Source organism: Cellulosimicrobium sp. BMG9.22, assembly GCF_059159975.1.
In genome coordinates, this window is record NZ_JBZGBY010000006.1 from 1 (window position 1) to 53,621 (window position 53,621).

Genomic DNA, 53,621 nt, shown 5'->3' on the forward strand with positions numbered 1-53,621 from the left:
TCCCCGTAGTCGTACGACAGCTCGGGGAGAGTGTAGACAGGCATGGTTCCTCAGGTTCCTTCCGTCGGTGTACCGCCACGCTAGGACCTCGACCACGGTTGAGGTCAAGGTGGGCGCGCTGTGATCTTGCAGGTCGGACGCCCGCGCCGCTCGACGCGCGGCACGCGTGTGGCAGAGGGACGATGGAGCGATGGGGACCGTCACCGAGTATCTCGCCGGCGTGGACGAGCCGGACCGCACGGCGCTCGCCCGGGTGGTCGACGTCGCGCGCGAGGTCGCGCCGGACGCGACCGAGGGCGCGAGCTACGGGATGCCGGCGCTGCTGCATCGCGGCAAGGCGCTGCTCAGCGCCGTGGCGGCGGCCCAGCATCTCGCGGTCTACCCGTTCAGCCCGGCGGCGGTGGCGGCGGTCGAGTCCCGGCTCGACGGCTTCTCCCACGCGAAGGGCACCATCCGCTTCTCCGCCGACAAGCCGCTCCCGGACGACGTCGTCCGCGACCTCGTCGCGGCCCGCGTCGCGCAGATCGACGCGCAGCTCGACCGCTGACGGCGTCGGCCGCCGAGCACGGGCAGGGCGACCGCCGAGCACGGGGCTGGCGACCGACCTCGCCGGATTCCGGGCGCTGACCCCGTGCTCGCGCGCAGGGGCGCGAATCCCCTGGGCCGTGCGAGCGCCGTCGGGCACGATGGACGGATGCCCGACGACGCCCGCCCCGGCCTGCGCGTGACGCCCGCCCTGGTCGTCCCGGAGGGTGAGCTGTCCTGGCGCTTCTCCCGGTCGTCCGGCCCGGGCGGCCAGGGCGTCAACACGACGGACTCGCGCGTCGAGCTGTCGTGGGACGTCACCCGGTCAGGCGCGCTGACCGAGGCCCAGCGGGCGCGGCTCGTCGACCGGCTCGGACGACGCCTCGTCGGCGGGGTCGTGACGGTCGTGGCGTCCGAGCACCGCGAGCAGCGGCGCAACCGGGACGCCGCGCGGGCGCGCCTCGCGGCGCTCCTGGCCGACGCGCTCGCACCACCCGGTCCGCCGCGGCGGGCGACGCGACCGACCCGAGGGTCCGTCGAGCGGCGCATCGGCGCGAAGAAGCGGCGCACCGACACCAAGCGTCTGCGCCGCCCGCCGCAGGACTGACCCGATACCGCGCGAGCACGACATGGGTGCCGTTCTCGGCGGGATGGCGACACTGATGTCGTGTTGGCGGGGCCGGGGCGGGTCAGAGGCGGCGCGCGAGCTCCGGGTAGTCGACGACCAGCCCGTCGGCGTCGACGGTGAGGTCGGCGGTGAAGTCCCGCGTGTCGCTCGTGTAGGTCACGACGCCATGTCCTGTCGCCGGGTCGAGCGGTGCCCGCGCCGCATAGACCTGGTCGCTGCGCAGCACCCGCAGCGACGGCAGCTCGACCCACGCCATGACGAGTTCGGTCTCGTCCTGCGGCGGTGCGTCCCCGAGCAGGCCGAGCCGCAGGATCGGCATGGTGTTCGTCACGGGGCACAGCGCGATGTCGCAGTCGAGCGCGCCGACCAGGGAGCCAGGGTCCTCGATCCCCGGCGCGGCCAGGCCGTCCGGCGCCACGCCGGAGACGCGCACGTCGGCGGACCACGCGCCGTCGGGCTCGCGGACGAGCTCGAGGTGCCGCGACCACCCGAGGCCGCGCACCGAGATGTCGAGGTCCTCGGTGACCCAGCCGGGGCCGGTCCGCAGGGCCCACGCCGTCGCGTACCCCGTCGCGCGCGACGTCCCGATCGCCGCCAGCCGGTCACCGTCGAACGTGACGGTGGCTGCCTCGAGGCGGTCCGGGTCGTCGTCCCAGCCCGCCCACGCGACGTGCCTCGTCAGTGCGCTCACGCCAGCCAGTCTGGGACGAAAAGGCGGTGCCCGCGCGGAGAGCGTGTGGCAGGGTCGCCGCCATGACCTCTCGCATCTCGCACACCACGTTCGACGCGCGCGACTCCTACGCGCAGTCCGTCTTCTGGGCCCAGGTCCTCGGGTACACCGACGTGCCCGGCGACCCCAACCTCCCCGGCCACGAGGAGTGCATGATCGTCCCGCCGGTCGACGCGACGACGCCCCACGAGAGCCGCGGCCACGTCCTGTTCGTCGAGGTGCCCGACGACAAGCAGCTCAAGAACCGCGTCCACCTCGACCTGCGGCCCACCGACCGGACGCGCGAGGAGGAGGTCGAGCGCGTGCTGGCGCTCGGTGCGACCCAGGTCGCCGACCGCCGCACGCCCGACGGCGGGGGCTGGGTCGTCCTCGCTGACCCGGAGGGCAACGAGTTTTGCATCCTGCGCAGCGACGCGGAGCTCGCCGCGGCCGCCGGCTGACACGTTCGCCGAGCACGACGCTGCGCGCTGCCGAACACGACCTGAGTGTCGTTCTCCGCGGGATAACGACACTCAGGTCGTGTTCGGCGGGACGGCGGACGGCGGGTCGGGTCAGGTGAGCGCCGCGCGGGCCGCGCGGGCGACGGCGGCCGCGAGCCGGTCGAGCGACGTCGAGTGCAGCCGCCACTGCTGCCAGTGCTGGGGCACGTCGACGGCGTGGGCGTCGTCGAAGCCGACCACCCGGCCGGCCCGCTCGGCCGTCGCGCTCTGCAGGTCGGGGAGCATGCCCCAGCCCATGCCGAGCTCGATCACCCGGCGGAACTCGTTCGACGCGGGGACGAAGTGGCGTGGCGGGTCGAGCGCCGGCCGGCCCGACCCGGCCCGCAGGCGCAGGTAGCGCTCCTGCAGGTCGTCCTTGCGGTCGAACGCGAGCACGGGTGCGCGGCCGAGCGCGGTGCGCGTGGGGCCGTCGGGGAACCAGCGCTCGACGAAGGCCGGGCTCGCCATCGGCCGGTAGCGCATCTGGCCGAGCAGCGTCGAGCGGCACCCGGGCACGGCCTCGGCGACCGACGACACCGCCGCGACGGCCGTCCCGTCGCGGAGGAGCCCGATCGAGTGCTCCTCGTCCTCGCGCAGCACGTCGAGCCGCGCCCACGCCGACGCCTCGACGAGAGCCGGCAGCGCCCAGGTCGTCATCGCGTCGCCGGAGACGACGAGCGTGATCTCGGGCAGCGGCTCGGTCGCGCGTGCGTCGTCGCCCTGCGCGCCGTCCGCGCGCCGCCCGGTGCCGCCGATGCCCAGCTCCGCGAGCACGTCCGCCTGCTGGAGCGCGAGGTGTCGCGCGTGCCGCACGAGCACCTGGCCTGGTGTGGTGAGCGTGGCAGGTCGGCCTCGCCGCACGAGCACCTGCCCGACGGCGGACTCGAGCGCGCGCATGCGCTGGCTCACCGCGGAGGGCGTGACGCCGAGCTCTCGCGCGGCGGCGTCGAACGTCCCCGTCGCGGCGATCGCCTCGAGCGCGCGGAGCTGATCGGGCTGCAGGTCGACCATGAGCACATCTTACGGAGGCTCAGAATCTTTCGCTGTACTTCATGAGTGCGGCTGCCTAGCGTGGACGACGTGCTCGCCTCGCTCTCGCCCCTCGCCGCCGGTCTCGCCGCCGGGCTCTCCCTCATCGTCGCCATCGGCGCGCAGAACGCGTTCGTCCTGCGGCAGGGGCTGCGTCGCGAGCACATCCTGCCGGTCGTCGTGGTCTGCGCCGTGTCCGACCTCGTGCTCATCGCCGCGGGCACGGCCGGTCTCGGAGCGCTCGTCACGGGCGCGCCCGCGCTGCTCACCGCCGTCCGGTGGGGCGGCGCCGCGTTCCTGCTGACCCTCGCCGCGCTGGCTGCCCGGCGAGCGCTGCGACCCAGCGGGCTCGACCCCACCTCGGGTGCCGGCGCGTCCTCGGCTCGCTCCGCCGTCGGGACGTCGCTCGCGCTCACGTGGCTCAACCCCCACGTCTACCTCGACACGGTCCTCCTGCTCGGTACGCTCGCGGCGGGCTACGCGGCCGCGCACGCCGGGGGAGCGGGCGCGCCCGGGCCCGACGCCGCACGCTGGCTCTTCGGTGCGGGCGCCATGGTCGCGAGCATCGTCTGGTTCACCGCGCTCGGCTTCGGCGCGCGGCTCCTCGCTCCCGTGTTCGCGCGTCCGGTCGCATGGCGCGTGCTCGACGGCGCGATCGCCGTCGTCATGGCGACGATCGGGGTGTCGCTGCTCCTCGGCACCTGAGCCCCTGCCGCCCGTGGCCTCGGGTCCTCACGCCTGGCGCGCGCCCGTCTGAGGCGTGCCGTCCCACCCTGAGGCGCCGGTGACCGCCCTGAGGCGCAGGCGACGTCGAACCGTGCCCGCTCGTCCGATGCGCCGCCGAACGCCTCAGGGCGAGCGTGAGGACGTCGGCCGGTGCCGGGCACGGCCCGGCCCCCCCACCCCGCTCTGACAGGAGGTTCCCATGCGTCCCCGTGATCGTGCGGTCCTGGCGGGCTCCGCCGCCGTCGTCCTGAGCGCGACCGCCGCGTGCGCGAGCGTCCCCGCGCCGGTCGACCCGTCGATCGCCGACGTCACGTACGTCGGCCTGCCCGCCGAGGGCGGTGACGTGCGTCCCCACGTCGGGCCCGACCGGCCCGGCATCGGGTACGCGCGCGGCGCGGAGGCGCAGACGCTCAACGTCGTGACGGTCGGCTCGAGCTCGTGCCCCCTGACTCCCGTCGACTACACGTGGGACGCGGAGGATCGGTCGATCACGTTCCGCTTCGGGCGCCGCGAGGGCACCGACCACCACCCGTGCACGCTCGACGTCGCGCCCTCGACGAGCGTCGTCCTGGTCCCGGGCCTCCCGCACGACGAGCCGGTGACCGTCGTGACGGACGGCGACGACGTCGTCCTGCCGGTCGCGCGGTGAGGCCCGTGCCGCTCAGGTGAGGTGGTCGAAGTCCCCGCGCACCCAGGCCGCGTGCCGCTCGGCGGACCGCAGGACGACCTCGCGCGCATCGGCAGGGATCACGCCGTCGAAGTTGTTGTAGAGCCGTTCGAACGGGCGGCGCGCGACGTGCTCGGCCACGCGCAGCACGACGGCGCCCGACAGCGGGATGCGGTTGGGGTAGGACCGCATGAAGCTCACCGACGTGCGGTCGGGGTTGGCGAAGATCGTGTCGCCCGACAGCAGCACGCCGCGGCCCTCCGCCCCGGCGGCCCAGTGCACGACGGCGCTCCCCGGGAAGTGCCCGCCCGGCTGCGACAGCACGACGCCGGGCAGCACCTCGCGCTCGCCGGTCCACGTCTCGATGACCGCGTCGGGGCGCGCGACCCAGTGGGCGTCGGCCTCGGCGACGAGCACGGGAACACCGCCGAGCGCGCGGCTCCACTCGACCTGCAGGCCGAACATGTGCGGGTGGCTCGCGGCGATCGCGACGACCGGGCCGAGCGCGCGCACCTGGGCGACGGCGTCGTCGTCGAGGTACCCCGGCGGGTCCCACAGCAGGTTGCCGGCCGGCGTGCGCACGACCTTGGACTGCTGCCCGATCCCCACGCTCGGCTCGCTCGACACGCCGAACAGGTCCGGCTCGAGCTCGGTCACCACGATGCGCTCGCCCGCCGCGGCGAGCTCCGCGAGCGTCGTCCAGGCCTGGCCGGTCTCGGGCACCCACTGGCGCTCGTCGGCGCAGATCGCGCACACGTCGGGTTGCGTCGCGTGCTCGACCGCGCACGTGCGGCAGATCCACCACGCCTCGGCGGCGGTGGCGGGGTCAGATGAGGCGGCGGGGGAGGCGAGCGGGGAGGGTGGCGTCGTCGTCATGGGAACGGTCTATCTCGTCCCGCCCACACCGGGGAAGGGTCGGGCGGCGGCGCGGCCGGTCCCGTGGTTGGCTCGCTCCGTGACCGGCCACGATCCCGACTTCCTCGGCGTCCCCGTCCCCCTGCCCCGCTCCGGCCGCGCGCTGCGCGAGCTGCCGTCCACCCACTTCACGGTCCAGCTCGACCCGGAGCGCCGGCTCGCGGCCGCGACCGTCGTCGACATCGACGGCGCGCTCCTGCGCGACGTCCCGCGCGACGACGACTGGCACCTCGACCCCCGGGTCCCGGCGTCCGAGCAGGCCGGCCCCGAGCTGTACGCCGCCAACGACCTGGACCGCGGGCACCTCGTGCGTCGGCGCGACCCGGTGTGGGGTGACGAGGCCACGGCGCGTCGCGCGAACACCGAGACCTTCGCCTACCCCAACGCGGCACCGCAGGCCGCGCGGTTCAACCAGTCGAAGGAGTTGTGGAACGGGCTCGAGGACCACGTGCTCGACCACGCCGAGGCCCAGCGGCAGCGGCTGGTCGTGCTCACCGGGCCGGTCCTCGCGCCCGACGACCCCGTGTACCGCGGCGTCGGCATCCCCCGGCTGTTCTGGAAGGTCGCCGCGTGGGCGCTCCCGCCCGGCGCCCCGGGAGGCGGGCCGCAGCTCGCCGCCACCGCGTTCGTGCTCGACCAGACCCCGCAGCTCGACGAGATCGACCTGCGCACCGCGGACGCGCGGGCGCTCGCGGCCGGCGAGGTCCCCCCGCTCGGCCCCTTCCGCACGTTCCAGGTCCCGGTCGCCGACGTCGAGACGCTGACCGGTCTGGACCTCGGCCCGCTCGTCGCGGCCGACGTGCTCCCGCCGACCGGCCCCGTGCCGTCGCCGGTCCCGCCGACCGGGCCGGAGCGTCGCGGGTGGACGGAGGTGCGGGTCCCCGCGGACGTCGTCGTGCGCTGACGTGCCCGACGCGGGACACACATCGGACGGGGTATCGGACGGGACGTCGGGCAGGGGACACGCGTGGGAACGCTTCCACCAGCGTGGCTCGGCGGGATAGCGTGGGTCCTCCGGGCACCGCCCGTCACCGCCGACACGGTCCACGCCCGGGAGATCGACATGTCCACCACGCTCGACGACGTCGCCGCGGCCGCCCGCGTCTCGCGGTCGACGGCGTCGCGCGTGATCCGTGGCGACGGCCCGGTCTCGGACGAGGCTCGCCGGGCGGTCCTCGCCGCGGTCGAACGGCTCGGGTACGTCCCGCACCCCGGGGCCCGGGCGCTCGCGAGCGGTCGGGGCGAGCGCATCGTCGTCGCCGTCGGGTCGCCGTCGGCCGACCTGCTCGCCGACCCCTACGTCGCGCGCGTCGTCGCGGCGGCGAGCCGCGCCGCCGACACGCAGGGCGTCGGCGTCGCGCTGCGCTGGCTCGGGCGCGACCCGCGCGACGAGCTGGAGCGCCTCGCGCGCGACCCGGGCGTGGGCGGCGTCCTGCTCGTCGACTACTCGGCCGACGTCCTCGCCCACGTCCCGCGCGACCTCGCGTCGCGCGTGGTGGCGATCGGTCCGGCCGACGGGCGCGTGCCGTCGTACGACGTCGACGCCGCGGCCGGGATCACCGCGCTCGTCGAGCACGTCCTCGCCGAGGGCCGCCGCGACGTCGTCATGCTCGCGGGGCCACGGTGGCTCCCCGGGACGCAGCGCGCCGTCGACGCGTACGACGCCGTCGTGCGCGCCGCCGGGCTCCCCGCGCGGGTGCTCGCCGCCGACCTCACGACGGCGGCCGGCGCGGACGCCGCGCGCGAGGCCCGCCGGCGCTGGCCGACGGCGGACGCGCTCGTCGCGATGAGCGACACCCTCGCGGTGGGCGCGTTGCGTGCGCTCGCGCAGGACGGCGTCCCCGTGCCCGACGACGTCGCCGTCACCGGGTTCGACGACCAGCCTTTCGCCGAGCAGGCCGGCCCCGGCCTGACGACGGCGACCCACCCTGTCGAGCAGATCGCCGCCGCCGCGACGGCGGCGCTCCTGGGACGCCGTCGCGACGGCGACGAGAGGTTCCCGTCCGTCGTCGTGCGGCGCGCGAGCACGTGACCTCGGCGACGGGTCAGCCGGAGTCGCCGTCGCCGTCGCGTGCCGTGGTGCGGCCGTTGCTGTCGCGGAGCGCGCGCGCCTGCTCGACGGCCTTCTCGCGCTTGGCCGCCTTCTTGTCGCTCGCGCGCGTGTCGCGCGGCGGGAGCTGGAGCTGCTCCTCGGCGGCGATGCCGCCCTGCAGCTCCCGGGAGCGCTCGAGCTCGGCGTCGAGCTCGGCCCCGAGCAGGAGGGCGAGGTTGGTGATCCACAGCCACAGCAGGAAGACGATGACGCCGGCGAGCGTGCCGTACGTCGCGCCGTAGCTGCTGAAGTTCGAGACGTAGAAGCCGAAGCCCGCGGAGGCGATCGCCCACACCACGATCGCGAGCAGCGCCCCCGGGCTGACCCAGCGGAACTTCGGCTGCTTCACGTTGGGCGTGAGGTGGTAGAGCAGGGCGATGACGATCACCACGAGCAGGAGCGCCACCGGCCACTTGGCGATCTGCCACACCGCGATCGCGGTGTCGCCCAGCCCGACGAGCTCGCCCACCTGGCGCGCGATCGGCCCGGAGAGCACGAGGCTCCCCACGACCAGTCCGGCGAGGAGCACGACGACCACGGTCACGCCGAGCATGATCGGCCGCAGCTTCCAGATCGGGCGACCCTCCTCGACCTCGTAGATGCGGTTCAGCGCACGGCCGAAGGCGTTCACGTAGCCGGACGCCGACCAGAGGGCCAGCACGAGACCGATGACGAGGGCGAGCCCTGCCCGCGGGGCATCGGCGGCGTTCTCGACGAGCGGCTCGACGATCCTCAGCGTGTCCTCCGGGACGATGCCCTCGACGCTCGACATGACCGAGTTCACTGCCTTCTCGCCGTCGCCGACGAGTCCCAGGATCGAGATGAGCGCCAGCAGCGCGGGCGCCGCAGCGAGCACCGCGTAGTACGTGAGCGCGGCGGCAAGGTCCGTGCACTGGTCGTCCATGAACTCGCGGACCGCGCCCTTGAACGCAAAGCCCCACGACGGTTTGCGCAGCTCGGTGGGCGAGCTCGGCTTGCGCTCGTCGTCGGGCGCGGGACGTTCGGTGCTGGCGGTCATGGCGGCCTCCTGGGTCCTCGTCACGACGAGTGCACGGCCGCCTCAGCCCTCGTCGGCGGTTCCGTCGGCCCTGTCCCGGACCACTCCCAGGCTCCGCGCGGCCCGACCAGCCCGCAAGCGGGGGCGCGTCCCGGAGCGCCGGCAGGCCTGGGCGGGATCGGTCAGCGGGCCGGCGCGGTGGACGACCGCTCGACGAGCGCGACGTCGATCCGTGTGACTCCAGCGAGCTCGTCGCCGGCTGGATCCTCACGGTCGTTCGTGCGCGGGTCGTCGTCGCTCGTGGCGGCCTGGCGCTCCTCGTGCCTCGGCTCGGGCGGGGCCGACGCCGGTCGCCGGGCGCGCCCGGTCGGACGACGGTCGATCGCGGCGAGCAGCCGGTCGGCCGCGGTCCGGCCCTTGAGCACGGTGTCCTGTGCGACCGTCGTGAGCGGCGGGTCGACGTACCGCGCGATCTCGGCGTCGTCGAACCCGACGACGGAGACGTCGTCGGGCACGCGCGTCCCGGCGGCCGCGAGCCCGCGCGCGATCCCCGCGGCGAGCACGTCCGCCGTCGCGAAGACCGCCGTCGCGCCGGGGTGCTCGGCCGCGAGGCGCCCCCCGGCCTCGAGACCGTCGTCGTAGGTCGTGTTCGCCGCAAGGACGTCCAGCACGACGGCGTCCCCCGCCGCCGCGGGCGCCGCGCCGCGGTGGGCGTCCGGGAGGGGGTGGGCGCCGTCGTCGTCCGCGAGCCCGAGCGCGGCGCGGAACCCGGCGAGGCGCTCGCGGACGACCTGGCTCGTGGTGCCGACCGGTCCGCAGAACACGACGCGCCGGTGCCCGAGCGACCGGAGGTGCTCGCCCGCGAGCCGGCCGCCCTCGAAGTCGTCGGCGCGCACGGTCGTCGTGCCGGGGGAGTCGACGTAGGTGTCGACCACGACCGCGGGGACGCCGCGGGGCAGGTCGAGCGTGGCGAGCTCGTCGTCGGTGAAGCCCATGACGACGATGCCGTCGAGGTCCCAGCGCTGCACCGAGTCGAGCACGTCGCGGTGGTGGGCGACGCCGCGCAGCATGAGGTGGTGGTCGCGCTCGCGCAGCCGGGCCTCGACGGCGCCCGCGACCGCGACGTCGTGCGGGCTGCCGAGCAGGCTGCCGCCGTCGGAGCGGTCGGGCAGGAGCAGCCCGACGAGGCGGGTGCGGCGCGCGGCGAGGCTCTGCGCGGGCCCGTTCGGGACGTAGCCGCGCTCGGAGACGATGCGCTCGACCGCGCGCGCGGTCGCGGGGGACACGCGGCCGAGGTTCCCGTTGACCACGTTGGACACCGTCATGACGGACACGCCTGCCTCGCGCGCGATGTCCTTGAGCGTGACGCGTGCCATCGTCGGCGGGCTCCTTCGTTCGTGGGCGCGGGCGGTCCGGGGTCGACGGTACGTCGTCGAGCGGCGTGGGGGCGCGGTGGTCTCGCACCGCCTGCGCGGGAGCCGTGACCAAGTCGTGACCACGGACTCCTTGACGGCTGAGCCTACGTGGATTTAGCGTTAAACGTGTAGCGCTAAACCTGAAGCGAAGCGGTCGACGGGATGCTCCGCCGGCTGCCCTGGGGCGGCGCGGGTACCGAACCACTCAGACCGCGGGCATCATAGGCCCCGGACGTCCTCAGCGAGGAGAGACGATGAAGTCAGCAACCAGGGTGGGCGCGTTCGCGCTCACCGGCGCCCTGTTCCTCACCCTGGGCGCCTGCAGCTCCGGTGGCGAGACCGACGACGGCGCCGGCGGTGCGGTCGAGATCGAGGTCCCGATCGACGCCGGCCTCGACGACGACGCGCGCGCCAAGTTCGACGAGCGCGTCGCGCAGTTCGAGGACGAGCACCCGGACATCGCCGTCACGGCCCGCGAGTACACGTGGGAGGGCACGACGTTCGCGACCGAGCTCGCCGGCGGCACGCTGCCCGACGTGTTCACCCTGCCCTTCACCGACGGTCGCGGCCTCATCGAGCGCGGGCAGATCGCGGACATCAGCGACCTCGTCGCGGAGCTCCCGTACGCGCAGGACTTCAACCCCAACGTCGCGCAGGCCGGTCAGGACGCGGACGGGAACATGTGGGCCGTGCCCATCGCCGCGCACAGCCAGGGCCTGCACTACAACCGGACCCTGTTCGAGCAGGCGGGGCTCGACCCCGACGCCCCGCCGACCACGTGGGACGAGGTGCGCACCGCGGCGAAGACCATCGCCGACACCACGGGCGTCGCGGGCTACGCGACCATGACGTCGGGCAACACGGGCGGCTGGATCCTCACGACGCTCGCCAACGCGCTCGGCGGCGGCATCCAGGAGTTCGACGGCGAGACCGCGACCGCGACGGTCGACACCCCGGAGGTCAAGGAGGCGCTCGAGTACCTCCACGCGCTGCGCTGGGAGGACAACTCCATGGGCGCGAACTTCCTCTACGACTGGGGCAGCATCAACCAGGACTTCGCCGCGGGTCAGATCGGCATGTACGTCTCGGGCGGCGGCAACTACGGCAACCTCTTCACGCAGAACGCGATGAACCCGGACGACTACGGCCTCACGGTGATCCCCCTCGCCGACGACGGTGGCGTCCTCGGCGGCGGCACGCTCGCGGCGGTGAGCGCGAAGGCCACGCCGGAGGAGCAGGCGGCGGCGGTCGAGTGGATCGACTTCTACTACATGGAGAAGCTCGCGGACGAGGACTCCGCGAGGCTCGACGCCGAGACCGCAGCCGCGAACGACCAGCCCGTCGGCGCACCCGAGCTGCCGGTGTTCGACCAGGCGACCTACGAGAAGTCGCGCACCTGGATCGCCGACTACGTCAACGTCCCGGTCGACCAGATGAGCTCCTACACGGACAACATCTTCGAGCAGCCGATCGTCCCGGAGCCCGCGCGCGCGACGCAGGAGATCTACGCGCTCCTCGACCCGGTGGTCCAGGCCGTGCTCACCGACCAGAACGCGGACATCGACGCGCTCGTCGGCCAGGCGCAGACCGAGGCCCAGGCGCTCCTCGACGCCGCCCAGGGCTGACGCCCTCCCGCCGAACCCGGGGTTGCGACACCCCGAGGCGCCGAACCCGCCCACATCCCCGGGTTCGGCGCCGCACCGGCCCGCAACCCCGGGTTCGGCACGTCCACTTCCACCCGCCCAGCCGTCCGTCTCACGGTCGAAGGAGATCGTCGTGCACCGAACCTGGCCCACCCCCACCCCCGCTGAGTGCATGAAAAATGCGCCCTCGAATCGTTCCGACCGCGACTATTTCATGCACTCAGCGGGGGTGGCGGCCGTCGTGGTCGCGGCGCTCGTCGGGACGGCGCTGGTCGCCGCGCCCGCGGCGGCGGCCCCGCTGCCGATCGAGCTCGAGGCGGAGGACGCGGTCCTCGCCGGGGGAGCGGGCGTCAACGACAACCACCTCGGGCACTCCGGGTCGGGCTTCGTCGACGGGTTCGTCATCGACCACACCGGTACCGCGAGCGTGACGTTCGCGCTCGACGTCCCGGAGGCGGGGGAGTACGGGCTCAACCTGCGGTACGCCAACGGCCTCGGCTCGGACATGACGCTCTCGCAGGTCGTCGTGCACGACGGCGTCGCGGAGGACCGGCAGGTCACCCTCCCCTCCGCGGTGGGCGCGTCGTGGAGCACGTGGTTCGTGCACCAGGAGGTCGTGTCGCTCGACGCGGGCGAGCAGCAGGTCGTCTACCGCTTCGACGCGGACGACACGGGCAACGTCAACCTCGACGCGATCGCGCTGACCACGGTCGGCGACCTCTCGACGCCCGGTGGCGGCGCGACCGAGCCCGGGTCCGAGCCCGGCGCCGGCCCGGACACCCGGTACGACGACGTCGCGCACGTCCTGCCGACCACGACGCCGCGCGCCGGCGAGGCCTACGAGGCCGAGGGCGCGTTCGTCGCGAACGGCGCGACCGTCGTCGGCGCTGCCGTGGACGCGGTGGACGGCGCCCCGGCCGGCACCGCGCTCGCGTCCGACGGGTCGGCAGGTGTGGACCTCTCGGCGGCCCGGGCGCGGCTCGTCGTCGCGGTCGACGCCGCGCGGTCGGGCGAGCAGACCGTCACCTTCCGCTACCGCAACGCCATGGGCACGGACCAGGACGCCGTGGTCCTCGTCGACGGGCAGCCGCTCGGTCGCCTGGCCCTGCCGGCGAGCGAGCGGTGGCGCGACGTCGCCGTGACGCTCCCGCTGCGCGCCGGATTGGGCAGCGTCGAGCTGCGCCGTACGGTCACTGACCCGGCGGACCCGGCGAGTCCGGCAGCCGGAGCGGGCGACGCGCCGGACCAGGGCGACGCTGCGCCGTCGGGCCTCGTCCTTGACCGGGTGACGCTCCAGCGCGGCGAACCGTTCGCCGAGCGCGGCGCGACGACGCCCGCGACGACGTACGAGGCCGAGCACAACCGCACCACCGGTGACGTGCTCGCACCCAGCCGGGATTTCCGCACGCTCGCGGCCGAGGCGTCAGGTCGCCAGGCCGTCACGCTCGACCGAGCCGGCGAGCACGTCGGGTGGACCCTCACGGAGCCGGCGAACGCGCTCGTCGTGCGCGCGTCGGTCCCGGACACGGCGGACGGTGCGGGCCAGGACGGGTCGCTCGGGGTCTACGCGGACGGTCGGAAGATCGCCGATGTCGACGTCACCTCCCGGTACTCGCACGTCTACGGCGGCTACCCGTACGGCAACGACCCGACCCAGGGCGGGGAACAGCGGTTCTTCGACGAGACACGCGTGCTGCTGCCGCGCGAGCTGACGGCCGGCACCACGCTGCGCCTCGTGCGCGACGACGCCTCCGCCGACCTCCCGTACACCGTCGACCTCGTGGAGACCGAGGTCGCCCCGGCGGCCGCCACGGCCCCGGCCGGATTCGTCGACGTGCGCGACCACGGGGCCACCGACGACGCCCCCGCCGACGACGCGGCGACCGCGACCGACGACACCGCCGCCTTCGTGGCCGCCGTCGCCGCGGCGCGCGAGGCCGGGACGGGCGTGTGGGTCCCGCCGGGCCGCTTCACGCTCACCGACCGGGTGCGCGTGCACGACGTGACGATCCGCGGTGCGGGCCCCTGGTACTCCGTGATCGCCGGGCGCGACGGCAAGGGCGGGTTCTACGCGCAGGGCTCGGGCGTGACGATCGCCGACCTCATGATCGACGGTGACGTCCGGTACCGCGACGACGCCCGGTTCGACGCGGCCCTGGAGGGCAGCTTCGGCCAGGGCTCGCTGCTCCAGAACGTCTGGGCGAGCCACACCAAGGTCGGCCTGTGGGCCGACTCCGGCACCGACGGGCTGTACGCGCTCGGCCTCCGCGTCCGCGACACGTTCGCCGACGGCATCCACCTGCACGGCCGGGTCCAGGACACGCGCGTCGAGCACGCTACGGTGCGCAACACCGGCGACGACGCGATGGCCATGTGGTCCTCCGGCGGCGCGGTGACGCGCTCGTCGTTCGTCCGCAGCACGGTGACGAGCCCGCTGCTCGGCAACGGTGCGGCGATCTACGGCGGCGACTCCAACCGGGTGTCGGGTCTCGTCGTGCGCGACACGCTCACCGCCGCGGCGGGCGTCGCCGTGAGCACGCGCTTCAACCCGGTGCCGTTCTCCGGGACCACGGTCGTCGAGGACAGCACGCTGATCCGCACCGGCGGCTGGGAGCCGAACTGGAGCACGTCGTTCGGCGGCATCTGGGTGTTCGCGGACACGAGCCACATCACGACGCCCGTCGTGATCCGCGGCACCGAGATCCTCGACTCCACGTACGAGGGACTGCTCGTCAGCGGCGGTCACTGGGTCAACGACCTGCGCGTCAGCGGCACGACCATCGAGCGCACGGGTTCCTACGGCGTCGCCGCGCGCCTCGGTGGCGACCACCGGTTCTCCGACGTCCGCGTCTCGGGCGTCACGTCGCAGCCCGACGGCGACCACCACCTGTGGGGCACGGTCCACGACGAGGGCGGGAACTACGGCCTCCTCGAGGATCCGCCCGCGACGTGCTCCGTCGACGCGCGCACCGTGACCCTCGGCCGCACGACGCTCACGACCGTCCGCCTCACGAACACGGGCGACGAACCGCTGCCCGGCGGCGAGCTCGCGTGGTACCTCCCGGCGGGGGAGGTCGCGGCGAGGGGCGTCGGCGCCGCCGTCGCGCAGGACGGCACGCGCGTCACCGCGTCGGGCTGGGCCGACCTGCTCCCCGGGCGCAGCACGTCCTTCGCCGTGCTCGGCACGACGCACGTCCCCGCGCTCGGCGCGGTCCGGCCGGTCGACGCCGCGACGCTCGACGGCGTCGCGTGCGAGGTGGCGCGCTCGTGACCTGACCAGCCGCCGCACCCCTCCGCCGTCTCGCCGAGCCCGGGGTTGCAGCAACCCCAGGTGCCGAATCCACCCGTATCCCCGGGTTCGGCACCGGCACTCGACCCAGCACCGACAGGAACCGCCGCACATGACCTTCCCGCCCCGCATCCCGACCAGCCCCGTCGCCCGCCCCGAGGCGACGGTCCGGGGCGACCGGTTCCGGATCACGGTGCTCGCCGACGGGCTCGTGCGCCTCGAGCGCGCCGAGGACGGCGTGTTCGAGGACCGCGCGTCCGCGTTCGCGCTGCACCGTGACCTGCCGGTCCCGGACTTCCGGGTGACGGAGCACGACGGCGGGATCGAGGTCGTCACGGACCGCCTGCGTCTGCGGTACGACGGCGGCCCGTTCACGGCGAGCGGGCTGAGCGTCGAGCTGCGCGGTGCGCACTCGGCGTACCACGGGGTGTGGCGGTACGGGCAGAGCGGGCCGGGCGTCCCGGCGACGGCCGCGCCGGTGGAGCCCGACGCCGTCGGGAACGGGCCGGGCAACCTCGGCGGGACGGCGCGCACGCTCGACGAGGCGGACGGCGCGGTGCCGCTCGGGCCGGGCGTCGTGTCGCGCGACGGCTGGGCCGTGCTCGACGACTCCGCGAGCCTCGTCCTGGACGACGACGGCTGGGTCGCCCCGCGCGACGGGTCGCGCCAGGACCTGTACGTCTTCGCGTACGGGCACGACTACCGCGCGGCGCTGCGCGCGTTCTACGCGGTGTCCGGACCGCAGCCTGTCCTGCCGCGGTACGCGCTCGGCACGTGGTGGAGCAGGTTCCACCGGTACTCCGCCGACACCTACGCCGACCTGCTGCAGCGCTTCCGGCAGGAGGGCGTGCCCCTGTCGGTCGCCGTGCTCGACATGGACTGGCACCTCACGGACGTCGACCCGCGCCACGGCAGCGGCTGGACGGGCTACTCCTGGAACCGCGAGCTGTTCCCCGACCCGGCCGCGTTCCTGCGGTCGCTGCACGACGACGGCCTGCGCGTCACGCTCAACGTGCACCCCGCGGACGGGGTCCGGGCGTTCGAGGACGCCTACCCGGCGATGGCCGCGGCGCTCGGCCGCGACGCCGAGGCGGGCGACCCGATCGCGTTCGACGCGACGGACCGCGACTTCCTGCGCGCGTACGTCGAGGTGCTGCACCGCGGCCTCGAGCGCGACGGCGTCGACTTCTGGTGGGTCGACTGGCAGCAGGGCGGCGTCTCGCGCGTGCCGGGCGTGGACCCGCTGTGGATGCTCAACCACGTCCACTACCTCGACAACGACGGCGCGGCGTCCCGGGCCGCCGCGGGCCGCACCACGCGCGCGCTCACGTTCTCCCGGTACGCCGGGCCGGGGAGCCACCGCTACCCCGTCGGGTTCTCGGGCGATTCCGTCATCTCCTGGGAGTCGCTCGACTTCCAGCCCTACTTCACCGCGACCGCGAGCAACGTCGGGTACGGGTGGTGGAGCCACGACGTCGGCGGCCACATGCACGGCATCAAGGACGACGAGCTCGCGACCCGCTGGGTGCAGTACGGCGTGTTCTCACCGATCCTGCGCCTGCACTCCGCGGGCAACCCGTTCACGCGCAAGGAGCCGTGGACCTTCGGCCCCGAGGCCCGCGACGCGCAGGTCGCCGCGCTGCGCCTGCGGCACCGGCTCCTGCCGTACCTCCACACCATGAACATCCGCGCCGCGCGTGAGGGTGCGCCGCTCGTGCAGCCGCTCTACCACGAGTGGCCCGAGCACTCGGAGGCCTACGCCGCGCGCAACCAGTACCTCTTCGGGTCGCAGCTGCTCGTCGCGCCGATCACGACGCCGGCGGACCGCGAGGCGGGCGTCGCCGGCGTCCGAGCGTGGCTGCCCGAGGGGACGTGGGTCGACCTGCTCGACGGCCTCGTCTACGACGGCGGCCGCGAGACGTGGCTGCACCGCGACCTGGCCTCGATCCCCGTGCTGGCGCGGAGCGGCGCGATCGTGCCGCTCGATGGTGCGGCGGTGCCCGGCAACGGCGTCGCCAACCCGGAGCACCTGGAGGTGCTCGTGGTCGTCGGGTCCGACGGCGCGTTCGACCTCGTCGAGGACGCCGAGGGCCTCCCGGTGGGTGCGGACGGCGGGGCGACGCCTGAGACCACGGCGGTGCCCGGCGCCCCCGCAGAGGCGCGGACCCCGGTGACGTTCGACCAGGCGGCGGGGCGCGTCGTCGTCGGGCCGGTCGAGGGGGACGAGCGCGTGGTTCCTGCGCGACGGCGCTGGACGCTCACGTTCCCGGCGCTCGCTGCCGACGGCGACGGCGTCGCCGGGCAGTCGGGGCCGACCGGGCGCGAAGGGCCGGTCGTGACCGTCGACGGCGCCGAGGTGGCCGCGGTCGTCGAGCGGGACCACCGCGGGCTGCACGTCACGGTCGAGGCCGTCGCGCCGTCGTCGTGCGTGGTGGTCGAGCTCGGCCGCACGCCGCGCCTGGCGGACAACGACGTCGCCGCACGCGTGTTCGCGACGCTCGACCGCGCCCAGGTCGCGTACGACGTGAAGGAGCGCGCCCACCGCGTGCTCACCGCGGACCGGCCGCTGGCCGTGCGGGTGTCCCACCTGCAGGCCCTGGGCCTGCCGCGAGCGCTGGAGTCCGCGCTCACCGAGATCCTCCTGGCCCGCGCGCCAGGTCACGTCGTCACCGGCGGGGACGTCCTCACCGGCTGGTCGGAAGCCGTCCGACCGGCCTGAGGGTCCACCAGGGTGCCGCGCTGTTCGTGCTGGGGCGGCGCGGCACCCAGGACGCGTCCCGATGCGCGGTCGGTTGCCGCACGACGAGGGGAGGAGTCAGCCCACCGCCTGCCGGACCAGCTCGGTGAAGGTCTTCCACGCCTCCTCGGTCGGCTCGATCAGGGCGAACGACGTCGGCCACAGGCCGCTCGGGTCGTCGAGGTTCGCCTGCACGCTGAACCCGATGGTCGAGTACCGCTCCTTGTCCGTCTGCCCGCTGCGGAAGAAGCACACGACCTTTCCCTTCTTGGCATAGCCCGGCTGCCCGTAATACAGCTTGGGTGCCAGCACGGGGGCGACTGTGGTCACGATCGCGTGCACGCGCTCGGCCAGCGCTCGGTCCGCCTCGGGCATCTCGGCGATCTTCGCCAGTACGTCGGCCTCGTCGGCCGCCGCCTTCTCCGCGCCACGACCACGACGCGCCTCGGACCTCAGCTCCGCCGCCCGCTCCTTGACCGCCGCCCGCTCCAGCTCGGACAGGCCCTCCGTCGTTCCCGTCATGGAAGCTCCTCGTCTCGCACTCGTGTGGTCGACTCCACGCTAGGGACGTCGGGCGAGCGACGCTTCTCGATTCCTGACCGACCGGGTGCCGCGCCGTCCGTCAGGACGGCGTGGCACCCGGGGTCGTGCGGGCCCGGACCTCGAGCTCGAGCTCGACGCGCAGGTGAACCTGTTCGTTCGCAACCCTTGACACGCCGAAGTCGCAGTGCCCTAGGTTCGGCGCGACGCGCGCGACAGGGCGCCACGACATCGGGGGACACCACATGGCATCGGCGAGCGACGACCTCGAACCGGCGGGCTACGCCGAGCTGCTGACCGACCTCAAGGCGCGCGTGCGCGCGACCCAGTTCCGCGCTGCGCGCGCCGCGAACACCGAGGTGCTGCGCCTGTACTGGTCGATCGGTCGTGACATCCTCGAGCGCCAGCGGACCGCGGGCTGGGGGTCCAAGGTCGTGACCCGGCTCGCTGCTGACCTGCAGCGGGAGTTTCCCGAGCAGCGAGGCTGGTCGCCCTCGAACCTGAAGAACATGCGCAGGGTCGCCGAGGTCTGGCCCACGCTCGAGGAGTTCGGCCAACGTCCCGTTGGCCGATTGCCCTGGGGCCACGTCATCACCCTCCTCGAACGGCTCACCACCCGGGATGAGCGCGACTGGTACGCAGCGGAGGCCGCTGAGAACGGCTGGACCCGCCCCGTGCTCGAGCATCAGATCAAGTTCCGGCTGCGCGACGCGCTCGGTGCCGCACCGACGAACTTCACGGCGGCGCTCGACGCCGCAGACTCCGAACTGGCGCAGGCGATGGTCAAGGACCCCTACGTCTTCGAGCACCTGGGCCTCGTGAAGAAGCGCGTCGAGCGCGAGGTCGAGCAGGCCCTCATGGATCGCCTCCAGGACACGATGCTCGAGCTCGGCCGTGGCATGGCGTTCGTCGGCCGTCAGGTCCGTCTCACGGTCCCCGACGACGTGACCGACGAGGTGGACGAGTTCTACGTCGACCTGCTCTTCTTCCACGTCGAGCAGCTGCGCTACGTCGTGGTCGAGCTGAAGATCGGCACGTTCGAGCCCGGTCACCTCGGCCAGCTCGGCACCTACGTCGCGATCGTCGACGACCAGTACCGCCGTCCGGAGATCCACGCCCCGACCGTGGGGATCTTGCTGTGCACCGGCAAGAGATCTCCGAGCGTCCGATACGCGCTCGCCGCCACCGCCGCTCCGCTCGCCGTCGCCGACTACCGCGGTCTGCCCGACGACGCTCGGGCCGCACTCCCGACCGCGGCAGAGCTCCAGGCCGTCGTCGCGGACGAGCTCGAGCAGCACCCTGGACCGTGACCGGCCTGTCCGGTCGGGACGGTCAGGCGCGGCCGGTGCGTTCGAGGACGCCCCGGACGTAGGCGGCCTGTCCGGCGTGCTCGAGGCTGTCGACCGCGACGCTCACGAGCCGGACGCCGAGCGTGACCGGCGGGTCCCACGCGTCGTCGACGACGCGGTCGAGGTCGGCGTCGGTGAGCGCCGCGAGCACGTCGTGCGACTCGACCTGCACCGCGTGGACGTAGCCCAGGAGCAGGTCACCGCCCGCGCGGACCCGCCCGACGTCGTCGGCGGACTGGCCGTAGCCGGTCGCGTCGTCGTCGAACGGCAGATCGAACCGGCGAGCCCAGCCGTCGCGCGTCCACACCGTCTCGCGCCCGACGGCGGCCGCGACCTGCGCGTCCTGGCTGCGCGCGAGGTGCCACGCGAGCCACGCGATCGTGTTGGCCGCCGGGTCGAGGCGCACGGCGAGCGCGTCGTCGTCGAGCCCGTCGACGGCGCGCGTCACCGCCGGCCCGATCCGTCCGAACAGGTCCTCCAGCACCGCCACGCCGTCCATGTACGTCCCTCGCCCTCTCTCGGTGACCTCCGAGCAGCCTGCGTCGGGACGCGTCGCCGCGCGACCGCAGGGGTCCTCGAGCCGGTCGTGGAACCGACGACGTCAGCCGAGCGTCACGACGACGGTCCCCGCCTTGTGCGCGTGCTCGACGTGCCGGTGCGCCTCGGCGATCCGGTCGAGCGGGTACGCGGCGTCGACGACGGCGCGCAGCGCCCCGGAGCGGCCCAGGACGAGGGCTTCGCGCAGGGTCGCGCGCTGCTGTTCGGTCGGTCGCAGCCCGGTGAACGCCACGACGCCGCGTCGGCCGCGCGCTCGTCGGCCCGTCCACAGCGTGCGCCACAGGATCGGCACCGACGGGTCGGTCGTGAGGTAGACGCCGTCGGCGGTGAGGAGTTGACGGCACCGGCGGTACGAGAGCGCGCCCGCGACGTCGAACACGATGTCGTAGCGCTCTTCGGCGGTCGTCACGTCCGTCGTCGTGCGGTCGACCGCCTCCTTCGCGCCGAGCTCGCGCACGAGGTCGAGCCCGCGCGGTCCGCTCACCGCCGTCACGTGCGCGCCGGCGTGGGCTGCGAGCTGGACCGCCGCGGTGCCCACGCATCCGGACGCCCCGATGACGAGCACTGCCGCTCCGGGGCGCAGGCGCGCGTGGTCGGTGAGGAACGGCAGCGCGGTGAGCGGACCCGCGGCGAGGACCGCGGCGTCGACGTCGGTGAGCGCGGCGGGCGTCGGCACGACGGCGCCGCCCGCCGGGACGACGACGAGCTCGGCGTGCGCGCCCGCGCCCATCCGGGTGAGCGCGGTGACCCGGTCGCCGACGGCGAACTCCGTCACCTCCGGGCCGACCGCGACCACCTCGCCCGCGACCTCGCCGCCGAGGACGGGGTAGCGCGGGCGTCGCAGACCGAACGCGAGCCGCGCGAACCATGGCGTGCCCGCACGCGCGGCGACCCCGGCAGCGGCGAGCGTGCTCGCCCGGTTGCGCACGAGCAGGTCGCGCACGCCGGGCACCGGGTCCGGGACGTCCTCGACGTGCACGGCGTCGGGTGGCCCGTAGGTCCTGGAGACTGCGGCTCTCATCGTGCTCACCTCTCGTCGCGGTCGGCGGCGCTGCCGCCGTCGTCCGGGTACCCGAAGACCTCGTCGAGCGGCGCGCCGAGCGCGCGGGCGATGAGGAACGCCGTCTCGAGCGACGGCGAGTAGCGACCCTGCTCGATCGCGATGACGGTCTGGCGCGTGACGCCGACGCGTTCCGCCAGCTCGGCCTGCGTCATCTCCCCGCGCGCGAAGCGCAGCGCGCGGATCGCGTTGGTGACGCGTGTCGGCTTGCCGCCCACGTCAGGCCCCCCGGCGGTAGGCGACGATCGTGACGACCGACGACGTCACGGCCATGAGCACGAAGCCGAGATAGATCGTGTTGGCGATCCAGAAGCTGTCGGCCTCGACGAGAGCGAGAGCGAGCGCACCGAGCGCCCCCGCCACGACGCCCCACTGCCCGGCGACGGTGCCGCGGCGCGCGAGCTCGCGGTCGCGCTCGTCGCTGCGATCGCTCTCGCTCGGGCGGACCGTCTCCACCACGACGCGGACGACGATCGCGGCGACGATCGCCGCCCCGATCGACCACAGCAGCGGGGCGACGTACGCGACCTCAGCGAGCGCCCCGACGTCGGCCCGCGACAGGATCACCGCGACGTACGCGGCGTACACGACGACGCTCACGACGAGGTAGACCCACGTGCCCTTCTCCTCGTACGACATGGCGCCTCCCGATCGATGTCAAACATCTGTGACATCGCCAACGTAAAGCGAGCCGGACAGCATGTCAAGAGTTCTTGACATCGGTCATCACGGGCGCGTGCCGAACCCGGGGATAGGGGTCTTTTCGGCCCCTGGATGACGCACAACCCCGGGTTCGGCGGCCAGGGCGGCGCCGGACCGGCCGTGCACCGGGCGGTTAGCGTGGTCCCGTTCCCCGCGCGCCGACCCGGGCGCTGCGCCGCGGTCGCCGGAGGTGTCGATGGGCTTCCCGTTCAACCTGACCGAGGAGCAGATCCTCTCGCTCATCGTCGTGGGCACGCTCGCGGTCGTTGCCATCGTCGGGGTCAACGCCCTCGCGCCGAAGGCCGGGGTCGCGGCGCCGCTCGTGCTCGTGCTCGTCGGCGTCGGCGTGAGCTTCGTGCCCGCCGTGCCCGAGATCGAGTTCGAGCCGGAGTGGATCCTCGCGGGGATCCTCCCGCCGCTGCTGTACTCCGCGGCGGTGGGCCTGCCGACCATGGACTTCCGCCGGGACTTCACCGCGATCAGCGGGCTGTCGGTCGTGCTCGTCGTGATCAGCGCCGTGCTGCTCGGGTTTCTCTTCACCTGGCTGATCCCCGGCATCCCGCTCGCCGCGGGCATCGCGCTCGGCGCCATCGTCAGCCCGACGGACGCCGTCGCGACGTCGATCGTCAAACGGCTCGGGGCGTCGCCACGCGTCGTCACGCTCCTCGAGGGCGAGAGCCTGCTCAACGACGCGTCCGCGCTGGTCCTCCTGCGCTCGGCCATCGCGGGGATCGCCGTGGCCGTCGGCAGCGCAGGTGCCCCGGCGAGCGTCTCGGTGTGGTCCGTCGCGGGGGACTTCGTGTTCGCGGTCGTCGTCGCGGTCGTGATCGGGTTCGTCGTCGGGTTCCTCGGGCTCTTCGTCCGCAGACGCCTCGCCAGCGCCGCGCTGGGCACCGCCGTCTCGTTCGTCGTCCCGTTCATCGCGTACCTGCCCGCGGAGGAGCTGGGCGCCTCGGGCCTCGTCGCGGTCGTGACCGCCGGCCTCGTCACCGGCAACGGCGCCGCCAGGTACCTGCGGCCGCAGCACCGCATCGCCGAGGAGTCGAACTGGCGCACCGTCGAGCTGATCCTCGAGGGCGGCGTCTTCCTCCTCATGGGCCTCGAGCTGTTCGCGCTCCTCACCGACGTGCAAGAGGCGCACGGCAGCGTGTGGGGCGCGATCGGCATCGCGGCGCTCGCGGCCGTCATCGTGCTGCTCGTGCGCTCGGCGTACGTGGCGACGCTCCTGCGGTCCCTCGCGCGTCGCGCCCGGCGCGGGGAGTCGATGCGCGGCGTGATCGAGGGGATGCAGGAGAAGTTCGACGCGCGGTTCGGCCCGGCGGACGCGCCGCGCACGACCTACGAGCCGGCGGGGCGGCACCTCGACGGGGCGCGTACCGGCGGGCCGAAGCAGGTCCCCGAGGCGCGCGTCGGTCGTATCCGCTCGTCGCTGCGCCGCCGGGCCGCCGACATCGACTACCTCACCGCCGAGCCCCTCGGATGGCGCGAGGGCACGCTGCTCGTCTGGGCCGGGATGCGCGGCGTCGTGACGCTCGCGGCGGCCCAGACGCTCCCGCTCGACACGCCGCAGCGCTCGTTCCTCATCCTGGTGGCGTTCGCGGTCGCGGCGGGCACGCTCGTCGTCCAGGGCGGGACGCTCCCGTGGGTCGTGCGGTGGCTCGGTCTCTCGGGCGGTCACACGCGCGCGGACGAGGACCGCGGCGCCGTGCGCACCGAGCTCGACGCCGCTGCGGTCGCCGTGGTCGACGCGCCTGACCTGCGGCGTCCCGACGGGACCACGTACGACGGCGACGTCGTCGCCCGGGTGCGACGCGACGTCGTGCGCGAGCTCGAGAACCGGGACACCGACGCGGCCACCTCGGCGGAGCTGTTCGCGCAGTACAAGGAGTTGCGGCTGCGCGCGCTCGACGCCCAGCGCACGGCGCTGCTCGACGCGCGCTCGTCCGGTGCATACAGCTCGCAGGCGTTGCGCCACGCGCTCGACCTCCTCGACGCCCAGCAGATCGACCTCGAGCTGCGGCGCGGCCCCTACGTCCCGGGCGACGACGACTGAGCACGCCTTTCTGCAAGGTAAGGAATTGGAAGCAAGGTAAGGTAGTGGAATGGCCACCGCAACCGTCACCTCCAAAGGACAGATCACGATCCCGGTCTCCGTCCGGAGGGCACTCGGGCTCCGCGCGGGCGACCGGGTGGACTTCGTCGAGCTTCCCGACGGAAGTGTCGAGATCGTCCCGGCTACGCGGACCGTCAGGTCGCTCAAGGGGTTCTTCGGCGAGCCTCCCCGGCGCGCGGTGAGCCTCGAGCAGATGGACGCCGCGGTCGCGGCGGGAGCCGTGGAGTCCGCCGACGCGTCGGTCCAGGAGCCGGCTCCGTGATCGGTCTCGACACGAACGTGCTCGTGCGGTACGTCGTGCGCGACGACGAGGCGCAGACCGCGCTCGCCGACGATCTGATCGACGGCCTCCCACCCGACGAGCCCGGGTTCGTCCCGCTCGTCGTCCTCGTCGAGTGCTGGTGGGTGCTCGGGCGCGCGTACGGCATCCCCGTCGACAGGCGGCGCGCGTTCGTCGAGACCCTCCTGGTCACGCAGGAGCTCCGGGTCGAACGGTCCGACACCGTTCGTGCCGCCCTCCGGCGCACGCGCGACGGCGCCGACTTCGCCGACGCCGTGATCGCGCAGACCGCTGCGGAGGCGGGTTGCGGCTCGATCGTGACCTTCGACCGCAAGGCCGCCCGTCATGCCGGGATGCGGCTCCTTGTCGCCGGGCGTGCGCATCGGCCCTGACCGCGGGAGTCACACGTCGGCGGCGGCGAGCATGCCGTCGGGCCCCGACGTCGTGTGCGGTGCGGTCAGCACCGTCAGCGCCGTCAGGCGCCGGTGCAGCAGGCGGCGGTCGCCCTCCCGGTCGACGAGCGCGAGCGCGGCGCGCAGCTCGTCGGCGGCCTCGGCGGGACGTCCCGCGCGTGAGTGGAGCTCGGCCCGGAGCGCGGGCAGGAGGTGGTACCCGGTGAGGGCCGGGTCCTTCGCCACCTCGTCGACGGCGGCGAGCCCCGGGGCCGGGCCGTGCACCTCCGCGACGGCCACCGCCCGGTTGAGGGCGACGACCGGCGACCTGGTCATCGCGACGAGCACGTCGTACAGGCCGAGGATCTCGGACCAGTCGGCGACAGGGTCGTCGCTCCCGCGGGCGTGGATCGCCGCGATCGCCGCCTGCACCTGGTACGGGCCGGGGCTGCCCGCGGCGAGCGCGGCGTCGAGCGCGCGCAGCCCCTCGTCGATCTCGTCGTGCTTCCACCGGGTGCGGTCCTGCTCCGCGAGCGTCCGCGCGACGCCGTCGGGTCCGGTCCGCTCGTCGCGGCGGGCGTGCTGGAGCAGCAGCAGCGCGAGCAGCCCACGGGCTTCCGGCTCGTCGTCGAGCAGCCGCGCGGCCAGCCGTGCGAGCCGGACGGCGTCGTCCGCCAGGGCGCGTCGGTCCGCCGAGCCGACGGCCTCGTCCGCGGGCTCCGCCCAGGCGTCGTACCCCTCGGTGAACAGCACGTAGAGCACGGTCAGCACCCCGGAGACGCGTTCGGCGCGCAGCTCCGGGGGCGGGACGCGGAAGGCGATGCCGGTCGCGCGGATGCGCTTCTTCGCCCGTACCAGCCGCTGCGCCATCGTCGGTTCGGGGACGAGGAACGTACGCGCCACCTGGGCCGTCGTCATGCCGACCAGCGACCGCAGCGTCAGCGCGACCCGCGACTCGGCGGGCAGCGCCGGGTGGCAGCACGTGAACAGCAGGCGCAGCAGGTCCCCGTCCGGGTCGTCGAGCCGCCACCGGTCGTCGTCCAGGGCGTCCGCGACCTCCTCGGGGACCGGGTCCCCGGTGGGGCCGACGCCGTGCGGCCCCGCGACCACCCGTTCGGCGAGCCGCCCCGCCGTGGTGGTCCGGTCCGCCTCGACCCGACGCCGTCGGAGCACGTCGATCGCGTGGCGGCGGGCGGTGGTCGTCAGCCAGGCACCGGGTCGCTCCGGGACGCCGTCGCGCTGCCAGGTGCGCAGCGCCGTCGCGAACGCCTCCTGCGTGGACTCCTCGGCGAGGTCGAGGTCGCCGGTGCTGCGCGCGACGGCGCCGAGGACGCGTCCCCACTCCGTGCGGAAGGCGTCCTCGACGGCGTCGCTCGGGCTCGTCACCGGTGCCGTTGCCTCACGCCTCGTCGAGGTTCAGGGGCCAGACCGGCCGCAGCTCGATCGCCCCGCCGTGCGCCATCGGGTGCTCGGACGCGATGGCGATCGCGGTGTCCAGGTCGTCGGCCTCGATGACGTCGAAACCGCCGATCGCCTCCTTCGTCTCGGAGAACGGGCCGTCCGTGACGAGGACCCGGCCGCCGCGCACCCGCACGCCCACCGCGTCGGCCGGCGGCCGCAGCCGGTCGCCCAGGACCGCCGCACCGCTGCCGTAGTGGCGCTCGACCCACTGCTCGATCGCGGGCGCTCCCTCGGCGTCCTCCGGGCGCAGGTCCGGGTCCTCCGGCGTGCTCAGCACCAGCATCAGGTAGCGCATCAGGACTCCTCCGTCCACGTCGTGGCGGGCCGACGGAAGACCATCGGCCCGAAGAACGCCACGTCGGCGGCCTCGATGCCGTCGCCGACGCTGCGCCCGTCACGGTACCGGGCGCCGTCCGCCCACCGCTGCGGGCGGTCGGCCTGAAGGATCGTGTCCAGAAAGCTCATCGTGCCTCCTCCTCGGGTACGGCCCGGTCGGCCGTACACCAGGACGACGAAGACCGACCGCCGAGATCGACACACCGTGCGCAGGAGCTTCGTGAGCTCGCCGGCGAGCGCGCTGGTCCGACGACGTCAGTCCCGGGCGGCCGGCGCGAGCGGCGGAGAGCTCAGGCAGAACGGATGGCCCTCCGGGTCGGCATAGACGCGGAAGAGGTCGTCGGGGTGGCCCTCCTCCTCCGGCGTCCCCGTGAGCGGCCGCGCGCCGCACGCGAGGGCGTGGTCGTGCGCCGTCGCGAGGTCGGGGACGTCGAGATCGACGTGCACGCGGGCGCCTCCCGGCCAGGGTGGGACGTCGGCGCCGGACCGCTGGAAGGCGAGGCGCGACACCCCGCCGGGGATCTGGAGCGAGAGCCAGTCGTCGCCGTCCGGGTCGGCCTCCTCGTGCCCGGGCGTGTAGGACCACCCCGTGAGGCGGCGGTAGAACTCGGCGAGCGCGCGCGGGTCGCGCGCGTCGACGGTCGCGTTGCGGAATCCCAGCGGCCTCGGGTCGCTCACCGGGTCAGCCGACCTGCTCGCGCAGCCACGCGACGTCGGCGGGGACGTCGGCGTGCGTCTCGCACACGACCGAGGTGCTGGCGGCGCGCACGACGCCGAGCAGGAGCTCCGGGTCGATCGTCCCCGCCGTGAGGCTCGCGTGCCGGTCGGCGCCCGAGCCGGCGGTGTCGCGGCTGTTGTTGAGGTGCACGAGGTCGAGGCGGCCCGTGATCGCGCGGACCTGCTCGACCGCCGTCGTGAGGTCGATGCCGCCGGCCCAGGCGTGGCACGTGTCGAGGCAGAAGCCCACGTTCGCTGCGCCGTCGGCCTGCTGGATCGCGGCCCACAGCCCCTCGATGCGCTCGAGGCGGCGCGCCATCGAGTAGTCGCCGCCCGCGGTGTTCTCGACGAACACCGTCACGTCGGTCTGCAGCGCGTCGATCGCCTTGCGCCAGTTGTCGAAGCCCTTCGCCGGGTCGTCCGCCGCGGTCACGTGGCCGCCGTGGACGACGACCCCGACCGCCCCGACCGCCGCCGCGCCGTCCACGATCTGCTGGAGGAGCTTGCGGCTCGGGATCCTGATGCGGTTGTTCGGGCTCGCGACGTTGATGACGTACGGCGCGTGCACGACGAGCTCGAGGTCCGCGGCGCGCGCGGCATCCTTGAGCGCCTCCGCACCGCCGGGGAACGTGAACTCCGGTCCCTTCCAGGACTGGGGGTCCCCGAGGAAGATCTGGGCGACGTCCGCGCCGATGCTCGCGGCCTGCGCGATGACGTCCGACTGGTCGAGGTGGGCTCCGATCCGCATGGGGACAACCTACGCGGGTCCGCCCACGCGGTCGTGACGAGCGGCCGGGCCGACCAGCTCACCAACCGTCGTCGCCGCGCCGGACGACGTCGCGCCGCAGGTCGAGCAGGGCCGCGCGGGCACGCCGACGGCGGTCGGTCGGGTCCACGGTGAGCTCGTCACCCGGATTCGCCCGACGGCGCGGCTCGCCGTGCGCGTTGACGCCGAGGTCCAGCGGGCGGGAGTCGGGACGGGTCGACGCACGGACGTCGTGCCTCGCGGGGGCGGCCGTCGAGGTGCTGGGGGCGGAGAAGAGCGGGCGGTTGTCCGGCACGGGGGCCTCCTCGGTCCCGCGGGCGCACGGCGGCCGCGGTGGTCGGGACGGATGCTGGTGCGCCGGGCTCGAGGCCCGGCGCTCCTCCATCGTGCGACCGCGACGTTTCCCCCGGCCGTCGTCGGCGTTAAGTCCGTGTTGCGGACGATCCGCCGCTGCGTGAGACAACCCCACCCGCCGGGCACGTGGTTGCTGTCGTTCTGCGGCCCGTGCCGACACCACGTTCTCGACGGCGAGGACGGTCGTGCTCGGCGCGGGAGGGTTCACATCAGGTGGAACCGCGGCCCCCGCACGAGGCGACCGTCGTGCCCTCCACGACGACCGAGGCCTCCCAGTGCCACGCCGGAGGGAGCGCCGCGACCGTCGCCGCCGGGACGTGGACCGCATGGAGCCCGGAGCCGCCCGGCGTCGGCGGGTCGACCTCCCACGCCACGGCGCCGTCCGCCCGCTGCTCGATCCGGAACGCTGACCGGTGCTCGCCGAGGTCGTCGCCCTGCCACGTCTCCAGCCGCACGACGAGCGCGGCGTCCAGTGGCTCGGTGACCGTGGCGCTCGGGTCGACGTCGATCGCGAAGGTCGCGTCGAGGCCGGTGCCGTCCCCGGCGTCGTCAGGCACCGGGCGCGTCCGGGTCACGCCCCACCGGGTCTCCGTCCCCGGCCCCGACCAGCCGACCATCTGCACGTCCTCGACGGTCAACGGTGACGCCCCGGTGACCGTCGGTGTGCAGGACGACGTCCACGCACCGCCACCCGCGTACGTGGCGGGACCGGCGGCGAACGCGACGCACCCCACGGAGAGGGCTGTGGCGGCGCCGGTGAGGGTGCGCGACGGCGTCGGGCCGCCCAGCGCGGTGCCGGGACCGAGGAACGGGACGGGCGGGCGGACCCGCCGCAGGACGACCGTGCTGCACAGCGAGTCGGCGAACGTCCGCCGCTGCGGGTGCCACAACGGCCGGAGGAAGCCGATGTAGAGGAGGGCGTCGAGGGCGTGGGCGAGCCATCGCAGCACGGTCCGGATCAGACCTGCGGGCCGCTGCGTGGTGTCGCGCACGACGACGATCCCCACCGTCCGCTTGCCCGGCGTCGCGCCGGTCCAGGCCTGCATCGCGATCAGCACGCCCGTCGTCCCGACCGCCCACCACGTCCCGCCGGGGACGGCGGCGCCGGTGCTCTCGGCAGGGCCGATCGACGGCAGCCAGCTCACCGTGACGGCCGGGCCGACGGCGAGGAACAGCACCGTGGCGATGATCGCCATGTCGAGCAGGTGGGCGACGACGCGCCGCCTCCAGCTCGCGTACTGCTCCCGCCCCGGCTCCGTGCCGAGACCGGGAAGGGCCGGCTCGAGGTCTCCGGCTCCGACGGCGTGCGCCGGCCCCCTGCCGGTCGGGGCGTCGATGACCACGCGGCCATCCTGGCAGACGGGCGGCACCCCGTGTTCGACGGTCGAGGAGCCCGGCTCGGGCGAACCCTCTCGGTCACTCCGGTCGGGGCGCGTACATGATGACCGCGACGCCGGCGAGGCAGAGCAATGCGCCGGCGACGTCCCACCGGTCCGGCCGGAACCCGTCGACGACCATGCCCCACAGCAGCGACCCGGCGACGAACACCCCGCCGTACGCCGCGAGGATCCGCCCGAAGTTTGCGTCCGGCTGGAACGTCGCGACGACACCGTAGAACCCCAGCGCTACCACGCCCGCGCCGATCCACAACCACCCCCGGTGCTCGCGCAGCCCTTGCCACACGAGCCATGCCCCGCCGATCTCGAGCAGCGCGGCGAGGACGAACAGCGGGATCGAGCGCGCGAGGTCCATGGGCGCAGCGTAGGGCCGCGGCCCCAGCCGTCGACCACGACCCTGCCCCTGGTCGAGCACGAGGTTGCTGTCGTGAACTGGCCGAGAACGACAGCAACGTCGTGTTCGGCGGGTGGAGCGTGAGGTCAGCGCAGCGGATCGAACGGGCGGATCTCGTCCGGGGTCTCGCCGGTCGTGACGAGCCGGGCGAGCGCGCGGCCGGTCGCCGGGCCCAGCACCATGCCCCACATGCCGTGTCCGCCCGCGACGTAGACGCCGGGGGTGCGCGTCGCGCCGACGAGCGGAAGCCCGTCGGGTGTGACCGGTCGCGACCCGACCCACTCGTCGTGACGGTCGTCGAGGTCGACGCCCTGGAACAGGTGCCGTACGGACGCGAGGATCGCGTCGATCCGTCGCGGCTGGAGCGGCTCGTCCGGGCCGCGGAACTCCATGGTCCCCGCGATGCGGAACCGCCCCTGGTACGGCGTGCACGCGACGCGCCGCGCGGGCAGGTAGATCGGCGTCTCGACGGGCGCGTCGGTCTTGACGGTGAACGAGTACCCGCGCCCGGCCTGGACGCGCGTGCGCACCCCGAGCGGCGTCGCGAGCGCCGGCAGCCACGCGCCCGTCGCGAGCACGACGGCGTCCGCGCGCAGCGTCTCCGCCTCGCCCCATGCGTCGGCCGGCCCGACCGTCCCGGCCGGCCCGCCGCCGTCGCGCACGGACCCGCCGCCGTCGCGCCTACGCGTGGCGTCGGCGCGCCTACGCGTGAGCTCCGCGCGCAGGGACGTTCCTCCGCGCCGGGTACGGGCGTAGGCGCGGAGGCCGGTGCCGTCGGGGCGGACGGCGCTCACGTCGACGCCGGTGCGGACCGTCCCGCCGCGGGCACGGACCGAGTCGGCGAGGGCGTGCACGAACGGCCCGGGCTCGAGGAAGCGCTGCCCTTCCAGGGCGTAGACGGTGGAGACGCGGTCGGTGAGCTGTGGCGCGCGCTCGCCGGTCTCGACGCGTCGGACCGGGACCGTCTGCCCGGCGGCGGCGACGTGCTCGAGCTCGCGGAGGAACGGGCGTGCCTCGCGCTCGTGCTCGAACGCGACGGTGAAGGGTCCGGGCGTCGTGCGTGCCTCGACGCCGTGCCCGACGGCGCCGCCGGACGCCAGCTCGTCGAAGGCTCCGAGCGCGACGCGGTCGATCGGCGTGAGGGCCGCCATCGCGCGGTCCCAGCGGCGCTGCGTCGCGTGCCCCATGAAGCGCGCGAGGAACGACCACAGGCGCGGGTCGAACCGCAGCGGCACGTGCAGGGGAGCGGCGGGGTCGAGGAGGGCCTGCGGCCCGTACGTCCACAGCGAGGGGTCGGCGAGCGGCATCGCCATGCCGGGGGTGAGCCACCCGGCGTTGCCCCACGAGGACCCGGCGGCGACGCCGTCGCGGTCGACCACCGTGACCTCGACGCCCTGCTCCTGCAGGTGCCACGCGGTCGCGAGGCCCACCATGCCGGCGCCGACGACGACGGCCGTGCGGGGAGCTCGGGTGCGGCCCGGGGACGGCGCGGGTCGGCCGGCGGGAGCGGGGTTCCGCGGGTTCTGGGGGTCGTGCGACGAGACGCTCACGCCGGGCTCCTTCGACCGACGCCCGCCTCGCGGGTGGCGAGGCGCGCGCGTGGCTGGCGTGCGACGGGATGGTGTCGCACACGAACCAGCGTGGTCGATCGTTCGGTGCGCATCAAGATGGACCGCAGGATCGTCGTGCGGTAGAACGGAGATCGTCGTGATCGTCGAGACGACCCGAGAGAAGGCCCACCGTGCCGAAGGATCTTCGACCCGCCGTCCTGGACGACGTGGACCGCCGCATCCTCGACGTCCTCGCGACCGACGCACGCGCCACGAACGCGGCGATCGCGGCCCGCGTCGGCATCGCCCCGTCGACGTGCCACGCGCGCGTCCGCGCCCTCGTGGACCGTGGCGTGATCCGCGGCTTCCGCGCCGACGTCGACCCGGCCGCGCTGGGCCGAGGGCTCGAGGCGCTCATCGCGATCCGGCTCCAGGCGGGCGCGCGCAGGGGCCTCGAGGCGTTCCGCGACTACCTGCTGACGCTGCCCGACGTCGAGAGCGTGTTCTTCGTGACGGGCGACCGCGACTTCCTCCTGCACGTGGCCGTCGCCGACTCCGACGCCCTGCGCGACCTCGTCTCCCGGACGATCAGCGTCCGGCCCGAGGTCGCAGGCACGAGCACGAGCGTGATCTTCGAGCACGCGCGCCCCTGAGCGCGACGGGCCGCCCTGTGCAGGTAGGCCCGCTCGTGGGGCGGTCTACGCGAGCACGCGGCGGCCGACCGTCGCGGCGCACCCGACCGCCGCGGCGACGGCGGCCGGGGTGGCGGGGAGCAGCGGCAGCCGCACGCGGGGGCTGGCGATCCGGCCCGCGGCGGCGAGGACTGCCTTGATCACGGCCGGGTTGGGCTCGGTGAACAGGGCGCGAGTGAGGGGAACCAGCCTGTTGTGCAGAGTCAGGGCACGCTCGGTAGGGCCGTCCTGCCACGCCCGGACCAGCTCGGCGTACGCGCGCGCGGCCACGTTGGCGCTCGCCATGATCGCTCCGCGCGCACCGAGGGCGATCAGGGGCCCCGCGTACAGGTCGTCACCCGCCAGCACAGACAGGTCGGGGCGGATCTCGCTCAGGAACGTGATCGTGGTGTCGTCGATCGAGCCCACCGTGTGCTTGAACCCGACCACGCCCGGCAGGTCGGCGAGCCGGTGCAGCGTGTCCACGGTCAGGGTGAGACCCGTCCGGTAGGGGACGTCGTAGACGACCAGCGGGACGGGCGTCGCCGCTGCCAGGTGGCGGAAGTGCTCGACGACTCCGTCTTGCGACGGGCGCGTGTAGTACGGGACGACGACGAGCGCCGCTGTGGTCCCGGGATCGACGTCGGCGAGCAGGCCGACCGACGAGGCGGTGCTGTTCGTCCCCGTGCCCACGATCAGGTGTCGGCCGCGCTCGGCGCAGACCCGAGCACAGACCTCGACGACCTCGCACGCCTCGCGGCGGCTCAGCGTCGCCGGTTCCCCGGTCGTCCCGAGGGCGACGACGCCGGCGGCGCCCTCGTCAAGGACGGTCGCGGCGAGCGCGGCGAGCGCGTCGAGATCGAGCCGGTCGTCGGCGGTGAACGGGGTGACCAAGGGGACGTAGAGACCGGAGAGCGTCATGGAGCAACGATCGGCGGCTCTCAGCCATCAGGTCCAGTTCACGTTGGTGCTGCACTACGTAAGGTGTGCTGATGCTCGACGTGCGCAGGCTCCGGCTCCTCCGTGAGCTGTCGCGCCGCGGGACCATCGCGGCCGTCGCCGAGGCGCTCAGCTACACGCCCTCGGCGGTGTCGCAACAGCTCTCCGCGCTCGAGCGCGAGGCCGGGGTGCCGCTCCTGGAGCGATCGGGCCGCCGGGTCACCCTGACGCCGGTGGCGGAGGGTCTCGTCGAGCACACGGAGTCGATCCTCGCGATCCTGCAAGCGGCCTCCGCCGACCTGGCGTCGGCGGCCACGACGTTGAGCGGTGTCCTGCGCATCGGGGTGTTCCCGACCGCGGTGCCGACCCTCCTGACCCCCGCCGTCGTCAGTCTGAGCACCGACCATCCGGGGCTCAGCCTGAGGGTCTCGGAGCTCGACCCGGCCACGATGCCGGGTGCCCTCCGCGGCGGCTCGCTCGACGTCGCGCTGGTCCAGGAGTACGACCACGTCCCCCTCGCTGCGGAGCCCGGTCTGGAGTCCGAACCGCTCCTGGAGGAGACGGTGCACCTGGCGGCGACCGACCCCGGGTCGCTCGCCGACCGTCGAGACGCCCCCTGGATCGCCGGCACGCCCGGGACCCTGTGCCACGTCCTGACCGTCCGGGCCTGCGAGGCCGCCGGCTTCACGCCGTCCATCCGTCACCACGCCGACGACTTCGGCGCCGTGCTGGCCCTGGTCGCCGCCGGTCAGGGTGTCGCCCTCGTCCCGGACCTCGGGACGATGAACGCTCCCGACGGCGTGGTCCTCACACCGCTCGCGATCCGACGCCGGACCTCCCTGGCGTACCGCCGGGGCACCCGGAGGCATCCCGCGATCGCCGCCGCCCGTCACGCTCTGCACACGGCGGCCTCCGCCACCGGCCTCTCGTCCCGGACCGCGCGGTAGGAGCAGGCCCCGGGGATCATGCGCCTGGCCTCCCGTGTGCGGCTCGCTCCTCGACGCGGCGCTCGACGCCGTGCCCGACGACGCCCTCGGCCCAGCTGTCGCTCGTCCGGCCCTCGACGCATACACGGTGCTCAGGGGTATCGGGAACCTCTGCATCGGGGCGGCGAACGACCCGCGGTACGACGCCGACGTGGTCGTCCAGACGTTCGTCTCCGGTGTGCTGGCCCGACGGACCGGCTGACCTCTGGGCTCGTGTGGGTACCCCGCCCTACCGTCTCGGCCATGGACACCGAGACCTTCTGGCAGCTCGTCGACTACGCCCGCGCCCGGGCCGGCTCCGGAGCGGACGACCGAGGCGCGGAGGACGACCCGCTCCCCGGCGTACTGACCGACCTCCTCGTGGAGCGGCTCGGCGCGGACGAGATCCTCGCGTTCGCCGTCACATCCGACGCGCTCTCGCACGAGGCGTACGGGTGGCCCGTCTGGGCAGCGGCCTACCTCGTCGAGGGCGGGTGCAGCGACGACGGCTTCATGGACTTCCGCGACGGCCTCGTCCTCGCAGGGCGCGCGACGTTCGAGCGCACGCTCGCCGACCCGGACTCGCTCGCCGACCATCCCGTGATCGCGGCGATGGCCGACGGCGGCTCGGCCTGGTTCGGGTACGAGTCCCTCGACTCGCTCGTCGGCGACGCGTGGTCGCGCGCGACGGGCGAGGACGACGAGGCGTACTACGCCGCGCGCGAGGGGACGGCGGTCGCACCGTCGCGGAGCGAGCCCGCCGGGGAGGACTGGGACTTCGACGACGAGGCGGCGAACGCGCGCTGGCTCCCTCGGCTCAGCGCCCTGTTCGGCGCCTGACCGGACGCGCCGCCGTCGTCCCGGAAGCACCACCACCGTGCGTCGTGCGCCTGGGGGAGGGGTGCAGCGAGACGGGATTACCGCACGTAGGCGACGGCTGCCGGGATAGCGGCCACGGCCGCCGAGACGACGAAGTTGAACGCGACGTTCGTCATGTCCGTGGCGGTGAGTCGCAGCAGGACCACGACGAGGCAGGCCAGGAGCACGAAGAGCCCGAGCGCGGCGGGCAGAGCCCGCGCACGCGCGGAGGCCCCGGTCTCGCCGTGGGCGACGTACCGGCTCCAGCGCGTGATCGACGAGCCCGATGAGGGCACCTCCGAGCGCTCCCGGCGGGACGATCATGATCAGTGCGAGGAGCAACGCGCCGATGTTCGCGACGAGGTCGTCGATGCCGATGGCCAGGGTGACGAGGACGAACGTCAGCAGAAGCAGCGCTGCGGGAGCTGCCGCGCCGGCGATGGCCCATCCCAGGACGGTCTTCACGGTCTCGAGGCTAGAGCGCGGAGTGAGCGGGCATGTCGACGCCACTCGGTCGTTCACCCCTGGAGGTAGCGCAGGACGGCGAGGACGCGGCGGCTGTACCCGGCGGCGGCGTCGAGTCCGAGCTTGGTGAAGATCGCGTTGCCGTGCTTCTCGACCGCCGAGAGCGACAGGTGCAGCGCCGCCGCGACGCCCGCGTTCGTCCGCCCTTCTGCCATGAGTCGCAGCACGTCGAGCTCGCGCGCAGTGAGCCGCGACAGGGGGTCGGAGCGGCGCGTGTCGGCGAAGAGCTGACGGACGACCTCGGGGTCGACGACGAAGTCGCCCGCGTCGACCCGCCGCAGCGCGTCGAGGAGCTCGGAGACGCGCATCACGCGGTCCTTGAGCAGGTAGCCGACCCCCGCCCCCTCGCCGGTCACGAGGTCGCGCGTCGGCTCTGCCTCGACGTACTGCGAGAGCACGAGCACGCCGACGCCGGGGAACCGGCGGCGGACCTCGATCGCCGCCCGGATCCCCTCGTCGGTGTGCGTCGGGGGCATCCGGACGTCGAGCAGCACGACGTCCGGGGCCGGGCATCGCCCGAGCAGTGCGAGCAGCTCGTCGGCGTCGCCGACGGCGGCGTCGACCGTGACGCCCTCGTCCACCAGGAGGGCCCGGAGCCCCTCGCGCAGCAGGGCCGAGTCCTCGGCGATCATCACGCGCACGGCAGCACCGCCGTCACGGTCGTGGGGCCGCCGAGCGGGCTGTCGACGTCGAGCGAACCGCCGAGCGCGGCCGCCCGAGCCGCGAGCCCGGCGAGGCCGCGCCCGCCACGCGTCGTCGCGCCGCCCCGTCCGTCGTCGGTCACGGTCACGGTGACGACGCCGTCGGTCGCCGCCACCGCGACGGCCGCCCGCGTCGCGTCCGCATGCTTGGCGACGTTCGCGAGCGCCTCGGACACGACGTAGTACACGCACGCCTCCACCTCCGGCCGCAGGCGACCGTCGAGCCGGTAGTCGAGCCGTGCCGGGGGCGCGGAGCGCGACGCGAGTCGGGCCAGCACCGGCCGCAGACCACGGGTGTCGAGCGCGGCGGGGTGCACGCGCCATGCGACGTCGCGCACCCCTGCGAGCACGCGAGCCGCCTCGTCCGACGCCTCGGCGAGGAGCCGGTCCCGCACCGCGGGGTCGTCGGCGCGCCGGCCGCGGTCAAGCAGCATGCCGAGCGCGACGACCTGCTGCTGGACGCCGTCGTGCAGGTCCCGCTCGACCCGTCGGCGCTCTGCCTCGACCGCCGCGACGATGTCGGTGCGCGACGCCGTCAGCGACTCGATCTGCGCGAGGAGCTGTGTGCGGTCCTCCGCGCCGAGGAGCCGGCTCGCCGCCGCCCGCTCGAGCACGGCCGACCCGACGAGGCCCATGACCGCGAGGTACAGGAGGATCGCGCCGGGGACCACCGCCGACAGGACGGTGAGGCCGGTCGTCGGGTCGCTGTCGTCGTCCGCGAGCGCGGGCACGCGGAGGCCGAACGCCCACGACGCGATCATGAGCGTCGCGGCGAACGCCCCGTAGGCGAGCAGGGCCACGATCCCCGCGCTGAGCAGGCCCACCGCGAGGCGCGCGGCGAGGTAGCGCGCGGGCCGACCACCGCCCTCGCGGGGGTCCGCGACCCAGCCGAGCCACCGCTCCAGCCGCCGCTCGTGGACGTGCACGGCGCCCCGGACGAACCGGTCGCGCCACGCGCTCGTGCCCGACCCGGTCCGCGCGAACGGGGCGACCGCCGCCGCGGCGAGCAGTGCCGCTGCATCCATCGGGACGAGGCACACCCCGAGCGCGACTCCGTACGACGCGCGGACGACGGAGGGCGCTCGGGCAGGCACGCGCCCACCCTAGTCAGACGTCGCCGCAGGCGGACTGCGGGAAACCGCACCATCGCGTCCGGGATGCCGGAGCCGGTCGTGCGCGACACCGCGCTGTGGCGGGTCGGCGCCGTCCCTAGCGTCGACGGCATGACCCTCTCGACGACCCAGGACCTGGGCACCTCCGCCGACGCCGGACCGATCAGCCGCCTCACCGACTGGGCGGTGAGCCTCATGGAGTCGCTCGGCGCGCCCGGCGCGGGGCTCGCGGTCGCGCTGGAGAACCTGTTCCCCCCGATCCCGAGCGAGGTCATCCTGCCCCTCGCCGGCTTCACCGCCGCACAGGGCAGCCTCGGGCTGCTCGAGGCGATCCTGTGGACGACGGCAGGGTCCGTCGTCGGCGCCCTCCTCCTCTACTGGCTCGGGGCCGCGCTCGGCGCCGAGCGGCTCCGCGCGGTCGCCGCGCGCCTGCCGCTCGTGCGGGCCGAGGACTTCGACACCGCCGAGGCGTGGTTCGCGCGGTACGGGACGACCGCCGTCCTCGTCGGGCGCGTCATCCCGATCGTGCGCAGCCTCATCTCGGTCCCCGCCGGCGTCGAGCGCATGCCGATCGGGAGGTTCCTCGCGCTCACGGCGCTCGGGAGCGGCGTCTGGAACACGGCGCTGATCCTGCTCGGCTACGGTCTCGGTGAGCGGTGGACCCAGATCGAGGCCGCGATCGGGACGTACCAGAAGGGCGTCCTCGTCGTCGTCGCGCTCCTTGCGGTCGCCTACGTCGTCCACGTCCTGCGCCGCCGCTCACATCGTGCGGCGGACGGCCAGCGTTCCGCCGCTGCGCCGGCGCAGCGGCACGCCCGGCGGTGAGAGGAGGGCGCGTGGGTAGGTGGGAGCACGAGGAGGGCGTGGTCGAGCTGCCGGACGGTCGCCGGGTGCGCGGCCGGGGGTTGCGCGACGGCCCCCCTGCACCCGGGGAGGAACCGGAGCTCGGGATCTACCTCACCGGTTCCCGCCCGCCCGCCCAGGAATGGGAGTCGCGATGGGTCCAGTGGCGGGACTTCGCGCTGCCCCGGTCGACGGCGGAAGCGGTCGTGGCGCTGCGCATGGCCCACGAGCGGGCCGCGGGCGAGCGCGTCGAGATCGCGTGCGGAGGCGGTACCGGTCGTACCGGCACGGCGCTCGCGCTGCTCGCGGTCCTGAGCGGAGTCGCACCCGACGAGGCCGTCGGCTGGGTCCGCGCGCACTACCGCCCCCGCGCCGTCGAGACGCCGTGGCAACGCCGCTGGGTCCGCCGCACGGCAGCCCGGACGATCGACCCGCCTGGCCGCGACTGACGGGTACCCCGCGTCATACCTTCGCGATAACCTGGAGGTATGACAGATATGTCTACCATCAAGGTGCCCCGTGTGGTCCGGGACCACGTACGCGATGCTGCTCGGGAGGCCCGGGTGACCCAAGGGCAGCTCATCGAGGAGATGCTCGAACAGAGGCGCAAGGCACAGTTCTGGGCAGCGCTGGAAGCCGAGGCGCCCGACCAGGAGTATCGGGACGAGCTCGCCGAGGCCGATGCCGCGTTCGCGGCCGACACCGAGGATTACATCGAGCGGTTCGAGGCGGCCGAGTGACCCGGTCCTTCACCGGGCCCATCAGGCGGGGAGATGTTGCCTGGGCAAGCATGGACCCCACCGTCGGGCGAGAGCAGGCCAAGCACCGACCGTGGCTGGTCCTGTCCGAGCCGCCCTTGCACCGCGCTCGTGGGCTGCTGATCGCGGTGCCCCTGACGCACACGGATCGCGGTTGGTCCACGCACGTCAACCTCACGCCGGGGGCCGCCACCGCCACGGTGGCGATGTGCGAGCAGGTGAAATCGATGTCACTGGACCGCATCAAGCGCGTCGACCGAACGCCGTACCCGGTCGACGCGCTTGATCGGGTCCACGAGCTCCTGACGTTGTTGACCGGCGGTCGCTAAAGCCTGTCGAAAACCTCGGTGAGGTGTACGGCAGCGTCCTTCTCGGACGTCCCTATGCCGCGGTGGCGGTGAGGGTTCCCACGTCGTCCCGGCTGGTTTCGCCGACGCGGGGGCGTCGGCCAGAGCCGTCCGGTCGGTGGGCGTTGTTGACCTGGCCTCGTGCTTCGGGGTCCAGGACCTGGGAGTGGTGCTTGACGCCCCAGGTGGCGAGGTTGACCGCGGCGTTCAGGTCGCGGTCGATGGTGTGCCCGCAGCTCTCGCAGGTGAAGACCCGGTCTGCGAGGCTGAGCGTCGTGGTGACGTCCCCGCACGCGGAGCAGGTCTTCGACGACGGGAACCACCGATCCGCGGTCAGGACGTGCCCGGCGCGCCAGGCCATCTTGTAGGTGATCTGGCGGGAGAGCTCACCCCAGGCCGCGTCCGAGATGGCTGCGGCGAGGTGGTGGTTGGCGAGCATGCCGGTGATGTTGAGGTCTTCGATGACGAGCCGGTCGTGGGTCTTGACCGACGCGTTGGAGACCTGGTGCAGGAAGTGGTGACGGCGGGCACGGACCCGGTCATGGTGACGGGCCAGCCGCTTGGCGGCGGCCCGCCGGTTGACGGAGCCCTTGACCTTGCGGGACACGGACTTCTGCAGCCGCCGGGTCACGGGCTGCGCCGCACGCAGCGCCTGTGGTGCCTTGTCGATGCGCAGGGTCTGGGTGCCATCGGCCATGGCGATGACGACGGGTGCGTGCAGCCCGCGGTCCACGCCGGCCCACCCGCCGTGGTCGGCGTCGTCGCGGACAGGATGCTGGGCGGCAGGGTGGAGGTCGGCGGCTTCGACGTTCACGCTGATACGCCACCGGCCGCCACGCCGGGAGACGGTCGCGAACAGGATCCGTGCTCGCCCCTTGTCGAGCATCCGACGCAACCGCCGGGTGTCGTCGTGGACCTTGATGGCGCCGATCCCGGGCAACGTCACCGACCGGGGACCGGCCTCGCCGAGCCGGATCGTGGTCCGCTGACCGGTCTTCGTCCTGGCGGTCTTGTTCCGCATCCGGAACGAGCCGCGTTCGGGGTTCTTCTTCTTGAACCTCGGGTGCCCGACCGACCGGCCGGCGCGCTTGCCGCGCCGGGAGTTGGTCCATGCCTTCAGTGCCTTGCCGAGGTCGACGACGGCTTCCTCGAACACCTGCGCGCTGACCTCGCTGCGCCAGGCCAGGCCCGTCACCTCGACCGCGGCGGCGCCTGAGCCGTCGATGACGAACCGGCGCCCGGCGTCCTCGGACTTCTTCCACGCGTTGAACGCGTTGATCAGGTCGAACCCCGTCCACGGCACCCTGGCCGTAGCGACATCGCCACCCGCGTCAGCCGCCTCGTGCGCCATGGAGGCTCGTCGGGCGTCGAGATGCAGTCGCAGGCCCTGGTTGAAGGCGAACCGCGCCGCGCCCTCGTGGCGAGCCAGGGCACGGGCCTGTTCCATAGTGGGGTCAGCCACCCACTGGAACGTCGTATGCCTCGCCACGACCCGCAAGCTACCGGCCACCACCGACATGACCACGCAGGTCACGGGCCGCGAATGTCGGCGCCGTCGCCCACGATGCTGCGGGTGTGCCAGCCGCAGCCGTCGCCTCCCGTACCCGTCTGACCTGACCGACACCGCCCGGGCGCGCATCCGCGCGCTCGTGATCCCCGTTCATGCCCGTGGCGGGCGCCCGTGCTGCGAGCACCGGTGGCGCGAGTACGTCAACGCACTGCTCTACGTCGTGACCACGGGCTGCCCCTGGCGAGCGCTGCCGCACGACTTCACCGTCACCTGGTCCGCGACTTACAAGCACTTCACAAAGTGGACCAGGCGCGGGCTCTGGCAGCGTGTGCTCACCATGCTGCGCGGCCAGGACCGGATCGCGGACGGGCGCCACGAGCACCCGACCGCCGCAGCCGTGGACGCCTCGTCCGTCAAGTCCACACCCGTACCAGGACCACGCGGCTTCGACGGCCCGAAGAAGACCGACGGCATCAAACGTCACATCCTCGTCAGCCACCCAAGCAGCGACAGCGGCCGGGATCGAGCTCGAGATCCTCTCCGGACCCAAACCCGCAAGCGGGTTCATCGTCCAACCACGCCGCTGGGTCGTCGAACGCACCAACGGCTGGATCAACCGCCACCGCCGACTCGTTCGCCAATACGAGACCACCCTCACCGCCCACGAAGCCCTTCGTCTCACTCTCCCAGATCAGGCTCCTACTACGCCGACTCGACCACCACGGATAGTTGTTCGACAGGCTTTAGCGCGGGTGTCCCGATGACGGGTCGTCCGCTAGAACCGCCACGCGAACAAGCCGGCCGGGTCGTAGGCCGACCGCACCGACGCCAGGCGCGACGCCGTCTCGGGGGACCATGCCCGTGCGAGGGTCTCGTCCGTCCAGGGACCCGGCAGGAAGTTGATGTTCGTCTCGGTCGCGGCCCAGGGCTGGGACCACTGCGCGAACGACGCCGCTGCCTCGATCATGTCCGGCACCCGCGGCGGGTTGACGCCCACCATGCTGAGCTGGAACGCGGCTGTGCGGCCGCCCACGGCCGACCCGCCGTCGACGTCTCGCGACGCGGCGGCACCGAGGTGGCGCAGCTCGACGGCGACGAAGGGGGACCCGCTGCCCGGTCCGAGCTCGGCGAGGAACCGGTCGACGAACGCCGCATCGACCTCGCGGAGGGCGGCACCGGACACCCAGGACGAGCCGGCGCCCTCGGGGTCGTCGTGGATCGTCGCGACGGCGGTCGTCGGGATCTCGCCGACCGCGTCGGTGAGCGCAGGCGCGAGCGCGCGCAGCGGCGCGGCGAGGTGCTCGCCCTCGGACGTGACGCCCGGGTAGGCGAACCGCAGGTTGAGCACGGTGCGGCCCCGCAGGTGCTCGGGGACGAAGGGGAGCTCCGGGAAGGCGACGATCGCGACCGACGTGGTGACGTCGTCGGGCGCGGTGACCGTCCAGTCGACCCAGCCGCGCAGGACGTCCTCGACGTGCGGGGCGTCGAACGTCAGCGCACCGGCGTAGAGCGTGCGCAGGGGAGCGAGCTCGACGTCGACCCGGGTGACGACACCGAACCCGCCCTTGCCGCCCCGCAGCGCCCAGAACAGGTCCGGCTCGGAGTCCGCGCTCGCCTCGACGACCGAGCCGTCCGCGAGCGCGACCCGGAACCCACGGACCCAGTCCGACGTGACGCCGTGGCTCCGCGCGAGCGGCCCGTACCCGCCGCCGAGCGTGTACCCGACGACCCCGACCCCGGTGGAGGCCCCCGTGACGGGCGCGAGCCCGTGCTCCGCCGCCGCCTCGACGACCGCCTTCCACCGCGTCCCCGCGCCGATGCGGGCGATGCGGGTCTCTGGGTCGATCTCCACCCCGGCGAGGTCGGTGGTCCCGAGCACGAGCCCGTCGGTGATCGGTGCGGACTCGCCGTGACCGGTCGCGTGGGAGCGCACGCGCAGGCCGTGGTGGGCCGCGAACCGGATCGCCTCGACGACGTCCTGCTCGCTCGCGGCGATCACGACGGCGTCCGGGTCGTGCACGACGAGCGTGCTGTGCGCCGCGACGAGCTCCGCCGCGGTCGGGTCGTCGTCGGCGCTTCCGGGGACGCGTTCGCCACGGGCGAGCGCGGTGCCGGTGAGCCGGTCGCGCAGGGCGGCGACGTCGTCGGGGGAGAGCCTGGTCGGCGAGATGGTCATGGTGCTGATCCTTCCGTCACGGTTCGTGGGTCGTGCCGACGAGCAGGGAGGACTGCGGGTCAGGTTCGCGGCGCCCCGAGCGCGTCGAGCACCCGCCGCACGGACGACCCGAGACCCCAGCGCTCGCCGAGGGCGGCGAGCGCCTCAGGGTCGGCCGGTGCCGTCGGCAGCGCGTCGTCGATCTCGCCGACGGGAGCGTCGGGCGCGACGCGCACGACGAGCGGCGCGACCGCCAGGTAGTCCGCCGCCTCGGTGAGCCGGCGGCGTTGCGTGACGGTGAGGCCCGGGTCGCCCGCGTCGCGCGCGGCGAGCACACCCGCGAGGTCGCCGTACCGCGCGAGGAGCGCGACCGCCGTCTTCTCCCCGATGCCGGGCACGCCCGGCAGCCCGTCGCTCGGGTCGCCGCGCAGCACGGCCATGTCCGCGTACGCCTGGCCGGAGGGCAGCCCGTACCGCTCGGCGAGGCGCGCCTGGTCGACGACGTCGAGGTTCCGCACCCCCTTGGTCGGGTAGAGGATGCGCACGCCCGCGGCGTCGTCGACGAGCTGGAACAGGTCGCGGTCACCCGTGACGACCTCGACGGCGGCGCGGCCGTCCGCGTCGAGGGACGCGCCGGCGGAGGCCCGGCGCGCGACCTCGAGCGCGGTGAGCGTGCCGATGACGTCGTCCGCCTCGTAGCCCGGGACCCCGACGCGCGCGATCCCGAGCGCGGCGAGCACGTCGACGATCACCGGGACCTGCGCGAGGAGCTTCTCCGGGACCTCCTCGACGCCCGTCGTGCCGGGCACCTCCCGCGCGACCCGGTGCGCCTTGTACGACGGGATCGCGTCGACCCGGAAGGCCGGGCGCCAGTCGTCGTCCCAGCACGCGACGAGTCGCGCCGGACGGCGGTCGGCGACGAGCGTCGCGATCATGTCGAGCAGCCCGCGGACGGCGTTGACCGGCGTGCCGTCGGGAGCCTTGACCGAGTCGGGCACGCCGAAGAACGCCCGGAAGTACAGGCTCGCGGTGTCGAGGAGCAGGAGGTCACCGCCGGCCGTTCCCGACCCGCTCGGGCGGGCGTCGTCGTCGGTGCTCTGCGTCATGCCGCCATCCTGCCGCACTCCTCCCACATCGGGCAGGCTCTTCTCCGGGGCCCGTCCGGCCCGCTACCGTCGTGGGCATCGATCCGCGAGGAGGCGGCACCATGAGCGAGGCCACGTACGACGTCCGTGTCGAGCGCGTGCTCGACGCGCCGGTCGAGCGCGTGTGGAGAGCCTGGACGACGCCCGAGGACCTGCGCTCCTGGTGGGGCCCTGCGGGCTTCTCCTGCCCCCGGGCCGAGGTCGACGCGCGGCCCGGCGGCAGCATCCGCGTCACGATGCAGGCCCCCGCCGAGTGGGGCGGCTTCCGCCAGCACTCCCGCTGGGACATCACCGAGCTCGAGGTGCCCCGGTTGCTGCGCTACGTCTTCCGGTTCGCCGACGACGACTTCGAGGCGATCTCTCCCGCGGAGGCGGGGATACCGGACGGCGTCCCCGAGGCAGGGGAGCACGAGGTCGTCCTGACCGACCTCGGCGACGGACGGACCACCGTGACGATGACCGAGCGCGGCTACACCACGGTCGAGGCGCGCGACCTCTCGCGCACCGGCCTCGACCAGTGCCTCGACAAGATGGCCGAGCTCGTCGCCTCCTGACCGCTCGGCCGTCAGCCGTCGCCCGCGGTCTCGGTGAGCGCGGTCGCCAGCCGCGTCAGTGCACCGGGGACCAGGGAGTAGTACGCCCAGCGCCCGCGCTGCTCACGGGTGAGCAGGCCCGCGTCGACGAGGATCTTGAGGTGGTGGCTCACGGTCGGCTGGGCGAGGCCGACCGGCTCGGTGAGGTCGCACACGCACGCCTCGCCGCCGTCGTGCGCGGCGACGATGGACAGCAGCTGGACGCGGGTGGGGTCGCCGAGGGCCTTGAAGACCCGGGCGAGGTCGCGAGCGGTCGCCGGGTCGGCGGCGTCGCGCACGAGCGGCGCGCAGCACCCGCCCGTCGCAGAGGTGTCCGGAGCCTCGAGGGTGAGCTCGGCCGTCGTCATGCGCCCATCTTGCCACCCATCGACGTTTGTGGATACGTTGTCCGCAACCGATCGAAGTTCGTCGATATGAGGAGGCGTGATGAGCATGGAGCGTGCGGACCTGCCGGTCGTGGTGATCGGCGCGGGTCCGGTGGGGCTGGCCGCGGCGGCCCACCTGCTGGAGCGCGGCCTGGAGCCGCTGGTGCTCGAGGCGGGCGACGGCGCAGGGGCCGCTGTCGCGTCGTGGGGCCACGTGCGGCTGTTCTCGCCGTGGCGCTACGACGTCGACGCCGCGGCACGGCGCCTGCTGGAGCCGACCGGCTGGGTCGAGCCCGACCCGGACACCCTGCCGACCGGCACCGAGCTCGTCGAGCAGTACCTGGCCCCGCTCGCGGCCACGCCGCCGATCGCGTCCCGCCTGCGCACGGGGACGCGCGTGCTCGCCGTGGCGCGCGACGGCGCCGACAAGACGGGGTCGCTCGGCCGGGAGCGTCGCGCGTACCGCGTCCGCACGGCCGGGCCGGACGGGCGGGTCCGGGACGTGCTGGCCCGGGCCGTGGTCGACGCGTCGGGAACCTTCTCGACGTCGAACCCGCTGGGTGTCTCCGGGCTCCCGGCGGTCGGCGAGGACGAGGCGGCGCGGTTCGTCACCGGCCCTCTCCCGGACGTGCTCGGTACGCAGCGCGACCGCTTCGCCGGCCGGCGCACGCTCGTCGTCGGAATGGGGCACTCCGCCGCGAACACCCTGCTGAGCCTGGTCGAGCTCGCCGGGACCGAGCCGGGCACGACCGTCACGTGGGCGATCCGCGGCGGCTCGGCCCGGCGCCTGTTCGGCGGCGGGGCCGACGACGAGCTCCCCGCCCGGGGTCTGCTCGGCACGCGGCTGCGGGCCGCCGTCGACGACGGGCTCCTCACCCTCCTCACGCGGGTGTCGATCGAGGAGCTCGTCCCGGGCGAGCGGTCGGTGCACGTGCGCGGCACCGCCCGGGAGGTCGGTCTCGACGGGCCGCTCGACCTGGACGTCGACGCGATCGTCGACGCGACCGGGTTCCGCCCCGACCTCGCCATGCTGCGCGAGGTCCGCCTGGACCTCGACCCGGTCGTCGAGGCCCCCGCCGCGCTCGCCCCGCTCATCGACCCGAACCAGCACTCGTGCGGCACCGTGCCGCCCCACGGCGAGTCCGTACTGTCCCACCCCGACGACGGCTTCTACCTCGCCGGCATGAAGTCCTACGGGCGCGCGCCGACGTTCCTCCTCGCCACGGGGTACGAGCAGATCCGGTCGATCGCCGCGGCCCTCGCGGGCGACCGGGCAGCCGCGGACGCCGTCGAGCTGGACCTGCCCGCGACCGGCGTGTGCTCGTCCGACCTCGCGCTCGAGGCCGACGGCGACGTGGCCGGGTCGTGCTGCGGGACCGCCCCGGCCGCGCCGCAGCTCGTCACCCTCGGGTTCGGGGCACCGGCACGGGCGTGACGCCGAGCTCGTCGAGCAGGGTGAGCACGCGCGCGCGGATCTCGTCGCGGATCGGGCGCACGGACTCGAGGCCCTGGCCGGCCGGGTCGGCCAGGGCCCAGTCCTCGTAGCGCTTGCCGGGGAAGATCGGGCACGCGTCGCCGCAGCCCATGGTGATGACGACGTCGGACGCCTGGACGGCCTCCGTCGTGAGCACCTTGGGCTGCTCGGCGCGGAGGTCGATGCCCTCCTCGAGCATCGCCTCGACGGCGGCGGGGTTGATCTGGTCGGCAGGTGCGGACCCGGCGGACCGGACCTCGACGGCGCCGCCGGACAGGGCGCGCAGGTAGCCCGCGGCCATCTGGGAGCGGCCCGCGTTGTGGACGCAGACGAAGAGGGCGGAGGGCTTGGTGGTCGCGTTCATGAGGTTCTCCGAAGGTCGGGTCCGACGTGGGATGACGGCGGTCAGCGGGTGGTGGGCAGGTCGAGGTCGGGCAGGAGGTCGGCGAGCAGGGCGCGCACGCGGGTGTCGAGCTCGTCGCGGATCGCGGCGACCCCGGCAGGGGACGCGAGGGCGGGGTCGCCCACGAGCCAGTCCTCGTACCGCGTGCCAGGTAGCACCGGGCAGACGTCGCCGCAGCCCATGGTGACGACGACGTCGGCCGCGCGGACGGCGTCGTCGGTCAGCGGCTTGGGGAACGCCTCGTCGTCGGCGGTGCCGAGCGCGGCGAGCGCCGGGCGGACGGCGGGGTGCACGTCCGCCGCCGGGGTCGAGCCGGCCGAGCGGACGACGACGCGGTCTCCCGCGTAGCGGCGCACCAGTGCCGCCGCGAGCTGGGAGCGACCGGCGTTGGCGACGCACACGAACAGCACCTGCGGGCGCGCGTCGGGCGCTCGGGTCAGGTCCGCGAGGCGCTGGCGGGTGAAGCGGTCGGTGAGGGTGAGCAGGTGCGCCGAGACCGTGGCCGAGCGGGCCAGTGCGGTGTACGACTCGCGCACGGTGCGCAGCACGACGTCGGCGCCCAGGCCCGGGTGGCGGGCGGCGAGGTCCGCGGCGAGACGGTCGAGCGCGGCGTCGACGTCCTCGAGGCCGGTCAGCGCGCGGGGCGCGACGAGCGCGTCGAGAGCGGCGGGCGCGAAGGACTCGAGCAGGGTAGAGACGGCGGCACTGTAACCCGGCGTGATGCGGTACCAGACCCAGGTGCCGCGCCGCTCGGAGGTGAGCACCCCGACGTCGCGCAGCACCTTGAGGTGGTGCGACACGGTCGGCTGCGACACGTCCGTGAGCGCGGTGAGGTCGCACACGCACGCCTCCCCGGCCGGGGAGGCGGCGATGAAGGACAGCATCCGCAGGCGCAGCGGCTCGGCGAGCGCCTTGAGCGTCGTCACGACGGCGGTGGCGGCCTCGGTTCCGATCGCGTGGGCCTCGACCTGCGGGGCGCCGCCGTCGGGCACGGGAGGCCTTTGTATCGACATGCGTCTATATTGACGCACGTCGATGACATACGGCAAGCCCGCGCCGGGACGAGGAGCGCCGGACGTCAGGCGCGGTACTGCGCGACCAGGGGGCAGGCCCACACGTCGGTGCCGCCGCGGCCGACCCGGTGGACGTGCTCGACGATCTGGCGGTAGGACGTACCGAGCCGGGTCTCGGTGTACTTCACGCCGAGCTCGTGGCAGTGCGCCCGGACCAGGGGAGCGACCCGGCGCAGGTGGGGCCGTGCCATCGACGGGAAGAGGTGGTGCTCGACCTGGAAGTTCAGCCCGCCCATGAACGTGTCGACCCACCGCCCGCCGCTGATGTTGCGGCTCATGAGCACCTGGCGGCGCAGGAAGTCGATCTTCACGTCCGGCGGCACGAGCGGCATGCCGATGTGGTTGGGCGCGAAGGCGAGGCCCATGGCGAGTCCGAACACCCCGAGCTGGACACCGAGGAACGCCAGCGCCCTGCCCGGCGACAGCACGAGGAACACCAGGGCGACGTGGGCACCGAGCCGGACGGTGAGGAACGTCAGCTCCACCCAGCGACGCTTGACCCGGTCGCGACCGAGGACGCGGCGCAGCCCCTGGACGTGCAGGTTCAGCCCCTCGAGCAGCAGCAGCGGGAAGAAGTAGTAGCCCTGCCACCGCGTCACCCGGCGCCCGGCCACGGTCGCCCGCTGCTCGGCGGCGTGACCGGTGAAGGCGACGATGCCGGGCGCGATGTCCGGGTCGGCGTCGATCCGGTTCGGCGCCGCGTGGTGCTTGCCGTGCTTCTGCTGCCACCAGCCCAGGCCCATGCCCGCGAAGAGGTCGACCACGACGAGCGCGACCCACTCGTTCCACCGAGCGGAGGCGAAGATCTGCCGGTGCGCGGCGTCGTGGCCGAGGAACGCGATCTGCGTCATGAGCAGGGCCAGAGCGACGCCCGTCAGCATCTGCCACCACGTGTCCCCGAGCAGGACGAACACCGCCGCCAGCACGACGCCGGCGCCGGTCAGCCCGATCAGCCTCGACCAGTAGTAGCCGTAGCACCGGGACATGAACCCGGCCTCGCGCACCCGCTGCGTCAGGGCGGTGAAGTCGCTGACATGCCGATCCCGGACCGACCTCGTCGTGGTGTCGTGGGTCGTGGAAACATCGGCAGACGTCATGGCATGCTCCTCCAGCACCGTCGTGGACCAGGTACGCCACGAGCCTGCCGAACGCCCGTGTCGCACGCACGTTCCCGGCAGGAGAGTCGCGGCGTCGACCGATGAGCGCGCGGGTCCGCGACGGTCGACCCTGGGAGAGCGGTCCGGGAGCGGCCCGGCCCGCGCGCACCCCAGGAGGAGACATGCTCGACAAGGCGTTCAGCGGGTTCTCGGTCGACGACGTCGAGGCGGCGCGACACTTTTACGGCGACGTGCTCGGGCTGCGGGTCGAGGGCGACGACCTGCTGTGGATCCGGGTGACCGGCGACTCGGGGGTCCTCGTCTACCCCAAGGGCGACGCTCACGCGCCCGCGAGTTTCACGGTCCTCAACTTCCCCGTCGCGGACGTCCCCGGCACCGTCGCCGCACTGCGCGAACGTGGCGTCGCGTTCGAGCGGTACGAGGGGACGCCGACCCAGACCGACGACGACTTCGTGTTCCGCGGCGGCGGTCCGCTCATCGCCTGGTTCACCGACCCCGCCGGCAACGTGCTGTCGATCATCCAGGACGAGGCCTGAGCGGGCCGGGGCGATGCCGGCGGGCTCCGCCGGCGTCGCGCGTCAGCCGATGATCGCCGCGCTCTCGGGTCGGCGGAACAGGCGCTGGCTCCCGCGTAGCGCCAGCGCCGTGCCGAGGGTGACGGGCCCGAGGCGCCCGAGGAACATCAGGGCGACCAGGATGAGCTGGTGCGGGCTCTCGAGGTCGGCGGTGATCCCGGTGGACAGGCCCGTGGTGGTGAACGCGGAGGTGACCTCGAACAGGACCCGGTTGAGGTCGTAGGGCGAGGTGGCCGTGATGACGAGCGTCGGTACGAGGACGGCGGCGATGCCCAGCAGGGCGACCGTCACGGCCTGGCGCTGCGTGGCCGGGGCGATCCGCCGGTCGAAGGCGTTCACGTCCGGGTCGCCGCGCAGCTCGGACCAGATGACGAACGCCAGCACGGTGAAGGTCACGACCTTGATCCCGCCCGCGGTGCCGGCACTGCCGCCACCGATGAACATGAGCACGTCCGTCCCCAGCCACGTGCCCTCGTTCATGGCCGACGTGTCCACGGAGTTGAACCCCGCGGTGCGGGCCATCGTCGACTGGGTGAACGCGGCCAGCAGCTTGCCGCCCGTCGACAGGGGGCCCAGCGTGTGCGGGTTCGCCCACTCGAGCACGAGGAAGAACACCGTGCCGACGCCGAGCAGGATCCCTGTGGCGAGCAGGGTGAGCTTCGTGTGCAGCGACCAGCGCGACGGCTTGACCCTGCGCTGCCGGTAGAGCTCGAAGATCACCGGGAACCCGATCCCGCCGAGGATCACCGCGGCGCTGAGCGGCAGGCAGACCCAGGGGTCGTCGACGAACCCGATCAGCGAGTCGGAGTACAGGGCGAACCCGGCGTTGTTGAACGCGGACACCGCGTGGAACACCCCGCTCCACGCCGCCTCGCCGAGACCGGTGTCGCCACGGACCAGCAGGCGGGCCGCGACGGCGACGGCGACGACGCTCTCGACGACGACGGTGACGCGCAGCACCCCGACGAGCACCGATCGCACGTCACCGAGCTGGACGCTGCGCGTGGAGGCCTGGGCGACCATGCGGGTGTTGAGGTCGAGGCGCCGCGAGATGAGCAGGCCGAGCAGCGACGCGACGGTCATGACGCCGAACCCGCCGAGCTGGATGAGCGCCAGGATCACGGCCTGCCCGAACGGCGTCCAGAAGGTCGGGGTGTCGACGACGGCCAGACCGGTCACGCACACGGCGGACGTCGCCGTGAACAACGCCTCGAGCGGCGTCGCCATCCGGCCCGTCGTGGAGACGGGCAGCAACAGCAGGACCGTCCCCACCGCGATGGCGGCGGCGAACCCGAGGACCACGAGCTGCCCGGGACGACGCCGGAGCGTGCGGTCCCCGTCGCCGGAGGCCGCAGGCGCGAGACGTCGCGGTAGCGACCCGAGCATGGACACTCGACCGGTCTACCGCACCGCCGGGCGCCGGGCGGCGATCCTTACGGAACCCTGACGGCGGATGCGGTCGGCGGGTGCCGCGTCAGCGAGACGTCAGGACCGCGATGAACTCGTCCGCCATGGCGAGCTTGCGCGCGAGGTCGGCGCGGCGCTGCCCGGCGGTGTCGAGGTAGGCGTCGAGGCGTGCGCGCAGGCCCGCGTCGACGTCGCCGCCGGCCAACCGGTCGGAGATCTCCAGCAGGTCGGCCATCTCCTCGAGCGTGAAGCCGAGCGGCTTCATGCGGCGGACGACGAGGAGCCGGTCGACGTCCTGCTCGGTGTACAGGCGGAACCCGCCGTCGCTGCGGCCCGAGGGGCGCACGAGCCCGACCTCGTCGTAGTGGCGCAGCGTGCGCAGCGACAGGCCGGTACGCGCGGCGACGGCTCCGATATGCATCGTGGCCGGTTCGGAGCGGTCGGTCATGGGGGAAGTCTCTCGCGTCGGCAGGCCTCGCATGGCACGACTGGAACCCTACCCTCACGTGAGGGTAGGGTTTGCGCCGGTCGCCCCCCGGTCCGCGGGCGTGCGCGCCCCGACCTCGAAGGAACGCCGCGTGCCGAACGACGCCCGCCCCGCCCCGCCCGACCCCGCCACTCCGCCCGCCACGGGCGCGCCGGAGGCCGACGAGTCGTACTCCGTGCTCGCCGCCCTGAAGTCTCCGCGCCGGCTGAGGACCGAGGTCCTCGCCGGGCTCGTCGTCGCTCTCGCGCTGATCCCCGAGGCCATCGCGTTCTCGATCATCGCCGGGGTCGACCCGCGTCTGGGCCTGTTCGCGTCGTTCACCATGGCGGTGTCGATCGCCTTCCTCGGCGGACGCCCGGCGATGATCTCGGCCGCGACGGGCGCGGTGGCCCTCGTCGTCGCCCCTGTCGCCCGTGACCACGGCGTCGACTACCTCGTCGCGACGGTGATCCTCGCGGGCGTCATCCAGGTCGCCCTGGGCCTGCTCGGCGTGGCGAAGCTCATGCGGTTCATCCCGCGCTCCGTGATGGTCGGGTTCGTCAACGCCCTCGCGATCCTCATCTTCCTGTCCCAGCTGCCGCACCTGCAGGGAGTGCCGTGGATGGTCTACCCGCTGGTGGCCGTCGGCATCGCGATCATGGTCGTGATGCCGCGCTGGACGAAGGTCGTCCCGGCACCCCTGGTCGCGATCGTGCTCCTCACCGCAGCCACCGTGACCGCGGCGATCCACGTCCCGACCGTCGGCGACGAGGGCGAGCTGCCCGAGTCGCTGCCGTCCCTGCTCCTCCCCGACGTGCCGCTGAACCTCGAGACGCTGCAGATCATCGCGCCGTTCGCGCTCGCCATGGCCCTGGTCGGGATTCTCGAGTCGCTGCTCACGGCCAAGCTCGTCGACGACGTCACCGACACCCACTCGAACAAGACGCGCGAGGCCTGGGGGCAGGGCGCCGCGAACGTCATCACCGGATTCTTCGGCGGCATGGGCGGCTGCGCCATGATCGGCCAGACCATGATCAACGTGAAGGCCTCGGGGGCGCGCACCCGCATCTCCACGTTCCTCGCCGGGGTGTTCCTGCTGATCCTCGTCGTCGGCCTGGGCGACATCGTCGCGATCATCCCCATGGCCGCGCTCGTCGCCGTGATGATCATGGTCTCCGTCGGCACGTTCGACTGGCACTCGATCCGCCCCGCGACGCTCCGGCGGATGCCGAAGTCCGAGACGACCGTCATGCTCGCGACCGTCGTCGTGACCGTCGCGACCCACAACCTGGCCTACGGCGTGACCGTCGGCGTCCTGGTCGCCATGGTGCTGTTCGCCCGCCGGGTCGCGCACCTCACCACGGTCACCCGGCTGGACGCCTCGGCGGGACCAGGGGCCGACGACGACACCTGCACCTACGCCGTCGAGGGCGAGCTGTTCTTCGCCTCCTCCAACGACCTCGTCTACCAGTTCGACTACGCCGGCGACCCGCGCAACATCGTCATCGACATGACGAACGCCCACGTCTGGGACGCCTCCACCGTCGCGACCCTCGACGCGATCCGCACGAAGTACGAGGCCCGCGGCAAGACCCTCACCGTCGTCGGCGCCAACGCCGACACCACCGAGCGCCTGGACCGCCTCGCCGGAACGCTCGGTGCCGGCCACTGAGATCCAGAGACCACTCGCGCTGCCCGCCCGTCCCGTAAACCTGACTATCAGTGTGACTAGAGTTCTGGTCGGAATTTGAACGAGAATCTTCGCCATGCAGACATA

59 protein-coding genes and 1 pseudogene (1 of these 60 running past the window's edge) are annotated in these 53,621 nt (G+C 73.8%); 28 read left to right on the forward strand and 32 right to left on the reverse strand.

Annotated elements, in window-relative coordinates; translation table 11 throughout:
• Window positions 1-190 precede the first annotated feature (190 nt).
• Both AC4H2H_RS06235 and arfB read left to right on the forward strand, forming a co-directional pair.
• A complete protein-coding gene (locus AC4H2H_RS06235; RefSeq protein ID WP_494369934.1) occupies window positions 191-547 on the forward strand; it encodes an iron chaperone in 357 nt (118 codons plus the stop codon).
• Between the two features lie 147 nt (window positions 548-694).
• Window positions 695-1,132 (forward strand): alternative ribosome rescue aminoacyl-tRNA hydrolase ArfB, encoded by a 438-nt coding sequence (arfB, locus tag AC4H2H_RS06240; RefSeq protein ID WP_494369935.1) that lies wholly within the window; start codon window positions 695-697, stop codon window positions 1,130-1,132.
• A gap of 82 nt (window positions 1,133-1,214) precedes the next feature.
• Here the strand turns inward: arfB and AC4H2H_RS06245 are convergent, their stop codons facing one another.
• Window positions 1,215-1,844 (reverse strand): putative glycolipid-binding domain-containing protein, encoded by a 630-nt coding sequence (locus AC4H2H_RS06245; protein ID WP_494369936.1) that lies wholly within the window; start codon window positions 1,842-1,844, stop codon window positions 1,215-1,217.
• 62 nt (window positions 1,845-1,906) lie between these two features.
• Here AC4H2H_RS06245 and AC4H2H_RS06250 point away from each other — a divergent pair, with 62 nt between their 5' ends.
• On the forward strand, window positions 1,907-2,323 hold the full coding sequence (locus tag AC4H2H_RS06250) for a VOC family protein (RefSeq protein ID WP_494369937.1): 417 nt from the start codon (window positions 1,907-1,909) through the stop codon (window positions 2,321-2,323).
• A gap of 111 nt (window positions 2,324-2,434) precedes the next feature.
• Here AC4H2H_RS06250 and AC4H2H_RS06255 read toward each other — a convergent pair whose 3' ends face one another.
• The gene (locus AC4H2H_RS06255; RefSeq protein ID WP_494369938.1) at window positions 2,435-3,373 is read right to left on the reverse strand and encodes an ArgP/LysG family DNA-binding transcriptional regulator; all 939 of its coding nucleotides are present in this window, start codon (window positions 3,371-3,373) and stop codon (window positions 2,435-2,437) included.
• A gap of 45 nt (window positions 3,374-3,418) precedes the next feature.
• Between AC4H2H_RS06255 and AC4H2H_RS06260 the strand changes: the two genes are divergently transcribed.
• Both AC4H2H_RS06260 and AC4H2H_RS06265 read left to right on the forward strand, forming a co-directional pair.
• On the forward strand, window positions 3,419-4,096 hold the full coding sequence (locus AC4H2H_RS06260) for a LysE/ArgO family amino acid transporter (protein WP_494369939.1): 678 nt from the start codon (window positions 3,419-3,421) through the stop codon (window positions 4,094-4,096).
• A gap of 220 nt (window positions 4,097-4,316) precedes the next feature.
• Complete coding sequence (locus AC4H2H_RS06265; protein WP_494369940.1) at window positions 4,317-4,766, forward strand: hypothetical protein; 450 nt, start codon at window positions 4,317-4,319, stop codon at window positions 4,764-4,766.
• A gap of 12 nt (window positions 4,767-4,778) precedes the next feature.
• On the opposite strand, the gene AC4H2H_RS06270 is transcribed toward AC4H2H_RS06265, so the two are convergent.
• Window positions 4,779-5,660 carry an MBL fold metallo-hydrolase gene (locus AC4H2H_RS06270; protein WP_494369941.1) on the reverse strand — a complete coding sequence of 294 codons (882 nt, stop codon included), beginning with the start codon at window positions 5,658-5,660 and terminating at the stop codon, window positions 4,779-4,781.
• 79 nt (window positions 5,661-5,739) lie between these two features.
• Here AC4H2H_RS06270 and AC4H2H_RS06275 point away from each other — a divergent pair, with 79 nt between their 5' ends.
• Window positions 5,740-6,603: a DNA/RNA non-specific endonuclease gene (locus AC4H2H_RS06275; protein ID WP_494369942.1), complete on the forward strand. Its 864-nt coding sequence runs from the start codon at window positions 5,740-5,742 to the stop codon at window positions 6,601-6,603.
• 159 nt (window positions 6,604-6,762) lie between these two features.
• Window positions 6,763-7,731, forward strand: a complete 969-nt coding sequence (locus AC4H2H_RS06280) for a LacI family DNA-binding transcriptional regulator (RefSeq protein WP_494369943.1) — start codon at window positions 6,763-6,765, stop codon at window positions 7,729-7,731.
• Window positions 7,732-7,744: 13 nt separating this feature from the next.
• Here AC4H2H_RS06280 and AC4H2H_RS06285 read toward each other — a convergent pair whose 3' ends face one another.
• Window positions 7,745-8,809 carry a YihY/virulence factor BrkB family protein gene (locus tag AC4H2H_RS06285; protein ID WP_494369944.1) on the reverse strand — a complete coding sequence of 355 codons (1,065 nt, stop codon included), beginning with the start codon at window positions 8,807-8,809 and terminating at the stop codon, window positions 7,745-7,747.
• 161 nt (window positions 8,810-8,970) lie between these two features.
• Window positions 8,971-10,164, reverse strand: coding sequence for a LacI family DNA-binding transcriptional regulator (locus tag AC4H2H_RS06290; protein ID WP_494369945.1), 1,194 nt, complete (start codon window positions 10,162-10,164; stop codon window positions 8,971-8,973).
• Window positions 10,165-10,457: 293 nt separating this feature from the next.
• Here AC4H2H_RS06290 and AC4H2H_RS06295 point away from each other — a divergent pair, with 293 nt between their 5' ends.
• The 3 genes from AC4H2H_RS06295 to AC4H2H_RS06305 all read left to right on the forward strand — a co-directional run bounded on the left by AC4H2H_RS06295 (window position 10,458) and on the right by AC4H2H_RS06305 (window position 17,854).
• On the forward strand, window positions 10,458-11,828 hold the full coding sequence (locus AC4H2H_RS06295) for an ABC transporter substrate-binding protein (RefSeq protein ID WP_494369946.1): 1,371 nt from the start codon (window positions 10,458-10,460) through the stop codon (window positions 11,826-11,828).
• Window positions 11,829-12,018: 190 nt separating this feature from the next.
• Window positions 12,019-15,117, forward strand: coding sequence for a CBM35 domain-containing protein (locus AC4H2H_RS06300; protein WP_494369947.1), 3,099 nt, complete (start codon window positions 12,019-12,021; stop codon window positions 15,115-15,117).
• A 130-nt stretch (window positions 15,118-15,247) separates the two neighbouring features.
• The gene (locus AC4H2H_RS06305; protein ID WP_494369948.1) at window positions 15,248-17,854 is read left to right on the forward strand and encodes a glycoside hydrolase family 31 protein; all 2,607 of its coding nucleotides are present in this window, start codon (window positions 15,248-15,250) and stop codon (window positions 17,852-17,854) included.
• A gap of 96 nt (window positions 17,855-17,950) precedes the next feature.
• On the opposite strand, the gene AC4H2H_RS06310 is transcribed toward AC4H2H_RS06305, so the two are convergent.
• Window positions 17,951-18,394 carry a DUF1801 domain-containing protein gene (locus AC4H2H_RS06310; RefSeq protein WP_494369949.1) on the reverse strand — a complete coding sequence of 148 codons (444 nt, stop codon included), beginning with the start codon at window positions 18,392-18,394 and terminating at the stop codon, window positions 17,951-17,953.
• Window positions 18,395-18,657: 263 nt separating this feature from the next.
• Between AC4H2H_RS06310 and AC4H2H_RS06315 the strand changes: the two genes are divergently transcribed.
• Window positions 18,658-19,722 (forward strand): PDDEXK nuclease domain-containing protein, encoded by a 1,065-nt coding sequence (locus AC4H2H_RS06315; RefSeq protein ID WP_494369950.1) that lies wholly within the window; start codon window positions 18,658-18,660, stop codon window positions 19,720-19,722.
• A gap of 22 nt (window positions 19,723-19,744) precedes the next feature.
• Here AC4H2H_RS06315 and AC4H2H_RS06320 read toward each other — a convergent pair whose 3' ends face one another.
• From AC4H2H_RS06320 to AC4H2H_RS06335, 4 genes are all read right to left on the reverse strand, one after another.
• Window positions 19,745-20,260 (reverse strand): mycothiol transferase, encoded by a 516-nt coding sequence (locus AC4H2H_RS06320; protein ID WP_494369951.1) that lies wholly within the window; start codon window positions 20,258-20,260, stop codon window positions 19,745-19,747.
• A gap of 102 nt (window positions 20,261-20,362) precedes the next feature.
• Window positions 20,363-21,340, reverse strand: a complete 978-nt coding sequence (locus tag AC4H2H_RS06325; protein WP_494369952.1) for an NAD(P)-dependent alcohol dehydrogenase — start codon at window positions 21,338-21,340, stop codon at window positions 20,363-20,365.
• A 5-nt stretch (window positions 21,341-21,345) separates the two neighbouring features.
• Window positions 21,346-21,597, reverse strand: coding sequence for a helix-turn-helix transcriptional regulator (locus AC4H2H_RS06330; RefSeq protein WP_494369953.1), 252 nt, complete (start codon window positions 21,595-21,597; stop codon window positions 21,346-21,348).
• A gap of 1 nt (window position 21,598) precedes the next feature.
• The gene (locus AC4H2H_RS06335; protein WP_494369954.1) at window positions 21,599-22,018 is read right to left on the reverse strand and encodes a hypothetical protein; all 420 of its coding nucleotides are present in this window, start codon (window positions 22,016-22,018) and stop codon (window positions 21,599-21,601) included.
• A gap of 259 nt (window positions 22,019-22,277) precedes the next feature.
• Here AC4H2H_RS06335 and AC4H2H_RS06340 point away from each other — a divergent pair, with 259 nt between their 5' ends.
• The 3 genes from AC4H2H_RS06340 to AC4H2H_RS06350 are packed head-to-tail and all read left to right on the forward strand — an operon-like array spanning window position 22,278 to window position 24,866.
• A complete protein-coding gene (locus AC4H2H_RS06340) occupies window positions 22,278-24,134 on the forward strand; it encodes a cation:proton antiporter (protein WP_494369955.1) in 1,857 nt (618 codons plus the stop codon).
• 49 nt (window positions 24,135-24,183) lie between these two features.
• Window positions 24,184-24,456: an AbrB/MazE/SpoVT family DNA-binding domain-containing protein gene (locus AC4H2H_RS06345; RefSeq protein ID WP_494369956.1), complete on the forward strand. Its 273-nt coding sequence runs from the start codon at window positions 24,184-24,186 to the stop codon at window positions 24,454-24,456.
• The gene (locus tag AC4H2H_RS06350; RefSeq protein WP_494369957.1) at window positions 24,453-24,866 is read left to right on the forward strand and encodes a type II toxin-antitoxin system VapC family toxin; all 414 of its coding nucleotides are present in this window, start codon (window positions 24,453-24,455) and stop codon (window positions 24,864-24,866) included. Before AC4H2H_RS06345 ends, AC4H2H_RS06350 begins: the two co-directional genes overlap by 4 nt.
• Before the next feature lie 9 nt (window positions 24,867-24,875).
• On the opposite strand, the gene AC4H2H_RS06355 is transcribed toward AC4H2H_RS06350, so the two are convergent.
• The 9 genes from AC4H2H_RS06355 to AC4H2H_RS06395 all read right to left on the reverse strand — a co-directional run bounded on the left by AC4H2H_RS06355 (window position 24,876) and on the right by AC4H2H_RS06395 (window position 31,841).
• Complete coding sequence (locus AC4H2H_RS06355; RefSeq protein WP_494369958.1) at window positions 24,876-26,252, reverse strand: RNA polymerase sigma factor; 1,377 nt, start codon at window positions 26,250-26,252, stop codon at window positions 24,876-24,878.
• A 13-nt stretch (window positions 26,253-26,265) separates the two neighbouring features.
• A complete protein-coding gene (locus AC4H2H_RS06360; RefSeq protein WP_494369959.1) occupies window positions 26,266-26,622 on the reverse strand; it encodes a YciI family protein in 357 nt (118 codons plus the stop codon).
• On the reverse strand, window positions 26,622-26,792 hold the full coding sequence (locus AC4H2H_RS06365) for a hypothetical protein (RefSeq protein WP_494369960.1): 171 nt from the start codon (window positions 26,790-26,792) through the stop codon (window positions 26,622-26,624). Before AC4H2H_RS06365 ends, AC4H2H_RS06360 begins: the two co-directional genes overlap by 1 nt.
• A gap of 126 nt (window positions 26,793-26,918) precedes the next feature.
• Window positions 26,919-27,341, reverse strand: a complete 423-nt coding sequence (locus AC4H2H_RS06370) for a VOC family protein (RefSeq protein WP_494369961.1) — start codon at window positions 27,339-27,341, stop codon at window positions 26,919-26,921.
• A 4-nt stretch (window positions 27,342-27,345) separates the two neighbouring features.
• Window positions 27,346-28,128: a deoxyribonuclease IV gene (locus tag AC4H2H_RS06375; RefSeq protein ID WP_494369962.1), complete on the reverse strand. Its 783-nt coding sequence runs from the start codon at window positions 28,126-28,128 to the stop codon at window positions 27,346-27,348.
• Between the two features lie 58 nt (window positions 28,129-28,186).
• Window positions 28,187-28,441, reverse strand: a complete 255-nt coding sequence (locus AC4H2H_RS06380; RefSeq protein WP_494369963.1) for a hypothetical protein — start codon at window positions 28,439-28,441, stop codon at window positions 28,187-28,189.
• Between the two features lie 268 nt (window positions 28,442-28,709).
• A complete protein-coding gene (locus AC4H2H_RS06385; protein ID WP_494369964.1) occupies window positions 28,710-29,843 on the reverse strand; it encodes an RDD family protein in 1,134 nt (377 codons plus the stop codon).
• A 73-nt stretch (window positions 29,844-29,916) separates the two neighbouring features.
• On the reverse strand, window positions 29,917-30,252 hold the full coding sequence (locus AC4H2H_RS06390) for a YnfA family protein (protein WP_494369965.1): 336 nt from the start codon (window positions 30,250-30,252) through the stop codon (window positions 29,917-29,919).
• 125 nt (window positions 30,253-30,377) lie between these two features.
• On the reverse strand, window positions 30,378-31,841 hold the full coding sequence (locus AC4H2H_RS06395; protein ID WP_494369966.1) for an NAD(P)/FAD-dependent oxidoreductase: 1,464 nt from the start codon (window positions 31,839-31,841) through the stop codon (window positions 30,378-30,380).
• Between the two features lie 191 nt (window positions 31,842-32,032).
• On the opposite strand from AC4H2H_RS06395, the gene AC4H2H_RS06400 reads away from it, so the two are divergent.
• The gene (locus AC4H2H_RS06400) at window positions 32,033-32,494 is read left to right on the forward strand and encodes an Lrp/AsnC family transcriptional regulator (RefSeq protein WP_494369967.1); all 462 of its coding nucleotides are present in this window, start codon (window positions 32,033-32,035) and stop codon (window positions 32,492-32,494) included.
• 45 nt (window positions 32,495-32,539) lie between these two features.
• Here AC4H2H_RS06400 and dapA read toward each other — a convergent pair whose 3' ends face one another.
• A complete protein-coding gene (dapA, locus tag AC4H2H_RS06405) occupies window positions 32,540-33,433 on the reverse strand; it encodes a 4-hydroxy-tetrahydrodipicolinate synthase (RefSeq protein WP_494369968.1) in 894 nt (297 codons plus the stop codon).
• 71 nt (window positions 33,434-33,504) lie between these two features.
• On the opposite strand from dapA, the gene AC4H2H_RS06410 reads away from it, so the two are divergent.
• Genes AC4H2H_RS06410 through AC4H2H_RS06420 form a run of 3 tightly spaced genes read left to right on the forward strand, consistent with a single transcriptional unit; the run spans window position 33,505 to window position 35,256 of the window.
• On the forward strand, window positions 33,505-34,398 hold the full coding sequence (locus tag AC4H2H_RS06410) for a LysR family transcriptional regulator (protein ID WP_494369969.1): 894 nt from the start codon (window positions 33,505-33,507) through the stop codon (window positions 34,396-34,398).
• A gap of 34 nt (window positions 34,399-34,432) precedes the next feature.
• Window positions 34,433-34,639, forward strand: coding sequence for a hypothetical protein (locus tag AC4H2H_RS06415; protein ID WP_494369970.1), 207 nt, complete (start codon window positions 34,433-34,435; stop codon window positions 34,637-34,639).
• Between the two features lie 41 nt (window positions 34,640-34,680).
• The gene (locus tag AC4H2H_RS06420) at window positions 34,681-35,256 is read left to right on the forward strand and encodes a DUF4240 domain-containing protein (RefSeq protein WP_494369971.1); all 576 of its coding nucleotides are present in this window, start codon (window positions 34,681-34,683) and stop codon (window positions 35,254-35,256) included.
• A gap of 77 nt (window positions 35,257-35,333) precedes the next feature.
• Here the strand turns inward: AC4H2H_RS06420 and AC4H2H_RS06425 are convergent, their stop codons facing one another.
• The 3 genes from AC4H2H_RS06425 to AC4H2H_RS06435 all read right to left on the reverse strand — a co-directional run bounded on the left by AC4H2H_RS06425 (window position 35,334) and on the right by AC4H2H_RS06435 (window position 37,594).
• Window positions 35,334-35,570 carry a hypothetical protein gene (locus AC4H2H_RS06425; protein ID WP_494369972.1) on the reverse strand — a complete coding sequence of 79 codons (237 nt, stop codon included), beginning with the start codon at window positions 35,568-35,570 and terminating at the stop codon, window positions 35,334-35,336.
• A gap of 222 nt (window positions 35,571-35,792) precedes the next feature.
• Complete coding sequence (locus AC4H2H_RS06430; protein WP_494370096.1) at window positions 35,793-36,431, reverse strand: response regulator; 639 nt, start codon at window positions 36,429-36,431, stop codon at window positions 35,793-35,795.
• A complete protein-coding gene (locus tag AC4H2H_RS06435; RefSeq protein WP_494369973.1) occupies window positions 36,431-37,594 on the reverse strand; it encodes a sensor histidine kinase in 1,164 nt (387 codons plus the stop codon). The genes AC4H2H_RS06430 and AC4H2H_RS06435 overlap by 1 nt, the downstream gene beginning before the upstream one ends.
• Window positions 37,595-37,723: 129 nt before the next feature.
• Here AC4H2H_RS06435 and AC4H2H_RS06440 point away from each other — a divergent pair, with 129 nt between their 5' ends.
• Genes AC4H2H_RS06440 through AC4H2H_RS06455 form a run of 4 tightly spaced genes read left to right on the forward strand, consistent with a single transcriptional unit; the run spans window position 37,724 to window position 39,542 of the window.
• Window positions 37,724-38,437: a DedA family protein gene (locus tag AC4H2H_RS06440; protein ID WP_494369974.1), complete on the forward strand. Its 714-nt coding sequence runs from the start codon at window positions 37,724-37,726 to the stop codon at window positions 38,435-38,437.
• A gap of 11 nt (window positions 38,438-38,448) precedes the next feature.
• Window positions 38,449-38,904 (forward strand): phosphatase domain-containing protein, encoded by a 456-nt coding sequence (locus tag AC4H2H_RS06445; RefSeq protein WP_494369975.1) that lies wholly within the window; start codon window positions 38,449-38,451, stop codon window positions 38,902-38,904.
• 39 nt (window positions 38,905-38,943) lie between these two features.
• A complete protein-coding gene (locus tag AC4H2H_RS06450) occupies window positions 38,944-39,195 on the forward strand; it encodes a hypothetical protein (RefSeq protein ID WP_494369976.1) in 252 nt (83 codons plus the stop codon).
• Window positions 39,192-39,542, forward strand: a complete 351-nt coding sequence (locus AC4H2H_RS06455) for a type II toxin-antitoxin system PemK/MazF family toxin (RefSeq protein ID WP_494369977.1) — start codon at window positions 39,192-39,194, stop codon at window positions 39,540-39,542. The genes AC4H2H_RS06450 and AC4H2H_RS06455 overlap by 4 nt, the downstream gene beginning before the upstream one ends.
• 52 nt (window positions 39,543-39,594) lie before the next feature.
• Here the strand turns inward: AC4H2H_RS06455 and AC4H2H_RS06460 are convergent, their stop codons facing one another.
• Window positions 39,595-41,199: an RNA-guided endonuclease InsQ/TnpB family protein gene (locus AC4H2H_RS06460; RefSeq protein WP_494369978.1), complete on the reverse strand. Its 1,605-nt coding sequence runs from the start codon at window positions 41,197-41,199 to the stop codon at window positions 39,595-39,597.
• A 10-nt stretch (window positions 41,200-41,209) separates the two neighbouring features.
• On the opposite strand from AC4H2H_RS06460, the pseudogene AC4H2H_RS06465 reads away from it, so the two are divergent.
• A pseudogene (locus AC4H2H_RS06465) lies at window positions 41,210-41,341 on the forward strand (transposase); the annotation flags it as partial.
• Between the two features lie 504 nt (window positions 41,342-41,845).
• On the opposite strand, the gene AC4H2H_RS06470 reads toward AC4H2H_RS06465, so the two are convergent.
• The gene (locus AC4H2H_RS06470) at window positions 41,846-43,246 is read right to left on the reverse strand and encodes an FAD-binding oxidoreductase (protein ID WP_494369979.1); all 1,401 of its coding nucleotides are present in this window, start codon (window positions 43,244-43,246) and stop codon (window positions 41,846-41,848) included.
• A 59-nt stretch (window positions 43,247-43,305) separates the two neighbouring features.
• Window positions 43,306-44,331, reverse strand: a complete 1,026-nt coding sequence (locus AC4H2H_RS06475; RefSeq protein WP_494369980.1) for a 5'-3' exonuclease — start codon at window positions 44,329-44,331, stop codon at window positions 43,306-43,308.
• A 101-nt stretch (window positions 44,332-44,432) separates the two neighbouring features.
• On the opposite strand from AC4H2H_RS06475, the gene AC4H2H_RS06480 reads away from it, so the two are divergent.
• A complete protein-coding gene (locus AC4H2H_RS06480; RefSeq protein ID WP_494369981.1) occupies window positions 44,433-44,924 on the forward strand; it encodes an SRPBCC family protein in 492 nt (163 codons plus the stop codon).
• Window positions 44,925-44,935: 11 nt separating this feature from the next.
• Here the strand turns inward: AC4H2H_RS06480 and AC4H2H_RS06485 are convergent, their stop codons facing one another.
• A complete protein-coding gene (locus tag AC4H2H_RS06485) occupies window positions 44,936-45,310 on the reverse strand; it encodes an ArsR/SmtB family transcription factor (RefSeq protein ID WP_494369982.1) in 375 nt (124 codons plus the stop codon).
• A gap of 79 nt (window positions 45,311-45,389) precedes the next feature.
• On the opposite strand from AC4H2H_RS06485, the gene AC4H2H_RS06490 reads away from it, so the two are divergent.
• Entirely contained in the window at window positions 45,390-46,763 is a 1,374-nt protein-coding gene (locus tag AC4H2H_RS06490) for an FAD-dependent oxidoreductase (RefSeq protein WP_494369983.1), read from the forward strand.
• On the opposite strand, the gene AC4H2H_RS06495 is transcribed toward AC4H2H_RS06490, so the two are convergent.
• The 3 genes from AC4H2H_RS06495 to AC4H2H_RS06505 form a co-directional block, all read right to left on the reverse strand.
• Window positions 46,729-47,166 carry an arsenate reductase ArsC gene (locus tag AC4H2H_RS06495; protein ID WP_494369984.1) on the reverse strand — a complete coding sequence of 146 codons (438 nt, stop codon included), beginning with the start codon at window positions 47,164-47,166 and terminating at the stop codon, window positions 46,729-46,731. The two genes, AC4H2H_RS06490 and AC4H2H_RS06495, sit on opposite strands and share 35 nt — an antisense overlap.
• Before the next feature lie 41 nt (window positions 47,167-47,207).
• A complete protein-coding gene (locus AC4H2H_RS06500) occupies window positions 47,208-48,218 on the reverse strand; it encodes a metalloregulator ArsR/SmtB family transcription factor (protein WP_494370097.1) in 1,011 nt (336 codons plus the stop codon).
• 65 nt (window positions 48,219-48,283) lie between these two features.
• Window positions 48,284-49,375, reverse strand: coding sequence for a fatty acid desaturase family protein (locus tag AC4H2H_RS06505; protein WP_494369985.1), 1,092 nt, complete (start codon window positions 49,373-49,375; stop codon window positions 48,284-48,286).
• A 182-nt stretch (window positions 49,376-49,557) separates the two neighbouring features.
• Between AC4H2H_RS06505 and AC4H2H_RS06510 the strand changes: the two genes are divergently transcribed.
• Window positions 49,558-49,932, forward strand: coding sequence for a VOC family protein (locus tag AC4H2H_RS06510; RefSeq protein WP_494369986.1), 375 nt, complete (start codon window positions 49,558-49,560; stop codon window positions 49,930-49,932).
• Window positions 49,933-49,974: 42 nt separating this feature from the next.
• Here AC4H2H_RS06510 and AC4H2H_RS06515 read toward each other — a convergent pair whose 3' ends face one another.
• The gene (locus AC4H2H_RS06515; protein WP_494369987.1) at window positions 49,975-51,357 is read right to left on the reverse strand and encodes a TrkH family potassium uptake protein; all 1,383 of its coding nucleotides are present in this window, start codon (window positions 51,355-51,357) and stop codon (window positions 49,975-49,977) included.
• Window positions 51,358-51,445: 88 nt separating this feature from the next.
• Window positions 51,446-51,826, reverse strand: a complete 381-nt coding sequence (locus AC4H2H_RS06520) for a MerR family transcriptional regulator (protein WP_494369988.1) — start codon at window positions 51,824-51,826, stop codon at window positions 51,446-51,448.
• 130 nt (window positions 51,827-51,956) lie between these two features.
• On the opposite strand from AC4H2H_RS06520, the gene AC4H2H_RS06525 reads away from it, so the two are divergent.
• Together AC4H2H_RS06525 and AC4H2H_RS06530 are read left to right on the forward strand one after the other, a co-directional pair.
• The gene (locus AC4H2H_RS06525) at window positions 51,957-53,516 is read left to right on the forward strand and encodes a SulP family inorganic anion transporter (protein WP_494369989.1); all 1,560 of its coding nucleotides are present in this window, start codon (window positions 51,957-51,959) and stop codon (window positions 53,514-53,516) included.
• A 94-nt stretch (window positions 53,517-53,610) separates the two neighbouring features.
• A protein-coding gene (locus AC4H2H_RS06530) for a type II toxin-antitoxin system Phd/YefM family antitoxin (RefSeq protein WP_494369990.1) crosses the window boundary here: on the forward strand, window positions 53,611-53,621 show its 5' end (the start). The gene runs 262 nt beyond the window's last position; the window shows 11 of its 273 coding nt (coding positions 1-11); it begins with the start codon at window positions 53,611-53,613; the stop codon falls past the right edge of the window.

Excerpts from the sequence above, each read along its gene's own strand:
- AC4H2H_RS06440 (WP_494369974.1), top strand. The coding sequence starts at position 37,724 with ATGACCCTCTCGACGACCCAGGACCTGGGCACCTCCGCCGACGCCGGA.
- AC4H2H_RS06285 (WP_494369944.1), bottom strand. The coding sequence starts at position 8,809 with ATGACCGCCAGCACCGAACGTCCCGCGCCCGACGACGAGCGCAAGCCG.
- AC4H2H_RS06505 (WP_494369985.1), bottom strand. The coding sequence starts at position 49,375 with ATGACGTCTGCCGATGTTTCCACGACCCACGACACCACGACGAGGTCG.
- AC4H2H_RS06430 (WP_494370096.1), bottom strand. The coding sequence starts at position 36,431 with ATGATCGCCGAGGACTCGGCCCTGCTGCGCGAGGGGCTCCGGGCCCTC.
- AC4H2H_RS06510 (WP_494369986.1), top strand. The coding sequence starts at position 49,558 with ATGCTCGACAAGGCGTTCAGCGGGTTCTCGGTCGACGACGTCGAGGCG.
- AC4H2H_RS06420 (WP_494369971.1), top strand. The coding sequence starts at position 34,681 with ATGGACACCGAGACCTTCTGGCAGCTCGTCGACTACGCCCGCGCCCGG.
- AC4H2H_RS06265 (WP_494369940.1), top strand. The coding sequence starts at position 4,317 with ATGCGTCCCCGTGATCGTGCGGTCCTGGCGGGCTCCGCCGCCGTCGTC.
- AC4H2H_RS06515 (WP_494369987.1), bottom strand. The coding sequence starts at position 51,357 with ATGCTCGGGTCGCTACCGCGACGTCTCGCGCCTGCGGCCTCCGGCGAC.
- AC4H2H_RS06410 (WP_494369969.1), top strand. The coding sequence starts at position 33,505 with ATGCTCGACGTGCGCAGGCTCCGGCTCCTCCGTGAGCTGTCGCGCCGC.
- AC4H2H_RS06325 (WP_494369952.1), bottom strand. The coding sequence starts at position 21,340 with ATGAGAGCCGCAGTCTCCAGGACCTACGGGCCACCCGACGCCGTGCAC.
- AC4H2H_RS06345 (WP_494369956.1), top strand. The coding sequence starts at position 24,184 with ATGGCCACCGCAACCGTCACCTCCAAAGGACAGATCACGATCCCGGTC.
- AC4H2H_RS06450 (WP_494369976.1), top strand. The coding sequence starts at position 38,944 with ATGACAGATATGTCTACCATCAAGGTGCCCCGTGTGGTCCGGGACCAC.
- AC4H2H_RS06340 (WP_494369955.1), top strand. The coding sequence starts at position 22,278 with ATGGGCTTCCCGTTCAACCTGACCGAGGAGCAGATCCTCTCGCTCATC.
- AC4H2H_RS06375 (WP_494369962.1), bottom strand. The coding sequence starts at position 28,128 with ATGCGGATCGGAGCCCACCTCGACCAGTCGGACGTCATCGCGCAGGCC.
- AC4H2H_RS06470 (WP_494369979.1), bottom strand. The coding sequence starts at position 43,246 with ATGACCATCTCGCCGACCAGGCTCTCCCCCGACGACGTCGCCGCCCTG.
- dapA (WP_494369968.1), bottom strand. The coding sequence starts at position 33,433 with ATGACGCTCTCCGGTCTCTACGTCCCCTTGGTCACCCCGTTCACCGCC.
- AC4H2H_RS06520 (WP_494369988.1), bottom strand. The coding sequence starts at position 51,826 with ATGACCGACCGCTCCGAACCGGCCACGATGCATATCGGAGCCGTCGCC.
- AC4H2H_RS06235 (WP_494369934.1), top strand. The coding sequence starts at position 191 with ATGGGGACCGTCACCGAGTATCTCGCCGGCGTGGACGAGCCGGACCGC.
- AC4H2H_RS06315 (WP_494369950.1), top strand. The coding sequence starts at position 18,658 with ATGGCATCGGCGAGCGACGACCTCGAACCGGCGGGCTACGCCGAGCTG.
- AC4H2H_RS06475 (WP_494369980.1), bottom strand. The coding sequence starts at position 44,331 with ATGACGCAGAGCACCGACGACGACGCCCGCCCGAGCGGGTCGGGAACG.
- AC4H2H_RS06460 (WP_494369978.1), bottom strand. The coding sequence starts at position 41,199 with ATGCGCGCCCGGGCGGTGTCGGTCAGGTCAGACGGGTACGGGAGGCGA.
- AC4H2H_RS06495 (WP_494369984.1), bottom strand. The coding sequence starts at position 47,166 with ATGAACGCGACCACCAAGCCCTCCGCCCTCTTCGTCTGCGTCCACAAC.
- AC4H2H_RS06280 (WP_494369943.1), top strand. The coding sequence starts at position 6,763 with ATGTCCACCACGCTCGACGACGTCGCCGCGGCCGCCCGCGTCTCGCGG.
- AC4H2H_RS06310 (WP_494369949.1), bottom strand. The coding sequence starts at position 18,394 with ATGACGGGAACGACGGAGGGCCTGTCCGAGCTGGAGCGGGCGGCGGTC.
- AC4H2H_RS06320 (WP_494369951.1), bottom strand. The coding sequence starts at position 20,260 with ATGGACGGCGTGGCGGTGCTGGAGGACCTGTTCGGACGGATCGGGCCG.
- AC4H2H_RS06290 (WP_494369945.1), bottom strand. The coding sequence starts at position 10,164 with ATGGCACGCGTCACGCTCAAGGACATCGCGCGCGAGGCAGGCGTGTCC.
- AC4H2H_RS06480 (WP_494369981.1), top strand. The coding sequence starts at position 44,433 with ATGAGCGAGGCCACGTACGACGTCCGTGTCGAGCGCGTGCTCGACGCG.
- AC4H2H_RS06250 (WP_494369937.1), top strand. The coding sequence starts at position 1,907 with ATGACCTCTCGCATCTCGCACACCACGTTCGACGCGCGCGACTCCTAC.
- AC4H2H_RS06255 (WP_494369938.1), bottom strand. The coding sequence starts at position 3,373 with ATGGTCGACCTGCAGCCCGATCAGCTCCGCGCGCTCGAGGCGATCGCC.
- AC4H2H_RS06365 (WP_494369960.1), bottom strand. The coding sequence starts at position 26,792 with ATGAGCTTTCTGGACACGATCCTTCAGGCCGACCGCCCGCAGCGGTGG.
- AC4H2H_RS06500 (WP_494370097.1), bottom strand. The coding sequence starts at position 48,218 with ATGTCGATACAAAGGCCTCCCGTGCCCGACGGCGGCGCCCCGCAGGTC.
- AC4H2H_RS06270 (WP_494369941.1), bottom strand. The coding sequence starts at position 5,660 with ATGACGACGACGCCACCCTCCCCGCTCGCCTCCCCCGCCGCCTCATCT.
- AC4H2H_RS06490 (WP_494369983.1), top strand. The coding sequence starts at position 45,390 with ATGAGCATGGAGCGTGCGGACCTGCCGGTCGTGGTGATCGGCGCGGGT.
- AC4H2H_RS06295 (WP_494369946.1), top strand. The coding sequence starts at position 10,458 with ATGAAGTCAGCAACCAGGGTGGGCGCGTTCGCGCTCACCGGCGCCCTG.
- arfB (WP_494369935.1), top strand. The coding sequence starts at position 695 with ATGCCCGACGACGCCCGCCCCGGCCTGCGCGTGACGCCCGCCCTGGTC.
- AC4H2H_RS06300 (WP_494369947.1), top strand. The coding sequence starts at position 12,019 with ATGAAAAATGCGCCCTCGAATCGTTCCGACCGCGACTATTTCATGCAC.
- AC4H2H_RS06305 (WP_494369948.1), top strand. The coding sequence starts at position 15,248 with ATGACCTTCCCGCCCCGCATCCCGACCAGCCCCGTCGCCCGCCCCGAG.
- AC4H2H_RS06485 (WP_494369982.1), bottom strand. The coding sequence starts at position 45,310 with ATGACGACGGCCGAGCTCACCCTCGAGGCTCCGGACACCTCTGCGACG.
- AC4H2H_RS06390 (WP_494369965.1), bottom strand. The coding sequence starts at position 30,252 with ATGGACCTCGCGCGCTCGATCCCGCTGTTCGTCCTCGCCGCGCTGCTC.
- AC4H2H_RS06360 (WP_494369959.1), bottom strand. The coding sequence starts at position 26,622 with ATGCGCTACCTGATGCTGGTGCTGAGCACGCCGGAGGACCCGGACCTG.
- AC4H2H_RS06335 (WP_494369954.1), bottom strand. The coding sequence starts at position 22,018 with ATGTCGTACGAGGAGAAGGGCACGTGGGTCTACCTCGTCGTGAGCGTC.